At 64.8% G+C, this 56,226-nt stretch carries 55 protein-coding genes (2 of these 55 only partly in view); 23 read left to right on the top strand and 32 right to left on the bottom strand.

Translation table 11 applies throughout. From position 1 onward, the window contains the following. The 4 genes from I6F16_RS11900 to I6F16_RS11885 all read right to left on the bottom strand — a co-directional run. On the bottom strand, positions 1-279 hold the beginning of the coding sequence (locus I6F16_RS11900; protein WP_036004933.1) for a branched-chain amino acid ABC transporter permease. Its footprint begins 705 nt before the window's first position; only the first 279 of its 984 coding nucleotides appear in the window; it begins with the start codon at positions 277-279; its stop codon lies beyond the left edge, outside the window. Beyond that, positions 279-1,157 (bottom strand): branched-chain amino acid ABC transporter permease, encoded by an 879-nt coding sequence (locus I6F16_RS11895; protein ID WP_036004931.1) that lies wholly within the window; start codon positions 1,155-1,157, stop codon positions 279-281. The genes I6F16_RS11900 and I6F16_RS11895 overlap by 1 nt, the downstream gene beginning before the upstream one ends. A gap of 174 nt (positions 1,158-1,331) precedes the next feature. Further along, positions 1,332-2,576 carry an ABC transporter substrate-binding protein gene (locus I6F16_RS11890; protein WP_036004928.1) on the bottom strand — a complete coding sequence of 415 codons (1,245 nt, stop codon included), beginning with the start codon at positions 2,574-2,576 and terminating at the stop codon, positions 1,332-1,334. An 89-nt stretch (positions 2,577-2,665) separates the two neighbouring features. Next, positions 2,666-3,481, bottom strand: a complete 816-nt coding sequence (locus tag I6F16_RS11885) for a putative hydro-lyase (RefSeq protein WP_225173718.1) — start codon at positions 3,479-3,481, stop codon at positions 2,666-2,668. 120 nt (positions 3,482-3,601) lie between these two features. Here I6F16_RS11885 and I6F16_RS11880 point away from each other — a divergent pair, with 120 nt between their 5' ends. From I6F16_RS11880 to I6F16_RS11860, 5 genes are all read left to right on the top strand, one after another. Further along, positions 3,602-4,519 carry a LysR family transcriptional regulator gene (locus I6F16_RS11880; protein WP_036004923.1) on the top strand — a complete coding sequence of 306 codons (918 nt, stop codon included), beginning with the start codon at positions 3,602-3,604 and terminating at the stop codon, positions 4,517-4,519. 32 nt (positions 4,520-4,551) lie between these two features. Next, positions 4,552-5,802 (top strand): Zn-dependent hydrolase, encoded by a 1,251-nt coding sequence (locus I6F16_RS11875; protein ID WP_225173717.1) that lies wholly within the window; start codon positions 4,552-4,554, stop codon positions 5,800-5,802. Between the two features lie 12 nt (positions 5,803-5,814). After that, positions 5,815-6,726, top strand: coding sequence for an NAD(P)-dependent oxidoreductase (locus I6F16_RS11870; RefSeq protein ID WP_057027083.1), 912 nt, complete (start codon positions 5,815-5,817; stop codon positions 6,724-6,726). A gap of 11 nt (positions 6,727-6,737) precedes the next feature. Then, on the top strand, positions 6,738-7,811 hold the full coding sequence (locus tag I6F16_RS11865) for a malate/lactate/ureidoglycolate dehydrogenase (RefSeq protein WP_036004878.1): 1,074 nt from the start codon (positions 6,738-6,740) through the stop codon (positions 7,809-7,811). A 164-nt stretch (positions 7,812-7,975) separates the two neighbouring features. Further along, positions 7,976-8,617, top strand: a complete 642-nt coding sequence (locus I6F16_RS11860) for a suppressor of fused domain protein (protein WP_109144484.1) — start codon at positions 7,976-7,978, stop codon at positions 8,615-8,617. A gap of 197 nt (positions 8,618-8,814) precedes the next feature. Here I6F16_RS11860 and I6F16_RS11855 read toward each other — a convergent pair whose 3' ends face one another. Continuing rightward, a complete protein-coding gene (locus tag I6F16_RS11855; RefSeq protein ID WP_036025718.1) occupies positions 8,815-9,888 on the bottom strand; it encodes a tartrate dehydrogenase in 1,074 nt (357 codons plus the stop codon). A gap of 153 nt (positions 9,889-10,041) precedes the next feature. On the opposite strand from I6F16_RS11855, the gene I6F16_RS11850 reads away from it, so the two are divergent. Further along, positions 10,042-10,818, top strand: a complete 777-nt coding sequence (locus tag I6F16_RS11850; protein ID WP_036025720.1) for an SDR family oxidoreductase — start codon at positions 10,042-10,044, stop codon at positions 10,816-10,818. Between the two features lie 127 nt (positions 10,819-10,945). Then, positions 10,946-12,364, top strand: a complete 1,419-nt coding sequence (locus I6F16_RS11845) for an amidase family protein (RefSeq protein WP_225134090.1) — start codon at positions 10,946-10,948, stop codon at positions 12,362-12,364. A gap of 114 nt (positions 12,365-12,478) precedes the next feature. Here I6F16_RS11845 and I6F16_RS11840 read toward each other — a convergent pair whose 3' ends face one another. Genes I6F16_RS11840 through I6F16_RS11830 form a run of 3 tightly spaced genes read right to left on the bottom strand, consistent with a single transcriptional unit; the run spans position 12,479 to position 16,313 of the window. After that, positions 12,479-14,023, bottom strand: coding sequence for a hypothetical protein (locus I6F16_RS11840; protein WP_225173716.1), 1,545 nt, complete (start codon positions 14,021-14,023; stop codon positions 12,479-12,481). Beyond that, positions 14,020-15,129 (bottom strand): amino acid ABC transporter permease, encoded by a 1,110-nt coding sequence (locus I6F16_RS11835; RefSeq protein WP_225173715.1) that lies wholly within the window; start codon positions 15,127-15,129, stop codon positions 14,020-14,022. The genes I6F16_RS11840 and I6F16_RS11835 overlap by 4 nt, the downstream gene beginning before the upstream one ends. Positions 15,130-15,131: 2 nt before the next feature. Continuing rightward, positions 15,132-16,313, bottom strand: a complete 1,182-nt coding sequence (locus I6F16_RS11830) for an ABC transporter permease subunit (protein ID WP_225173714.1) — start codon at positions 16,311-16,313, stop codon at positions 15,132-15,134. A gap of 87 nt (positions 16,314-16,400) precedes the next feature. On the opposite strand from I6F16_RS11830, the gene I6F16_RS11825 reads away from it, so the two are divergent. The 4 genes from I6F16_RS11825 (at position 16,401) to I6F16_RS11810 (ending at position 20,461) form a co-directional block, all read left to right on the top strand. Further along, positions 16,401-17,273, top strand: a complete 873-nt coding sequence (locus I6F16_RS11825) for a MurR/RpiR family transcriptional regulator (protein ID WP_225173713.1) — start codon at positions 16,401-16,403, stop codon at positions 17,271-17,273. Positions 17,274-17,276: 3 nt separating this feature from the next. Further along, entirely contained in the window at positions 17,277-18,626 is a 1,350-nt protein-coding gene (locus tag I6F16_RS11820; protein WP_225114867.1) for an aspartate aminotransferase family protein, read from the top strand. A gap of 12 nt (positions 18,627-18,638) precedes the next feature. Next, positions 18,639-19,649 carry an amino acid ABC transporter substrate-binding protein gene (locus I6F16_RS11815; protein WP_036025729.1) on the top strand — a complete coding sequence of 337 codons (1,011 nt, stop codon included), beginning with the start codon at positions 18,639-18,641 and terminating at the stop codon, positions 19,647-19,649. A 164-nt stretch (positions 19,650-19,813) separates the two neighbouring features. Next, a complete protein-coding gene (locus I6F16_RS11810) occupies positions 19,814-20,461 on the top strand; it encodes an aspartate/glutamate racemase family protein (protein WP_225173712.1) in 648 nt (215 codons plus the stop codon). 97 nt (positions 20,462-20,558) lie between these two features. Here the strand turns inward: I6F16_RS11810 and I6F16_RS11805 are convergent, their stop codons facing one another. Then, positions 20,559-21,206 carry a TetR/AcrR family transcriptional regulator gene (locus I6F16_RS11805; protein ID WP_036025733.1) on the bottom strand — a complete coding sequence of 216 codons (648 nt, stop codon included), beginning with the start codon at positions 21,204-21,206 and terminating at the stop codon, positions 20,559-20,561. Positions 21,207-21,344: 138 nt separating this feature from the next. Between I6F16_RS11805 and I6F16_RS11800 the strand changes: the two genes are divergently transcribed. From I6F16_RS11800 to I6F16_RS11785, 4 genes are all read left to right on the top strand, one after another. Next, entirely contained in the window at positions 21,345-21,554 is a 210-nt protein-coding gene (locus tag I6F16_RS11800; protein WP_018648108.1) for a ferredoxin, read from the top strand. A 57-nt stretch (positions 21,555-21,611) separates the two neighbouring features. Then, entirely contained in the window at positions 21,612-22,835 is a 1,224-nt protein-coding gene (locus tag I6F16_RS11795; RefSeq protein ID WP_036025735.1) for a cytochrome P450, read from the top strand. Positions 22,836-22,921: 86 nt separating this feature from the next. Then, positions 22,922-23,581 carry a sulfite oxidase-like oxidoreductase gene (locus I6F16_RS11790; protein WP_036004844.1) on the top strand — a complete coding sequence of 220 codons (660 nt, stop codon included), beginning with the start codon at positions 22,922-22,924 and terminating at the stop codon, positions 23,579-23,581. 25 nt (positions 23,582-23,606) lie between these two features. Continuing rightward, a complete protein-coding gene (locus I6F16_RS11785) occupies positions 23,607-24,830 on the top strand; it encodes a bifunctional alpha/beta hydrolase/OsmC family protein (protein WP_225114445.1) in 1,224 nt (407 codons plus the stop codon). 213 nt (positions 24,831-25,043) lie between these two features. On the opposite strand, the gene I6F16_RS11780 is transcribed toward I6F16_RS11785, so the two are convergent. Next, a complete protein-coding gene (locus I6F16_RS11780) occupies positions 25,044-26,489 on the bottom strand; it encodes a PLP-dependent aminotransferase family protein (RefSeq protein WP_109145880.1) in 1,446 nt (481 codons plus the stop codon). 83 nt (positions 26,490-26,572) lie between these two features. On the opposite strand from I6F16_RS11780, the gene I6F16_RS11775 reads away from it, so the two are divergent. Then, a complete protein-coding gene (locus tag I6F16_RS11775) occupies positions 26,573-27,487 on the top strand; it encodes a DMT family transporter (RefSeq protein ID WP_225114444.1) in 915 nt (304 codons plus the stop codon). Here I6F16_RS11775 and I6F16_RS11770 read toward each other — a convergent pair. The 16 genes from I6F16_RS11770 to I6F16_RS11695 form a co-directional block, all read right to left on the bottom strand. Then, positions 27,466-28,521 (bottom strand): YeeE/YedE family protein, encoded by a 1,056-nt coding sequence (locus I6F16_RS11770; protein WP_225114443.1) that lies wholly within the window; start codon positions 28,519-28,521, stop codon positions 27,466-27,468. The genes I6F16_RS11775 and I6F16_RS11770 overlap by 22 nt on opposite strands. A gap of 2 nt (positions 28,522-28,523) precedes the next feature. Further along, positions 28,524-29,525, bottom strand: a complete 1,002-nt coding sequence (locus tag I6F16_RS11765) for a zinc-binding alcohol dehydrogenase family protein (RefSeq protein ID WP_225114442.1) — start codon at positions 29,523-29,525, stop codon at positions 28,524-28,526. A gap of 64 nt (positions 29,526-29,589) precedes the next feature. Beyond that, entirely contained in the window at positions 29,590-30,921 is a 1,332-nt protein-coding gene (gene paaK, locus I6F16_RS11760) for a phenylacetate--CoA ligase PaaK (protein ID WP_225173711.1), read from the bottom strand. 39 nt (positions 30,922-30,960) lie between these two features. After that, positions 30,961-31,410, bottom strand: a complete 450-nt coding sequence (gene paaI, locus I6F16_RS11755) for a hydroxyphenylacetyl-CoA thioesterase PaaI (protein ID WP_225127359.1) — start codon at positions 31,408-31,410, stop codon at positions 30,961-30,963. Between the two features lie 101 nt (positions 31,411-31,511). After that, positions 31,512-32,594, bottom strand: coding sequence for a 1,2-phenylacetyl-CoA epoxidase subunit PaaE (gene paaE / locus I6F16_RS11750; protein ID WP_225173710.1), 1,083 nt, complete (start codon positions 32,592-32,594; stop codon positions 31,512-31,514). Between the two features lie 2 nt (positions 32,595-32,596). Further along, on the bottom strand, positions 32,597-33,097 hold the full coding sequence (paaD, locus tag I6F16_RS11745) for a 1,2-phenylacetyl-CoA epoxidase subunit PaaD (protein WP_225173709.1): 501 nt from the start codon (positions 33,095-33,097) through the stop codon (positions 32,597-32,599). Continuing rightward, positions 33,091-33,867: a 1,2-phenylacetyl-CoA epoxidase subunit PaaC gene (gene paaC / locus I6F16_RS11740; RefSeq protein WP_225173708.1), complete on the bottom strand. Its 777-nt coding sequence runs from the start codon at positions 33,865-33,867 to the stop codon at positions 33,091-33,093. Before paaC ends, paaD begins: the two co-directional genes overlap by 7 nt. Continuing rightward, on the bottom strand, positions 33,867-34,154 hold the full coding sequence (gene paaB, locus I6F16_RS11735; RefSeq protein WP_109144501.1) for a 1,2-phenylacetyl-CoA epoxidase subunit PaaB: 288 nt from the start codon (positions 34,152-34,154) through the stop codon (positions 33,867-33,869). The genes paaC and paaB overlap by 1 nt, the downstream gene beginning before the upstream one ends. A 9-nt stretch (positions 34,155-34,163) precedes the next feature. Continuing rightward, positions 34,164-35,156, bottom strand: a complete 993-nt coding sequence (gene paaA / locus I6F16_RS11730; protein ID WP_225171745.1) for a 1,2-phenylacetyl-CoA epoxidase subunit PaaA — start codon at positions 35,154-35,156, stop codon at positions 34,164-34,166. A gap of 75 nt (positions 35,157-35,231) precedes the next feature. Further along, positions 35,232-36,098 (bottom strand): phenylacetic acid degradation operon negative regulatory protein PaaX, encoded by an 867-nt coding sequence (gene paaX / locus I6F16_RS11725; RefSeq protein WP_225173707.1) that lies wholly within the window; start codon positions 36,096-36,098, stop codon positions 35,232-35,234. Between the two features lie 131 nt (positions 36,099-36,229). After that, complete coding sequence (locus I6F16_RS11720; RefSeq protein ID WP_225173706.1) at positions 36,230-37,000, bottom strand: alpha/beta hydrolase; 771 nt, start codon at positions 36,998-37,000, stop codon at positions 36,230-36,232. Positions 37,001-37,200: 200 nt separating this feature from the next. Next, on the bottom strand, positions 37,201-38,487 hold the full coding sequence (locus I6F16_RS11715; RefSeq protein ID WP_225173705.1) for a DUF445 domain-containing protein: 1,287 nt from the start codon (positions 38,485-38,487) through the stop codon (positions 37,201-37,203). 186 nt (positions 38,488-38,673) lie between these two features. Continuing rightward, positions 38,674-39,129: a phasin gene (locus tag I6F16_RS11710; RefSeq protein WP_036004804.1), complete on the bottom strand. Its 456-nt coding sequence runs from the start codon at positions 39,127-39,129 to the stop codon at positions 38,674-38,676. Between the two features lie 223 nt (positions 39,130-39,352). Next, positions 39,353-39,946 (bottom strand): GNAT family N-acetyltransferase, encoded by a 594-nt coding sequence (locus I6F16_RS11705; protein ID WP_225173704.1) that lies wholly within the window; start codon positions 39,944-39,946, stop codon positions 39,353-39,355. Beyond that, a complete protein-coding gene (locus I6F16_RS11700; protein ID WP_225139578.1) occupies positions 39,943-41,025 on the bottom strand; it encodes an alpha/beta fold hydrolase in 1,083 nt (360 codons plus the stop codon). Before I6F16_RS11700 ends, I6F16_RS11705 begins: the two co-directional genes overlap by 4 nt. Further along, positions 41,022-41,402, bottom strand: coding sequence for a hypothetical protein (locus tag I6F16_RS11695; protein WP_036004795.1), 381 nt, complete (start codon positions 41,400-41,402; stop codon positions 41,022-41,024). The genes I6F16_RS11700 and I6F16_RS11695 overlap by 4 nt, the downstream gene beginning before the upstream one ends. A 162-nt stretch (positions 41,403-41,564) precedes the next feature. Between I6F16_RS11695 and I6F16_RS11690 the strand changes: the two genes are divergently transcribed. Continuing rightward, complete coding sequence (locus I6F16_RS11690) at positions 41,565-42,479, top strand: alpha/beta hydrolase (RefSeq protein ID WP_225173703.1); 915 nt, start codon at positions 41,565-41,567, stop codon at positions 42,477-42,479. 122 nt (positions 42,480-42,601) lie between these two features. Next, a complete protein-coding gene (locus I6F16_RS11685) occupies positions 42,602-43,063 on the top strand; it encodes an ester cyclase (RefSeq protein ID WP_225127369.1) in 462 nt (153 codons plus the stop codon). Between the two features lie 13 nt (positions 43,064-43,076). On the opposite strand, the gene I6F16_RS11680 is transcribed toward I6F16_RS11685, so the two are convergent. The 6 genes from I6F16_RS11680 to I6F16_RS11655 form a co-directional block, all read right to left on the bottom strand. Continuing rightward, complete coding sequence (locus I6F16_RS11680) at positions 43,077-43,751, bottom strand: spermidine synthase (RefSeq protein ID WP_109144507.1); 675 nt, start codon at positions 43,749-43,751, stop codon at positions 43,077-43,079. A gap of 139 nt (positions 43,752-43,890) precedes the next feature. Then, positions 43,891-47,127 carry a cytochrome P450 gene (locus tag I6F16_RS11675; RefSeq protein WP_225114434.1) on the bottom strand — a complete coding sequence of 1,079 codons (3,237 nt, stop codon included), beginning with the start codon at positions 47,125-47,127 and terminating at the stop codon, positions 43,891-43,893. A 132-nt stretch (positions 47,128-47,259) separates the two neighbouring features. Further along, a complete protein-coding gene (locus I6F16_RS11670; RefSeq protein WP_225114433.1) occupies positions 47,260-48,255 on the bottom strand; it encodes an alpha/beta hydrolase in 996 nt (331 codons plus the stop codon). Positions 48,256-48,265: 10 nt separating this feature from the next. Further along, positions 48,266-49,816: a wax ester/triacylglycerol synthase family O-acyltransferase gene (locus I6F16_RS11665; RefSeq protein ID WP_036025769.1), complete on the bottom strand. Its 1,551-nt coding sequence runs from the start codon at positions 49,814-49,816 to the stop codon at positions 48,266-48,268. A 45-nt stretch (positions 49,817-49,861) separates the two neighbouring features. Beyond that, positions 49,862-50,662, bottom strand: coding sequence for an alpha/beta hydrolase (locus I6F16_RS11660; RefSeq protein ID WP_036004781.1), 801 nt, complete (start codon positions 50,660-50,662; stop codon positions 49,862-49,864). Then, positions 50,662-50,919, bottom strand: a complete 258-nt coding sequence (locus I6F16_RS11655; RefSeq protein ID WP_036004778.1) for a DUF6489 family protein — start codon at positions 50,917-50,919, stop codon at positions 50,662-50,664. The genes I6F16_RS11660 and I6F16_RS11655 overlap by 1 nt, the downstream gene beginning before the upstream one ends. Positions 50,920-51,247: 328 nt before the next feature. Here I6F16_RS11655 and I6F16_RS11650 point away from each other — a divergent pair, with 328 nt between their 5' ends. The 5 genes from I6F16_RS11650 to I6F16_RS11630 form a co-directional block, all read left to right on the top strand. Further along, positions 51,248-52,843: an ABC transporter substrate-binding protein gene (locus I6F16_RS11650; RefSeq protein WP_225114432.1), complete on the top strand. Its 1,596-nt coding sequence runs from the start codon at positions 51,248-51,250 to the stop codon at positions 52,841-52,843. 104 nt (positions 52,844-52,947) lie between these two features. Beyond that, positions 52,948-53,928, top strand: coding sequence for an ABC transporter permease (locus I6F16_RS11645; RefSeq protein ID WP_036025775.1), 981 nt, complete (start codon positions 52,948-52,950; stop codon positions 53,926-53,928). 11 nt (positions 53,929-53,939) lie between these two features. Next, positions 53,940-54,911, top strand: a complete 972-nt coding sequence (locus I6F16_RS11640; protein WP_036004773.1) for an ABC transporter permease — start codon at positions 53,940-53,942, stop codon at positions 54,909-54,911. Between the two features lie 13 nt (positions 54,912-54,924). Then, on the top strand, positions 54,925-55,911 hold the full coding sequence (locus I6F16_RS11635; protein WP_225114431.1) for an ABC transporter ATP-binding protein: 987 nt from the start codon (positions 54,925-54,927) through the stop codon (positions 55,909-55,911). Then, positions 55,908-56,226 carry the 5' portion of an oligopeptide/dipeptide ABC transporter ATP-binding protein gene (locus tag I6F16_RS11630; RefSeq protein ID WP_036025780.1) on the top strand. The gene runs 671 nt beyond the window's last position, so the window shows 319 of its 990 coding nt (coding positions 1-319); its start codon is at positions 55,908-55,910; its stop codon lies beyond the right edge, outside the window. The genes I6F16_RS11635 and I6F16_RS11630 overlap by 4 nt, the downstream gene beginning before the upstream one ends.

Raw genomic sequence — 56,226 nt, 5'->3', positions numbered from 1 at the left:
CAGCATGCCGAACCAAGGCAGCACGCCGAACTTCGTGAACAGCAGCTCGGTGGTGTAGGCCCCGAGACCGAAATACAGCGCGTGGCCGAGCGAGATCTGCCCGCAATAGCCGGACAGGATATTCCAGCTCTGCGACAATCCCGCATACATCAGTGTCAGGATCAGGATGTTCTGGACGACGACGTCCTTCACGAACAACGGCGTCAGCGCGGCAATGGTAGCGAGCGCTGCGGCGATGATGAGGTCGCGGCGGCGCCGCGCTGCAAAATCCTTGTCCATCACATCGATCCAAACAGGCCGCGCGGCCGGATGAAGACGACCAGCAGATAGACCGAGTAGATGCCGACCGATTTCAGCGACGGCGGCAGCACCAGCGCGGTGACCGCTTCGACGAGACCGACGATGATGCCACCGGCGAAGGCGCCGAACACGCTGCCGAAGCCGCCGAGCGCCACCGTGACATAGGCGATCAGCGCAAAGGAGGCGCCGACGTCGGGATAGATGTAGAAGAACACCGCCATGATCGCGCCGGCGAGACCGACCAGCGCGGCGCCGAGCCCCCAGCCGAATGCAAACACGCGGTTCTTGTCGATGCCGACGAGCGCGACTGCACCGGGATCCTCGCGGGTCGCTTCGATGGCGCGGCCGAAATCGGTTCGGTGGATGAAGAAGTAGAGACCTGCAAAAGCGGCGATCGAGACCAGCGCGCCGACCAGTTGCGGCTCCGGCAGGAAGATTCCGCCGACCGAGATGGTTTTGCCGCCGAGCCAGGATTGTGGGATGCTGCGATAGTCCGGCGTGAAGAAATACTGCGCAAGGCCGCGCATGACGATGGCGAGGCCGAAGGTGGTGAAGATCTGCACCATGCCGGCGTTGGCCTTGGCCCGCATGGCGAAGCGTACAAGGAGCAGGTAGACGACCGCTCCGAATATGAAGAGTGCCGCAGCGACCAGCGGCGCCGACAGCAAGGGATCAATCGCGAAGAACGCGAACAGGAAGAAGGACAGATACATCGCAATCATCAGGAACTCGCCATGGGCGAAGTTCGTGACGTCCATCAGGCCGAAGATCAGCGCGAGGCCGACCGCGATCAATCCGTAGAGCAGGCCCATCAGAAGGCCGCTCGCGAGACTCTGGATAATGGCTTGGGCTGTCAACTCTGGTCCCCCGTTCGAAACGTCACGACAGGCTTCGTCATTGCGAGCGAAGCGAAGCAATCCAGAAATGTTTCGAAGGAAGCAGTCTGGATTGCTTCGTCGCTTCGCTCCTCGCAATGACGGTGTGGGAGCAGCTTGCTTCCCACAGCGCCTGCTCCGCTGCCCCCGCAGCGCTTACTTCATCGGCCAGATCGCCTCGGCGATCGCGGCCTGCGGCGGGAAGATGGTGACGAACTTGCCGCCGACATATTGCAGCAGCACCGGATCGGCGTCGTTGTTCTGGCCCATGTCGTCGAACTTGACGCGCTTCCAGGGCATGATGGTCTTTTCGCCCGGGATGTCGGTCGCGGCAAGCGCGTCGCGGATCTTCTCGCCGTCGGTCGACTTGGCGCGGCTGATGGCGTCGGCGAGGATGATCAGGCCCATGAACTGCCGCGAGGTGAGGTCGTTGAAATCCTTGCCGGACCTGGCCTTGAACATCTCGTTGATCTTGCCGACCATCGGCCGCTTCTGCGCGAGGTCGAGCGAGAAGGTGCCGCGCGAGATCACGCCTTCGAGCTTGTCGCCGACGGCATCGTAGAGCGCCTTCTCGGAGAAGCCGGCGTCCTGCGCCACGATCGCATTCGGCTTGTAGCCGAGCTCGGCCATGGTCTTGACCAGGAGGATGCCGTCGGTGGTGTAGCTCGACGGCATCAGCACGTCGGCATTGGCGGTCTTGAGCTGCTGCACCTCGGCAGAGAGCGAGGGCGAGTTGGCGCGATACTTGATGTCGGTGACGATCTTATAGGCGCGCTCGCCGGCGATCTTGGTCTGGGCATTGCCGGAATCGGTGCCGAAGATGGTGTCCTCGTGGAACAGCGACAGCGTCTCGATCTTGGTGCCCTTCTTCTTCATGGCGTCGAAGAAGTCGAACATCGCAGCCGAGTACATCTCGTCGTGCGGCGAGGCGCGGAAGTAATATTTCAGGCCGCGGCGGTGCAGGCTCGGCGAGGAATTGTCGGCGGACAGGAACGGGACCTGATAGCGCTCGCAGATCTGGCTGACGGTGACGGCCACCGCGCTCTGGTAAGTGCCGATGACGGCGCAGACCTTCTCCTGCGTGATCAGGCGCTCGGCCTCGGCGCGGCCCTTCTGCGGATCGGCCTGGTGGTCGGCGAACACGAGGCGGATCTTGGCGCCACCGAGGCCCGGCAGGCCTTCGCCCTTCGCCAGCGGCAGGTCGAAATCGCTGTCCTTGTTGATGACTTCGAGCGCGGTCTCATAGGCCTTCTGCGCGTCGACGCCCTGCTGCGCGCTGCCGCCGGAGAACGGATAGATCACGCCGATCACGACTTCCGAGCTCTGCGCGCGCGCTGCCAGCGGCACGAGGGCGGCAGTGGCGGTGGCCCCCAACAACACGTCGCGGCGAGTGATCGTCATGGCAAAGTCCCCTGTTACTGAATTTCGGCTGATCGAATGAAGCGATTGGTGGATGCGGTAAAGCCTGAAGAAGCAGCAGACGCTGCCCACTAAATCACGGCCATGCTTCTGTTCTTGAGATCGGTCACCAGCATCAGGCCGGGCGAATGCGTGATCGCGAACGGCAGTTTCGCGGCGTTGATGACCGATTGCGGCGTCACCCCGCAGGCCCAGAACACCGGGATCTCGTCATCGGCGACCGGCACCGGATCGCCGTAGTCGGGCTTGGCGATATCCTTGATGCCGATCAGATGCGGATGGCCGAGATGCACGGGCGCGCCGTGCACGGCGGGATAGCGCGAGGTGATCTGCACCGCGCGGATCGCATCGGCCGGCTTGAACGGACGCATCGACACCACCATGGGACCGGCGAACGGACCTGATACACCGCAGGCGATGTTGGTGCGGTACATCGGCACGCGCACGTTGTTCTCGATGTGGCGGATCGGCATGCCCTCCTCGAGCAGCGCCTCCTCGAACGAGAACGAGCAGCCGAGCACGAAGGTGACGAGATCGTCGCGCCAGTAGCCCTTCACGTCGGTCGGCTCATCCACGACCTCGCCATCGCGCCAGACGCGGTAGCGCGGCACGTCGGTGCGGATGTCGAGATCGGCGCCGAGCGAGGGGATGTAAGGGCTGCCGACGTCGGACATGCCGATGATCGGGCACGGCTTGGGATTGAGCTGGCAGAAGCGGTGGAAGGCACCGGCATACTCCGCCGGCAGGATCGCCAGATTGCCCTGGACATATCCGGGGGCGGCGCCGGCCGTGGATGCGACCAGCCCCTCGCGGTAGGCGAGCCGGGCCTTGCGACTCGGGAGGGCGTCGGGTGTTTCAGTTTGCTGCGCTGCCACCAAAACAGTCATGTGATCGACCTGCCTATAAACTCGACAAAGACAAGCCAACACCAAGCGTGCTATAAAGTCTAATCTTCGTTTCTAATCAATCTCGATAAATCTGATTTATCGATTGGGAAAATCCTTCCAATGCTGGACTTCAGGTCGATCGAGACATTCCTATGGGTCGTGAAGCTCGGCAGCTTTCGTGGCGCCGCGCAACGCCTCAACACCACCCAGCCGGCGATCTCCCAGCGCATCGCCCAGCTCGAGCGCGAGATGGGCGTGAAGCTCCTGAACCGCGACCATCGCATCGCCTCCCCGACCCCGAGCGGCCGGCAGATGATGGTCTACGCGGAGAAGCTGATCGGCCTGCGCGCTGCGATGATGGCGGAGATCGGCGATGCTTCGGCGATGCGTGGCGTGATGCGGCTCGGCGTCGCCGAGACCATCGTGCACACCTGGCTGCCGCGGCTCGTCAAGAGCGTCAACGAGGTCTATCCGAACCTGTCGCTGGAGATCGAGGTCGACATCACGCCGAACCTCACCGCGCGCCTGCTCGCACAGGAGATCGAGCTCGCCTTCGTGGTCGGACCGCTGTCCGCCTCCGGCGTGCACAACCGCGTGCTCGCCGATTATCCGATCGGCTTCCTCGCGAGTCCCTCGCTCGGGCTCGGCAAGGGCCCGGTGACGCCGGCGGACCTCGCGCGGTTTCCGATCATCACCTTCCCGCGCAAGACCAAGCCCTACGAGGTCGTGCGCGAGGTGTTCGACCGGCCGGAGCTGCCGCCGATCCGCCTGCATGCGTCCGCTTCGCTGGCGACCGTCATCCACATGGCGGTCGAGGGCCTTGGCATCGCCGTGATCCCCGACGCCATCGTCGAGAACGAGCTCGCCGACGGACGGCTGCAGCTGCTCGACACCGATCTTTCCATCGCGCCGCTGACCTTCACCGCGAGCTGGCTGGCCTCGCCCGATGTCGTCGCCGTGGAGCGCGTCGCCGAGCTTGCACGGCAAATTGCGCAGAGCAGCCTCGCGGTTGACGCGCCCGCACAGGCGCGTCATTGAAAAAGGCGCCGGACAAAAGAGAGAACCACCGCATGAGCCGAGCCGCGACCAACCTGCAAATCGATTCCGCCCGCCTGTGGGGCTCCATCCACGAGACCGCGCAATTCGGCGCGACAGCCAAAGGCGGCGTGCGGCGGCTGACGTTGAGCCGTGAAGACAAGCAGGTGCGCGATTGGTTCCGCAAGGCCTGCGAGGATGCCGGACTGGAAGTCCACGTCGACGCGCTCGGATCACAGTTCGGCCTGCGCAAGGGCCGCGATATGTCGAAACTGCCCGTCGGCATCGGCTCGCACCTCGACACCCAGCCGACCGGCGGCAAGTATGACGGCATCCTGGGAACGCTCGGCGCGCTGGAGGTGATCCGCACGCTGAACGATGCCGGCATCGAGACCGAGGCGCCAATCTGCGTCGTGAACTGGACCAACGAGGAAGGCTCGCGCTTCGCACCTGCGATGATGGCTTCCGCCGCCTATGTCGGCGACTTCACCACCGACGACATTTTGTCGCGCAAGGACGCCGAGGGCACCACCGTCGGCCAGGCGCTCGACGGCATCGGCTATCGCGGCGACAAGCCGGTCGGCTTCCAGAAGCTCGGCTGCTTCGTCGAGCTGCACATCGAGCAGGGGCCGATCCTGGAAGCCGAAGGCAAGACCATCGGCGTGGTCGATTCCGGCCAGGGCGTGCTCTGGTACGACGGCAAGATCTCCGGCTTCGAGAGCCATGCGGGCTCCACGCCGATGCCGCTCCGGCGCGATGCGCTGGCGACCTTGTCGGAGATCGTGTTGGCGATGGAGTCGATTGCAACGAAGCACGGACCGAACGCCGTCGGCACCATCGGCGAGGCCGTCATCGCCAATCCCTCGCGTAACGTCATTCCCGGCGAGATCGCCTTCACCATTGACTGCCGCAGTGCCGATGGCGCCATCATGGATGCGCTCGACCGCGATCTGCGGGCGGCAATCGCCGAGATCGCCGCGCGCCGCAAGGTCGAGGTCAAGATCGATCTGGTCTGGCGCAAGCCGCCGACGCATTTCGATCCGAAGCTGATTGCTGCCGTCGAGAACGCCGCGAAGACGCTCGGCTATTCCTCGCGCCGCATCACCTCCGGCGCCGGCCACGACGCCTGCAACCTCAACACGATCATGCCGGCGGCGATGGTGTTCGTGCCCTGCAAGGACGGCATCAGCCACAACGAGCTGGAGGATGCGACGCAGGGCGACTGCGCCGCGGGCACCAACGTCCTCATGCATACCGTGCTGGCGATCGCCGGCGTCGCATCCTGAGCGGAGAGAACCATGCGCGGAGTTTTCGTCGACGCCAATGAATCGCTGGCCGTGATCATGGAGCGGCTGGAGAAGCCCGGCGATCCCAAGGTGCGGATCAACAGGAATCCCGACATCACGCCCGAGCAATATCCTGATATTCTCGACGGCGCCGAGATCGCGATCGTCGACCACACCGCACTGCCGACCGAGGTCGCGAAGAGATGCGCCGGGCTGAAGCACGTCGTGTTCCTCGGCACCGGCGCGCGCAGCTACATGAATCCGGAAGAGCTCGCCGAGCTCGGCATCTCCGTGCATCTGATCAAGGGCTACGGCGACACGGCAGTTGCGGAATCCGCGATCGCGCTGATGTGGGCGTCGGCCCGCGTCATCGCGATGATGGACCGCGAGATGCGGGCCGGGAACTGGCTGCGCGAGGACGGCATGCAGCTCACCGGCAAGACGCTCGGCCTGATCGGCTTCGGCGGCATCGCCGCGGAGGTCGCGCGCATCGCGTCCGGCAGCGGCATGAAGGTGATCGCCTGGAACCGTTCGCCGAAGAGCTATCCGGGGGTCGAATTTACCGATCTCGACAGCGTGCTGGCGAGAAGCGACGTGGTGTCGCTGCACCTGCTGCTCAACGACGAGACGCGCGGCATGATCACGCGCGAGAAGATCCTTGCTATGAAACGCGGCGTCATTCTCATCAACACCGCCCGCGCCGCTGTTGTCGACGAGGCCGCCATGATCGAGGCGCTGAAGTCCGGCCATATCCGCCACGCCGGCCTTGATGTCTTCAACATCGAGCCGCTGCCCGGCGATCATCCGCTGACGAAGCTGCCGAACGTGACGTTGTCGGCGCATTCGGCCTTCCGCACACCGGAGGCGAGCGAGAACCTGATTGAAGCGGCGTTGGTCCATTGCCGCCGGATCGTGAAGGGATAAGAGCAACAACAATGGCCGACTATCGCATCATCAAGGCAGAGTCGCTCACCAAGGCCATCCATGCCATCGTCAGGGCCGGCGGCTCCTCGGACCGCGAGGCCGAGCTCGTGGCCACCAATCTCGTCGAAGCCAATCTGAAGGGACACGACTCGCACGGCGTCGGCATGATTCCGCGCTACGTCCAGAGCGTCACCAATGGCGGCCTCGCCGTGAATTCGCACGTCAAGATCGTGCTCGACACCGGCCCGCTTCTCACCCTCGACGGCCTCACCGGCTACGGCCAGGTGATCGGCCATGAAGCGATGGAGCTCGCGGCCGAGCGCGCAAAGAAGAACGGTGTTTGCCTTGTCGGCCTCTCAAATTCGCATCACATCGGCCGCATCGGCCACTGGGCCGAGCAGTGCATCGACCACGGGCTGGTCTCGATCCACTTCGTCAACGTGATCTCGCGCCCGATCGTGGCGCCCTGGGGCGGCAGCGACGCACGCCACGGCACCAATCCGTTCTGCGTCGGCATCCCGCGCGCCGGCAAGGATCCGATCGTGCTCGACTTCGCCACCAGCAGGATCGCGCAGGGCAAGACCCGTGTTGCCCATAACAAGGGCGTCGAGCTCGAGGTCGGCACCATCATTGATCACGAGGGCAAGCCCACGATCAATCCGCGCTACACCGTGATTCCGCCCTACGGTGCCATCCTCCCGTTCGGCGAGCACAAGGGCTCGGGCCTTGCGCTGGTGTGCGAGATCCTTGGCGGCGCGCTCTCCGGCGGCCAGGTGGTCAAGGGCTCGTCCGACGGCAAGTACAACGTCCTTAACGGCATGCTCTCGATCGTCATCGATCCGGGCAAGCTCGGCACCGGCGAGAACCTTGCACGCGAAGTTGAGAGCTTCGTGAGCTGGCACACCGGCTCGCCGCCTGCCCCCGGCGTCGACAAGGTCAGAATCGCGGGCGAGCCGGAGCGCGAGATCAAGAAGAAACGTCTCGCCGAGGGCATCCCGGTCGACCCAACCACCTGGCAGGAGATCCTGGATGCCGGGAAGAAGTTCGGGCTGGAACAGACGGCGATCGAGAAGATCGCGAGCTGATCGGAGCGAGGCGCGCTCCTCGGCGTCGCCTCGCGCCTCATGACCAATCGCGCAAGAGAGACTGGACGGCGGCGAAATGTCGACGTGCTCGCGGCACGGGTTTGAACCGCCCCGCATGACCTTGCGACAATGCGGATATCCGATTGCATCCGCCCGAGGTTCGCATGCTCTCCCGTCTCGCAAAATTCGTGTCCGGCTCAAACCTTCCGTCGCCCGGATCCGATCTCTACCGGCAACGGCTCGCCATCTACGAGAGCGAGCTTGGCGAGCCCGAGCGCACATTCACGGACTACGCAGAGCGCCGCATCGACATCCACGCCTTCGGCCGCGATTTCGTCCCGGTCTGCCAGGAGGGCTCCGACGAAGGCTATGTCCTTCTCACCAACGGGATGAGCGAGCAACGGATGCACGGCGTCCCCGGCGACGCGAAGCCCCGGGCCGAGCTGATGTGGTACGTCCGCGAGCCGACGCAGGACGTTTGCGCCAATCTGCGCTGGCTGGCCAATCTGCCGTTCATCGACACGACCTGGTTCGGCTTCGGCCATCGCGTCGCGCTTCCGTGGCCGCCGGTTGCAGGAACGGACTTCCAGACGTTCCTGTTGCTCACACCGATCATCGGCCCCGACAAGGAGATCGCCGAGGCGCTGGAGATTGCGGGCGATCCGGTGGAGATCCTGACCGTGAACCTGATCTCGCATCAGGAGCTCGGGCTGATCAAGTCCAGGGGGCTCGATCCGTTTCTCGATCTGCTCGACGAGAACGACTATCCGCCGATATTCGATCCGTCGCGGAAGTCGTATGTGTAGTCGTAGGCCAAAGCACTGCTGCCGTTCCCTTCTCCCCTTGTGGGAGAAGGTGGCGCGAAGCGCCGGATGAGGGGTTCTCTCGGCGAACAATTTTACGGCTGATAGGTCTGCATCTGCGGAAACAGACCCCTCACCCGTCTTCGATGCTTCGCATCGAAGCCACCCTCTCCCACAAGGGGAGAGGGTGAAGCGGCGAACTAATCCACCATATCCGCAACCGCCTTGCCGCACGCCGTCGTGTCGGCATTGCCGCCGAGATCCTTGGTGCGCAGCGTGCGTTCGGCGAGCGTGCGCTCGATCGCCTCGACGATCGACTTGCCGGCTTCCTTCTCGCCGAGATGCTCGAACATCATCGCGCCGGACCAGATCATGCCGATCGGGTTGGCGATGCCCTGGCCGGCGATGTCGGGCGCCGAGCCGTGCACCGGTTCGAACACGGATGGGAAATCGCCCTCCGGGTTGATGTTGCCGGACGGAGCGATGCCGATGGTGCCGGTGCAGGCCGGGCCGAGGTCGGAGAGGATGTCGCCGAACAGGTTGGAGCCGACCACGACGTCGAACCAGTCCGGATGCAGCACGAAGTTCGCGGTGAGAATGTCGATGTGGTACTTGTCCCACTTCACGCCTGGAAACTTCTTGGCCATCGCCTCCACGCGCTCGTCCCAATAGGGCATGGTGATCGAGATGCCGTTGGACTTGGTCGCCGAGGTCAGGTGCTTCTTGGGCCGCGACTGCGCGAGCTCGAAGGCGAATTTCAGGATGCGGTCGACGCCGGTACGGGTCATCACCGTCTGCTGCGTCACGAACTCGCGGTCGGTGTCCGGGAACATGCGGCCGCCGACCGAGGAATATTCGCCTTCGGTGTTCTCGCGCACCACCCAGAAATCGATGTCGCCGGGCTTGCGCCCCGCCAGCGGCGACGGCACGCCGGGCATCAGCCGCACCGGGCGCAGGTTGACGTACTGGTCGAACTCGCGGCGGAACTTGATCAGCGAGCCCCACAGCGAGACGTGGTCCGGGATCTTGGCCGGCCAGCCGACCGCACCGAAATAGATCGCATCGTGCTTGCCGATCTTCTCCTTCCAGTCGTCGGGCATCATCTGGCCGTGCTTCTCGTAATAGTCGTAAGACGAGAAGTCGAAATGGTCGAATTGCAGCGAGACGTTGTGCTTCTTCGCCGCCGCCTCCAAAACGCGCAGGCCCTCGGGCATCACCTCCTTGCCGATGCCGTCGCCGGGAATGACCGCGATCCGGTATTGTTTCTTGCTCATCGAGAACGTCCTTGGTTGGTCCGGCAGTCGCCGCCTTCTGACTGCACTGCAATGGACCAAACGCGGCGGCAGTGCAACGCTGCACTGCAATGTTGACCATGGCGCGGCCAAGCGCCTACTGATTTGATCCTGTTCCCACGAACGAGTATCCCCATGGATCTGCATCTGCGCGGCAAGCGCGTCCTGATCACCGGCGCGTCCAAGGGCATTGGCGCAGCCGCCGCCGAGGCCTTCGCCGAGGAAGGCGCGCATCTCCTCCTCGCGGCGCGTAGCGGCGATCAGCTCAAGGCGCTGGCCGACCGTTTGCGCGCCGCGCACCAGATCGACGCCACAACGAGCATCGTCGATCTGCGCAAGGAGGAGGACGTGGCCCGGCTGGCGAAGGAAGCCGCCGACATCGACGTGCTCGTCAACAATGCCGGCGACATCCCGGGCGGCTCGATCGGCAAGATCGACGAGGCGACCTGGCGGCACGCCTGGGAACTGAAGGTGTTCGGCTATATCAACCTGACTCGCTACATCTACGCCCAGATGAAAGCCAGGGGCGGCGGCGTCATCGTCAACGACATCGGCGCGGCCGGCGAGAAGTTCGACGCCAACTACATCTGCGGCAGCGCCGGCAATGCCGCGCTGATGGCGTTCACACGGGCGCTCGGCGGCAAGAGCCTGGGCGACAACATCCGCGTGGTCGGCATCAATCCCGGCCCCGTCGGCACCGACCGCCACGTCACCCTGCTCAAGACGCGGGCCAAGCACCAGTTCGGCGACGAGAGCCGCTACAAGGAATTCCAGAAGAGCCTGCCGCTCGGCCGTCCCGCGCATGCGCGCGAGATCGGCGACCTCATGGCGTTCCTGGCGTCGGATCGCGCCGGCTATACGTCGGGCGTGATCTACACCGTCGACGGCGGCATCAGCGCCGGGTGGGGTTAACTCTATTCTCGTCATTGCGAGCGCAGCGAAGCAATCCAGGAATGCCTCTGTAGCAACCGGTCTGGATTGCTTAGTCGCCTCGCTCGTCGCAATGACGAGCCCTCGAATAAGGACAGGAGCAAACTAAGTGTCCCAGGATCTGATCCGCGAAACCGCCTGCACCGTCGTCGACAAGCTGCGCTCCGGCGACGTCTCGCCGCTCGAGCTCCTGGACGTGGTGGAGACGCGCATCCAGGAGGTCGACGGCAAGGTCAACGCGCTGCCGACGCTGTGCTTCGATCGCGCGCGGGAGAGTGCGAAGACACTGATGCAGAAGCCGGCCGGCGCGCGCGGGCTGCTCGCCGGGCTGCCGGTGCCGATCAAGGATCTGACCGACGTTGCGGGTGTGTTGAATACGCAGGGCTCGCCGATCTTCAAGGACAACATTCCCGCGAAGTCCGACCTCATGGTCGAGAACCTCGAGGCCAACGGCGCGGTCGTCTACGCCAAGTCGAACACGCCGGAATTCGGCGCCGGCGCCAACACCTTCAACGAGGTGTTCGGCGCGACGCTCAATCCCTGGGACACGACGAAATCGGCCGCGGGCTCCTCCGGCGGCGCGGCGGTGGCGCTGGCAACCGGCATGGCCTGGCTCGCCCAAGGCTCCGACATGGGCGGATCCTTGCGCAGCCCCGCGGCCTTTTGCGGCGTCGTCGGCATGCGGCCGAGCATCGGCCGCGTCGCGCATACCCCAAAGTCCGGCATCGATCGCAATCTCGGCGTGGTCGGCCCGATGGCGCGCAACGTCGAGGATCTCGCGCTGCTGCTGGATGCCATGAGCGGCGACTATGCCGACGATCCGCTGTCGCTGCCGGCTCCCGCAACCTCATTCCTGTCGGCGGCCCAGGCGGGCAAGCGGCCGAGGCGCATCGCCTATTCGCCCGATCTCGGCATCACCCCGGTCGATCCCGAAGTGAAGGCGATCACACGAAAGGCCGCCGAACGTTTCGCCGAAGCCGGCGCCATCGTCGAGGAGGCGCATCCGGACTGGCGCGAGGCGCATGAATGCTTCCACGCGCTGCGCGCCTTCGACTTTGCGATCACCAAGGCCAATCTGCTGCGCACCAAGCGCGACCTGCTCAAGCCCGAGGTGATCTGGAACATCGAGGAGGGTCTCAAGCTCACAGTCGAGCAGCTCGCGCGCGCCGAGGCGCAGCGCGTCGGCATGACGGCGCGGGCGATCGAGTTCTTCAAGAGCTACGATCTGTTGCTGACGCCGACCACGATCGTTCCGCCCTTCCCGATCGAGCATCGCTATGTCGCCGAATGCGCCGGCAAGAGGTTCGAAAACTACGTCGAGTGGCTCGGCATCGTCTACGCCATCACGCTGGCCTGCTGCCCGTCTCTCTCCCTGCCCTGCGGCTTCACGGCCTCGGGCCTGCCGGTCGGCGTGCAGGTGGTCGGCGCGCCGCGCGCCGATGCGCAGGTGATTGCCGGAGCGAAGGTGCTGGAAGACATTCTGGGCCTGCGCGGCATGACGCCGATCGATCCGAAGGTGAAGGACTAGCCTCACTCTCGTGTCCCGGACAAGGGGCGGCGCGCCAGCGCTGCGTCGCAGAGCCGGGACACGAGACCTCACCTCCCGCTGGTCGCCTCCACGCTGGGACGGTTGCTCGGTTCGCTATTTGGCGATCGCGCAGGAGCCGGGATTATCGCAGCGAGGAGGCGTCGATCGCGTGGTGCCGGTCGCCTCCTCGGAGCTCGGGCCCACCGCCCCGTTCAGAATGACCGAGACACGCCATCGATATGTTGTTTGCGGCGTCAGACCGGAATCCCCAAAGCTCGCGCCTGTCACGTCGCCAACCGATTGGAACGCACCATCGGGTCCCGCACGCGAAACCCGGTAGGTTGTTCCGTCGTCTCCTGGAGACCAGGCCAGGTCAGCGCCGCTATCCGACGTATCGATCACCGTGAGCGACTGCGGCGCCGATAGCGAGGGCGCGGTCGCGCCGGCGGGCGCCGCGGCAGCGGCCGTGAGCGCATCCAGCATCGCCTTGATCGCCTTGATTTGCGATCCGGACTTCGTCACGTAGCTATCCTGATGGTTGACGTAACTCCACCAATCCCAACAGGCCTGCGGATTGCTTGGCCAGTATGGGCTGGTCTTGGTCTGCGGATAGAGAATGATCATGCGGTTCGTGTCCGCCCACTCATTGTAGCCGGCCTCATCCACGAATTTGCGTCCGATATCGGCGACGTCCTGCTTGCATCCGTGGAGCGCGACGTGGACTCGACACGGACTGCCCTGCTCGCAATCCCTGGGTACGAACACATAGCCGGTATCGCCCATGCTCAACGCGTCGGGCAGATGCGGCGTGGTATAGATCGATTGATCAAAGCTCTTCACCGAACCTGCAAGCTGCGCGGCATTGGGCGGATTCAGGCGGCCGTAAATATGCTGCAGGATGACGCCGGCCTGGTCATAGCCGCATTGGTCGATATAGGGCGCCGTGTTGGCCTTGCACTCGTTGAGCCCGGGTGCGCCCTGTTTCGCCACGACGAACGAGTGGCCCGCGCCGAGCGTGGCCTGATAGAACAAGTTGCCGCGATTGGCATCCCCCAGATAATGGCGATAGAAATCGGCGGCCGCATCGGTCGCGGCCTTGTCGACGATCGCGTCATTGTAGCCGTGAAAGAGATAGATCTTCTGCCTGCCGACATTGCTGAGAGGGTCGATCTCGCCCGTTGCGGCCTTCGCGTCGGCCTTCGCCGTAAAATCCTTCGGATTCAGATCCGACGCCGGCCCTTTCATGCATGCACCCGTGGCCCGCCGGATCGGCCCCCAGTACCAGGTGACGGCGTCGAACGCGTCCGCCTTTGCGCACCAATAAGGGCCACCCGCGACCACACCGACGCCCTTGATCACCGACGACCATGCCGTGCCGAACTGAACGGCCATGAACGCGCCCGACGAAATTCCCGAAATCGAACTCTCACCGATCGGCGCGCGATAGCGCCGCAACCCCTCCGCGGCGCACGATGACACGCCGAGAGCGGTTGTGAAGATCAGGACGCAAATCTGGGCGGCGGTGAATTGCCGCAAAACGGCCACGCGCATGACAGCCTCGCCAGATCGACCGCAGGAGCAACCTCTGGTATTAGAGATCAAGATCGGAAATCGGCGCAAGCGCAAACAAGCGGCACCAAACCAGAAACCGCCCGTCACTTCGGCGTTGTCGGCGCCTCCAGGCTCCGGCTGTAGCGCGACATCGCGAAACAGAAGACGAAGTAGATCGCGGCCACGAAGATGTAGACCTCGACCGAAAACTGCTGCCAGGCGGGATCGATGATCGCGGTCTTCGCCGTCGTCAGCAGGTCGAAGATGCCGATGATCAGCACCAGGCTGGTGTCCTTGAAGAAGGCGATGAAGGTGTTGACCAGCGGCGGGATGACGTGGCGGATAGCCTGCGGCAGGATGATCAGCCGGTGCTTGCGCCAGTAGGACAGGCCGAGCGCGTCGGCGGCTTCATATTGCCCGCGCGGCACGGCCTGAAGCCCGCCGCGGATCACTTCGGCGAGGTAAGCACCGGCGAACAGGATGATCGCGATCTGTGCGCGCAGCAGCTTGTCGATGTTGAATCCGGCCGGCATGAATAGCGGAAACATCACGCTCGCCATGAACAGCAGGCTCACCAGCGGCACGCCGCGGATCAGCTCGACATAGAGCACGCTGAGCGAGCGGATCGCCGGCAGCTTCGAGCGCCGCCCGAGCGCGACCAGGATACCGAGCGGAAAGCCGACAGCGAGGCCGAACGTCGCCAGGATCAGCGTCACGGGCAAGCCGCCCCAGCGGTCCTGCGAGACGAAGGACAGGCCAAGCACGCCGCCCCACATCAGCACGCTGATCAGCGCCAGTGCACCGATCCAGAGATAGACCAGCTCGCGCCGCCACAGCGCGCGGCGGGTCGAGAGGTAGTACAGTGCGATGAACAGCACGACCGACAGTGCCGGCCGCCACTGCTCGTCGAACGGATAGGTGCCGAACAGGATGAAGCGATACTTCTCGGGGACGATGGCCCAGCAGGCGCCGAGGCCACGCGCGGCGCGACAGGCGCTGGAATCGTTGGTGGGCGTCAGCCAGACCGCATTGGCGATGCCCCATTGCACGAAGCTGAAAATGCCCTTGGCGAGCAGCACCATTAGCAGAACGGTGATGATCCCATTCGGGATCGAGGAGAACAGGTTCTTGCGCAGCCAGTGCAGCACCGGATTGCCCAGCTGCGGTCGGCGAGCGGCCCGGGGTGCATCGGGGATGTCCGTGATCGCGGTCATGATCAGCGCTCCACCAGCGCGATGCGCGCATTGTACCAGTTCATGAAGAAGCTGATCGAAAGGCTGATGGTCAGGAACACCGCCATGATCAGCGCGATGGCTTCGATGGCCTGTCCGGTCTGGTTCAGCGTTGTGTTGGCGATCGAGACCACGTCCTGGTAGCCGATCGCGACCGCGAGCGAGGAGTTCTTGGTCAGGTTGAGATACTGGCTCGTCATCGGCGGCACGATGACGCGCAGCGCCTGCGGCAGGATGATCTGCCGCAGCATGAAGCTGCGACGCAGGCCGAGTGCGTTGGCGGCATCCCATTGCCCGCGTGGCACCGACTGGATGCCGCTGCGCACGATCTCGGCGATGAAGGCGGAGGTGTAGGTCACCAGTGCGATCAGCAGCGCGAAATATTCCGGCGCGAGCGTCAGCCCGCCGACGAAATTGAAGCCGCGCAGCTGCGGCCACTCGACCGTCCAGGACACGCCGAGCACCAGCGAGACCGCCGCCGGCACCACGACGATGAGGCCGAGCGCAGACGGCCAGGCCGGCCGCGGCTTGCCGTCGCGCATCTGCTGTGCGACCAACCAGCGACGGAAGAGGAAGAACACCGCACAGCCCAGCACCGCGGTGCCGAGCACCGTGAGCTGCGGCGGGCCGAACGGGATCGCCGGCAGGATCAGGCCGCGATTGGACAGAAATACGCCCTCGACGGGCCGCCAGGCGGCACGTGCAGCCGGCAGCGCCTGCATCAGCACGTACCAGAACAGTAGCTGGAGCAGCAGCGGGATGTCGCGGAGCGTTTCGACGTAGACGGCCGCAAGCCGCGACAGCAACCAATTGGCCGACAGCCGCGAGATCCCGATCAGGGTGCCGAGGATCGTCGCGAGCACGATGCCGATCACGGCGACGCGCAAGGTGTTGGCGACGCCGACGACGAAGGCCCAGAGGTAGGTATCCCCGGGATTGTAGGCGAGCAGGCTGTCGGCAATCGGTATGCCGGCCTCGCGGCCGAGAAAGGCGAAGCCGGTCGTGATGCGGCGGGCCGACAGATTGGTGACGGTGTTGGACCAGGGGAAGGCGATCACTGCGATCGCGATGCCGACCACCAGGACCTGCCAGAACAGGCCCATCAATTGGTTGCGGCCGAGCACGAAGCGGCGGCGCGGCGGCGGCCTGGGATGATCGGCGGTCACAGCACAACAATCCTTCGTCGAATGCAGCGATTTCCGGCGCGCACGTCAACTGTTGCACCGAATTCGAATTCATGCAACAAATGTTTCATGGCCGAGCCCGCGAAATCCTCGCCCCTGAGCGAACTGCGCATCGCATTGCCGTCGCTCCCCCTGCGCTTACAGGAGGTCGGCCGTTTCGTCGCCGCCAATGATTACGATGCCACCACCCGCTCGATGCGCGATCTCGCGGCGGAAGCCGGTGCCGATCCCGCCGCGTTCACCCGCCTTGCGAAAGCGATCGGCTATTCCGGATGGGACGAGCTGCGTGCGGCGCTGACCGAGGCGCGGCGGCCGTCCCAGACCGCGCCCTTCTCCGGCCGCACAAGAGGCCGCCGTCACGGGCCGAACGCCGATGTTACGCTCATCCTCGACAAGCTCGAGGCCGAGGCCGCCGGCCTTCCGCGCATCCCGGCACAGCCGATCGCGGAAGCGGCGCGCGCGCTGCACGAGTCCAAGCGGATCTGGATCGCGGGCTATCGCAGCTGCCGCAGCGTCGCGGAACTCCTGAACTACGAGCTGCGCCTGTTCCGGCCCGAACAGGTGCAGCTCGTCGGCACGTCCGGGCCCGACGACCTCGATCTCGGCGCGTTCCGGCGCAGCGAAGCCGTCATCGTCATCGGCTTCCTGCCTTACACGCATGCGAGCGTCCGCGTCTCGCAGGCCGCGCATCGCAGCGGCGCGACGCTGATCGCGATTGCGGACAGCCTGTCGGCACCGATGGCCGAAGGCGCCGACCATGTGCTGCTGTTCGAGGCAGCCTCCTCGCCCGGCTTTTTCCCCAGTCTCACGGGCGCGATCGCGATCGCGCAGTCGCTCGCGGCGGTCACATTCTCGCTCGGCGGCGCCGCCGCGAAGAAGCGGCTGGAAAACACCGAGGCGCGGCTCACTGCTGCCTCCACCTACGTCCCGGAGAAAGGTTGACCCATGAGCACTCGCACCAGCCGCGTGCTGCATCGCTCGCTGCGCGAAACCCCGCCAAAGGCGATCGGCGGCGAGGGCGTTTATCTCTTCGCCGAGGACGGACGTCGCATCATCGATGCCTCCGGCGGGGCGGCGGTCTCCTGCCTCGGCCACCAGCATCCGCGCGTGATCGCGGCGATGGCCAAGCAGGCGTCCACCCTCGCCTATGCGCATACGGCTTTCTTCTCCTCCGAGCCGGCGGAAGCACTTGCTGAAACACTGGTCGGACACGAGCCCGGCGGGCTCGCCTACGCCTATTTCGTCAGCGGCGGATCGGAGGCGATCGAAGCCAGCATCAAGCTGGCGCGGCAATATTTCATCGAGCGCGGCGAACCGCAGCGGCAGCACTTCATCGCGCGGCGGCAGAGCTATCACGGCAACACGCTCGGCGCGCTCGCCGCCGGCGGCAATGCCTGGCGTCGCGCTCCCTATGCGCCGCTGCTCTCGACCGCTTTCAGCCACGTCACGCCGGCGTTCGCCTATCGCGAGAAGCGCGAGGGCGAGTCGGACGCGCGGTTCGTCGCGCGCCTCGCCGCCGAGCTCGAAGCCGAGTTCCAGCGGCTCGGCCCCGACACCGTCGCCGCCTTCCTCGCCGAGCCCGTCGTCGGCGCCACCGCCGGCGCCGTGACCGCCCCGGACGGCTACTTCAAAGCGATGCGCGAGATCTGCGACCGTCACGGTGCGCTGCTCATTCTCGACGAGGTCATGTGCGGCATGGGCCGCACCGGCACGATGCATGCGTGGGAGCAAGAAGGTGTCGCCCCCGACATCCAGGCGATCGCAAAGGGGCTCGGCGGCGGCTATCAGCCGATCGGTGCGATGCTGGCAAGCGGCAAGATCATCGACACCATCCGCGCAGGCTCGGGCGCGTTCCAGCACGGCCACACTTATCTGGCGCATCCCCTCGCCTGCGCTGCGGCGCTCGCGGTGCAGGATGTGATCCGCGAGGATGGCCTGCTCGACCGCGTGAAGGAGCGCGGCAAGCAGCTCGAGCAGCGCCTGACCGAACGCTTCGGCAATCATCGCCATGTCGGCGACATCAGGGGCCGCGGCCTGTTCTGGACGATCGAGCTGGTCGCCGATCGCGCTAGCCGCATCTCGTTCGATCCGGCCCTCAAGCTGCACCAGAAGATCAAGGCGGAGGCCTTTGCCGGTGGCCTCGGCTGCTATCCCAGCGGCGGTACCGTCGATGGCGTGCGCGGCGACCACGTGCTGCTGGCACCGCCCTATATCGCCTCGGCGGACGAAATCGACCTGATCGTCGACAAGCTGGGCACGGCCGTCGACAGCGTGTTGCGTAGTGTCAATCAGTGAGGGGAGAGTAGTATGAGGAAAGTGGTTATCGCAGCGGGCCTGCTCGCGGCATCGACGGTGATCGCAGCGGCGGCGACGCTCGATACGGTGAAGAGCCGCGGCACGCTGGTGTGTGGCGTCAGTGCCGGTTTTGCCGGCTTCTCGGCGCCGGACTCGCAAGGCAATTACAGGGGTCTCGACGTCGATTATTGCCGCGCGCTGGCGGCCGGCGTGCTCGGCGATCCTACCAAGGTGCGCTACGTCTCGCTGACGGCTCAGAACCGCTTCACCGCCCTGCAATCGGGCGAGATCGACGTGCTCTATCGCAACTCGACGCAGACCTATTTGCGCGGCGCGACGCTGGGCCTGCGGCAGGGTCCGATCAACTTCTACGACGGCCAGGGTTTTGTCGTGAAGAAGGACCTCGGCGTCAAGGAGCTGAAGGACCTCAAGGGCGCCACCGTCTGCGTCGCGCAGGGCACCACGCACGAGGTCACGCTCGGCGATTACGGCCGCGCCAACGGCATCGACTGGAAGCCCCTGGTGTTCGACCGCGTCGACACCATGTACCAGACCTTCTTCGGCGGCCGCTGCGATGCGATGACCCAGGACGCTTCGGCCCTCGCCGGCGCGGTGACCACGGCCGCGCCGAACGCAGCCGACTACATTGTGCTGCCGCAGACCATCAGCAAGGAGCCGCTCGGACCCTTCACCCGCAATGGCGACGAGGTCTGGAGCGACATCATCGCCTGGCTGCATTACGGCCTGATCGAGGCCGAGGAGCTCGGCGTCACGCAAGCCAATGTCGAGGAGATGACGAAGTCGCAAACGCCTGCGATCCAGCGGCTGCTGGGGGCCAGCGGCGACCTCGGCTCGCGGCTCGGGCTCGACAACAAATGGCTGGTCAAGGCGATCAAGGCCGGCGGCAATTACGGCGAGATTTTCGAGCGCAATGTCGGCAAGGCCAGCCCGCTCAAGCTCGATCGCGGCCTCAACGGCCTCTGGAGCAAAGGCGGCTTGATGTACGCCATTCCGTTCAAGTAAGGGAGTTCACCTCTCCCCGCTTGCGGGGAGAGGTCGGATTGCGCAGCAATCCGGGTGAGGGGGAGTTTCCGCGCGTCCAACTCTCACCTTTTTGTGCCGAGAGAGCCCCTCACCCCCGACCCTCTCCCCGTACGAGGAGAGGGAGAAGAAGCATCGAGCCCCCCATGCGCATCGCCCTTATCCACGCCCTCAAGCATTCCATCGCCCCGATCGAGGCAGCGTTTGCGCAGGCGTGGCCCGAGGCGCGGCTGATGAACCTGCTTGACGACAGTCTCTCGGCGGATCTCGCCCGCGACGGGCAACTCAACAATGCCATGACGGAACGGTTCCTCGCGCTCGGCGACTACGCAGCGGCCACGGGAGCGGATGGAATCCTGTTCACCTGCTCCGCCTTCGGCCCGTGCATCGAGGCCGTCGCGCGCGCGCATGCGCCGATGCCGGTGCTAAAGCCGAACGAGGCCATGATCGAGAGGGCGGTGACCATCGGCCGGCGCATCGGCCTGCTCTCGACCTTTCCGCCGACGCTGGCGTCGATGCCGCCCGAGTTTCCCGCCTCCGTCGAGGTGGTGCCGAAGCTCGCCGACGGCGCGCTGGCCGCGCTCGACCGCGGCGACCGCGCCACGCATGACCGGCTGATCGCGGAGGCCTCACGGAGCTTGCGCGATTGCGACGTCATCGCGCTGGCGCAATTCAGCATCGCCGCGACGGCGCCGCTGGTCGCGGAGGCCACCGGCCGCCCCGTCGTGACCACGCCGGACAGCGCGGTCGAAAAGCTGATGAAGCTGATGAAGCTGCTGAAGGCGAAGGCCTAAAGCGCGATGCGATTAGGATGGATCGTCATCGCGCTTTAGGTTATTGTTTGAGCATGATCTTTTCGGAAAACCGCCATGCACTTTTCCGGATCATGCTCTAAGCGCCGGCCTTGGTCCGACGTCGCGCATCCTTGATCGCGACCGCAAGCGCAGCCTTCGTCTCGTTGACGAAATCCTCGACCAGCTCTTCGCGCGTGGCATGCGCCGCCTCGCCCGTGAACAGGCCCTGCTCGGCCAGCATCACCACGCCGTGCAGCGCCGCCCAGATCTTGAGCGCCTGCCGTTCGCGCAAATAGCCCACGGCGGGCGCTTCCAGAGCTTCGATGACGAGCGCAAAGGTCTCCCGCGTTGCCTCGTGCAGCTCGCTGCCCTTGGCCGCGCAGGACACCGTGCGCGAGGCGAACATCAGGCGGTAGATGCCATTCCGGCGCAAGCCGAAATCGAGCGTCGCCTGTGCGAGCCGCGAGAGCTTCGATTGCTGCGACGGCTTTGCCATCGCATCACGCAAGAGCGCCGAGAGCTGCCGGAATGCTTGCGCGGTGACGGCGGCGAGCAGCGCCTCGCGGTCGGCAAAATGCCGGTATGGCGCCGGCTGCGAGACCCCGAGCTTCTTGGCAAGCGCCTTGATGCTGATCGCCTCCGCGCCGCCCCGCTCCGCCTCTTGCAGCGCGGCCTCGATCAACGCATCGCGAAGATCGCCATGGTGGTAGGTCTTCGCGGGCTTGCGGGCTGGTCGTGAACGCATGTCGGGGCGAAGCCTACAAGTTCCCGCTTGACAAGGGAAGCCCGCCGCGAATGTAATAGTATATAACTTAAATAGAACCGAGATGAGGAAACGCGCCGCCTTCGGGCCCTCGCGCGCACACGACCAAGGAAGCCGAGAATGGCAGAGCGACTGAAGGTTCACGTCGATCCCGACAAATGCCAGGGCCATGCCCGCTGCAAGGCGCTCGCGCCGGAGCTTTTCGAGCTCGACGAATACGGCAACGCGCACGAAGCTGGTGACGGCACCGTCCCTCCGGGACTCGAGGACAAGGCCTGGCTTGCGAAATCCAACTGCCCGGAAATCGCAATCGATGTGATCGAGGAATAGGTGCGGCCGTTGCCGCCCCGCTGCGTTCAGCGAATACGAGCCAAGGGATTCCCTGCCATGTCCGACGTCGACCAGCCTGTCGCCCATCCGCCCGTCACCGACTGGGTTCATGATTTCGACCACACCGATCCGCAATGGACCGAGGACCCGTTCCCGATCTGGGACGAGCTGCGAGCCGTAAGCCCCGTGGTGCACACGAAACGCTTCCTCGGCTGCTATTTGCCGACGACCTATGAGGCCGTGCGCGAGATCGCCAACGACACCGAGCACTTCTCCTCCCGCCGCATCATCGTCCGCGACGTACGGCCGGAAATCACCAGCAGGAACGCAGCCCCGCCGATCACCTCCGATCCGCCCGAGCACAAGCCGGCCAAGCAATTGCTGCTGCCGCCGTTCACCCCGGACGCTATGAAGAAGCTCGAGCCGCGCGTCCGCGCCATCTGCAACGAGCTGATCGACGACTTCATCGCCGAGCAGAGGGTGGACGCTGCGGCGCGCTACACCAAGCACATCCCGGTTCGGGCGATCGCGCACATGCTCGGTATTCCCGAGAGCGACAGCGACCTTTTCATCAATTGGATCCACATGATCCTCGAGCTCGGCATCAAGGACGAGAGCAAGCTGCTCCAGGCCGTGCAGGAGATGACGGCCTATTTCGGCGGCCACATCGAAGCGCGCAAGAGCAAGCCCACCGACGACCTGATCTCCTACCTGATGAACGCCAGGGACAAGAACGGCAATCCGCTCGAGGACACCCATGTGATGGGCTCGCTGCGCCTGCTGCTGATCGCCGGCATCGACACCACCTGGAGCGCGATCGGCTCCTCGCTCTGGCATCTTGCGAAGACGCCGGCCGACCGCGAGCGGCTGATCGCCGAGCCCGGACTGATCCCGACAGCCGTGGAGGAGCTGCTGCGCGCCTATTCGCCGGTGACGATGGCGCGTGAAGTGGTCAAGGAGACTACGGTGTCCGGCTGTCCGGTCAAGCCGGGCAACATGGTGCTGCTGTCGTTCCCGGCAGCCAACCGCGACCCCACGATGTTTCCGGACGCTGACAAAGTCGTGATCGACCGGCGCGAGAATCGTCACGCGGCCTTCGGCCTCGGCATCCACCGCTGCGTCGGTTCCAACCTCGCGCGCATGGAAATGCAGGTGGCGCTGGAGGAATGGCTGAAGCGGATTCCCGACTTCCGGCTCGATCCGGCAGGCACTGTGACTTGGTCGCAAGGAACGGTGCGCGGCCCCCGCCAGTTGCCATTTTTGCTCGGAAAGGCGATGTAAGGCCTTCCCAAAGGAAGCGGACAGGCCTTTGATGGCGGGCGCGACACCAAGCACGCCTCCGCCATGCATCGCCACGAGCACAGGCCATGACCGACGAGACGCCATCCGACAGCAAGCTGACGCGCACCAAGGAGAAGTGGGCGCGCGAGGGCCGCTTTCTCACCGGCAAGATGACACGCCCGGAGGATCAAAGGCTTCCGCCCGGGCAGCACCTCACCAAGGACTGGCCAGTACTCGATCTCGGGGTCACGCCGCCGGTCTCGCGCGAGCGCTGGCGGCTCGACGTCTATGGCGCGGTCGAGACCCCCGTTTTCTGGACCTTTGCCGAATTCGCCGCGCAGAAGCAGTCCCGGTTCACCTCGGACATCCATTGCGTCACGACCTGGTCGCGCTATGACAACGAATGGGAAGGGCTCGCCACGCGTGAGCTGCTGGTGGCCTGCCAGCCGCGCGAGGATGCTCGCTTCGTCGTGCTGCATTCCTATGACGGTTACACCACCAATCTCGCGCTGGAGGATTTTGCCGCCGAGGACGCGCTGCTCGCCCACAGCTGGTCCGGCCAGCCGCTGACGGAGGAGCATGGCGGCCCGGTGCGGCTGGTCGTGCCGCACCTCTATTTCTGGAAGAGCACGAAATGGCTCCAGGCCATCGAATTCCTGACCGAGGACGCGCCGGGCTTCTGGGAAGTCCGCGGCTATCATAACCGCGGTGATCCCTGGGCCGAGCAGCGCTATTCGGGCGATTAGGTTCGAGCAAGACGGGGGGAAGCCCATGCCGACGGAACGCTTTCAATTCACCGGCGAAGGCGGCCATCAGCTCGCGGCCGCGCTGGAGCTGCCTGACGGCGAGCCCGCGGCTTTCGCGCTGTTCGCGCATTGCTTCACCTGCGGCAAGGACACGCTGGCGGCCAAGCGCATCTCGGTCGCGCTCGCCGCCAAGGCCATCGCGGTGCTGCGCTTCGACTTCACCGGGCTCGGCTCCAGCGGCGGTGATTTCGCCAACTCGACGTTCTCCTCCAACGTTGCCGATCTCGTGCGCGCGGCCGATCATCTGCGCGAGACCCGCAAGGCGCCCTCGATCCTGATCGGCCATAGCCTCGGTGGCGCCGCGATCCTCGCCGCTGCCGGACAAATTCCCGAGGCGAGAGCGGTGGCCACCATCGCGGCGCCCTCGGATCCCGCCCACGTCACCGGCCTGTTCAGGGAGCATCTCGACAACATCCGCGCGCAAGGCGAGGTCGAAGTCTCGCTTGCGGGACGCCCGTTCCGGATCAAGCGCGAATTCCTCGACGATATCGCCGAGCACGAGCTGATGAAGGACGTCACCGGCCTGCACAAGGCGCTGCTGGTGATGCATTCGCCCCTCGACGACACCGTCGGCATCGACAACGCAACGAAGCTCTTCGTCGCGGCAAGACACCCCAAGAGCTTCGTCTCGCTCGACCATGCCGATCATCTTCTGACCAAGCCTGCTGACGCGCTCTACGCCGCCGACGTGATCGTGGCCTGGGCCAGCCGTTACGTCGATGCAGCGACGCCCGCGAAGGCGATGGATCTGCTGGAGGAGCCGCGCAAGGTCGTGGTGCAGGAGACCCGCAAGAGCAAGTTCAACCAGACCATCACCGTCGGCCCGCATCATCTGGTGGCGGACGAGCCGCTCGCGGCTGGCGGCGCGGATGCCGGACCCGGCCCGTACGATTTCCTGCTCGCCGGCTTAGGTGCCTGCACCTCAATGACCATGCGTCTCTATGCCGACCGCAAGTCGCTGCCGCTCGACCGCGTCACGGTGACGCTGAAGCATTCCAAGATCTACGCTAAGGATTGTGCGGAGTGCGAGACCCGCGAGGGCATGCTCGACCAGATCGAGCGCGACATCGCGATCGACGGCGCGCTCGATGCCGAGCAGCGCAAGAAGCTGATGGAGATCGCCGACAAGTGCCCGGTGCACCGGACGCTGACGTCGGAGATCCGGATCGTGACGAAGGCCGTCGAGTAGCGCCTAAGCGGATTGGCTTTAAGTTGAATAGACCGCCCGCGGGCTCGTTCGAACCTCTCCCGCTTGCGGGAGAGGTCGGCGCGAAGCGCCGGGTGAGGGTTCTCTCCACATGGGGGTTCTCGCTTGCGGAGACACCCTCTCCCCACCCCTCTCCCGCAAGCGGGAGAGGGAGCGCACCTCCTTCGTTGCCGCATCGAGCCTTATCTCCATGCTCTAAAAGCACGACGCCATCGTGCGCACGGCCGCGCTGATCTCGTTTTCGCGCCACGCCGCAAAGCCGAGCAGCAGGCCGTGATCGCGCGGCTTGCCGAGCGCTAGGCTGGACAAGGCGCGCGTTTCGACGCCCGCCTCGACCAGCCGCTTCACCGCCGCCCGATCAGTGCGGCCGCGCTCGAGACGGGCGACGAGCTGGATACCGCCGGGGGGCACTTCGACCAAGAGCATGCCACCGAGATGCCGCTGCAGCTCCTCGACAAGATGATCGCGGCGCGCGTGATAGAGCCGGCGCATGCGGCGCAGATGTGCGAGGAAGTGCCCATCGGCGATGAATTCGGCCAGCGCCTCCTGGATGTGGCTGGCGGCGATCAGTCCCATGTGCTGCTGCGCGATCTCCAAGGTGCTGACCAGCGCCGCCGGCGCGACCAGATAGCCGAGCCGGATGTCCGACCTCATCGCCTTCGAGAATGTGCCGACATAGAACACACGGCCATGGGCATCTAACCCCTGCAAGGCCGGCACCGGCCGGCTGTCGTAGTGGAATTCGCCGTCGTAATCGTCCTCGACGATCCAGGTCCTGCCGGGCCGGCTTGCCGCGAGAAACTCGGTTCGACGGGCTAGCGACATCAACCGGCCGGTTGGGTGCTGATGCGACGGCGTCATGAAGATCAGCCTGGGAGCTCCAAGGCCTGGCATTCGCTGCATGCCCTGTTCATCCAGCCTGATGCCGGTCAGGCGCGCGCCGGATGCGTGAAAGGCAGCCGCCGCGCCGGGATAGCCGGGGTCTTCAACCCATACATGATCGCCCGGTGAAATGAGTGTGGCAGCAATCAAGGTCAGCGCGGCCTGCGCGCTCGGCAGGATCATGATCTGCTCCGCCGTGGCGCGGACGTCCCGGTTCGTCGCCAGATAATGCGTCAGCGCCTCCCGCAGGCGCAGCCGGTTGACCGGTCCCAGCTCGCGCCTGCCTGCATGCACGGCGCTGCGGCGCAGGCACCGTGCCCAGACCTCGTTCGGAAACTCCCTGAAATCGCCCAGCCCCGGGCGCAGCGGTTTGAGCTCCCCTCGGTAAGACATCGGCCAGTCGGCCTGCTGGAGCTTCGTAGCCCAAGGCGAGAGCCGCAGTTTGCCGACGCATTCGCCCGCTGCGACGGCGCCCCGTTCGATGCGTTCGTGGCCGTCGATCATGACCACGGGACGGCGGCCATGAGACGCTGCGACATATCCCTCGGCCGCGAGCTGCTCGAACGCGTATGTGACGGTGTTGCGCGAGACGCCGAGATCGCTCGCAAGCCGTCGGCTCGACGGCAGCACGCGGCCTTTGCCGAGGCGGCCGGTCGCGATCAGGCCTCGCAGCTGGCTCGTCAGTTGCGCCACCAGCCCCTCGCCATCGGTCCGCTTCAGCTCGATCAACGCGGAGATCGTCGTGTCGGATACTGGCACTCTCTTCTTCTCCAATCTGGCACTTTTTCAAATGCCAGTCGGGATGCTATCCGGCGGCTCGGACTGCTTCAAGGACCTGCGACATGAACACCCTGTCACCCCGTGCGGCCATCGGCCTGTTCCTCATCGTGGTGCTGGCCTGGGGCGTGAATTGGTCGGTGACCAAGCAGCTCGTGCAGTTCGTCCCGCCGTTGTGGAGCGCGGCAATCCGGAGTTGGATCGCGCTGGCTGGATTGTTCGTGCTGCTCGGACTGAGCAACAATCTCGTGATCCCGGAGCGACGCGACTTTCCCGTGATCCTGAGCGTGGCGCTGTTGCATATGACGCTGTTCTCGATCCTGGTTGCCAGCGGCCTTCGCTTCCTGCCCGCAAGCAAGGGCATCGTGCTCGGCTACACCACGCCGCTCTGGGTCGCACTCGCCGCGCCCCTTTTCGGCAAGGACACGCTGACGGCGCCGAAGCTCGCCGGCGCTCTGCTCGGGCTGATCGGCCTTGCCGTCATCCTGAATCCATCCTCGATCGACTGGACCAACCCAAACGTGCTGCTCGGCGCCGGCATGGTCATCCTGGCCGCGATCTCTTGGGCTGCGAACATCATCTATATCCGCGCGCATCGCTGGATCGGATCTCCGCTTCAGCTTTTGCTTTGGCAGGTGCTCGTGGCAACGATCGTGCTGTCGGTCGGCGCGACAGCTGTGGATGGCCTCCCGCATGTGGAGTGGTCGTGGAGGCGCGTATTGTTGTTTCTCTATTCGGGCCTGGTCGGAACGGTCCTGGCTTATTGGGCGATGTCGATGGTCAACAAGAGCATCTCAGCCCTGACGACGTCGCTCGGCACCACCGGGACACCGCTGGTCGGCATCGCCAGCGCTGCGATCCTTCTGGGTGAACCCATCGACGCGAGCCTTGCCGTCGCGGCCGCGCTGATCGTCTCCGGCATCGGCCTTGCGACGCTGGGCGATCGGTTGTTGCGCAGTCAGGCCACCGCGAGAGGCTGAACCTGCAGAACCCCGCGCAGGCCCGCCGCGGTGCCGAGCAGGATGCCGGCAGCCGCGACGAACGATCCCAGCGCGAGCGTAGACACGCCGGTGAGCCCCTGCCCGATCGAGCAGCCGAACGCCATCACGCCGCCGATCCCCATCAGCGCGGCACCGGTCCCTGAGCGGAGCATGTGGCGCGGCGAGGAATAGCCTTCGAGCTTGAAGCGGCCAGTTGCGAGTGCCGTCACCAGACTGCCGGCGAAGACGCCGGCCACCGTCGCGATGCCGAAGTTGAGCGTCAGTCCAGTCGAGAGCATGGCATATTGCAGGCTATCGGCGATCGGCGCGACGAACGTAAGGGAGGTCACGGGGACCGGATTGAAGTCGTCGGCACCGAGATAGCCGGTGGCCAGCCAGCCGCCGGCGACGAGGAGGCCCACAATGATGCCCGCTACGACCTGACCGGCCGAGCGACGGAACGCAGGATGCGCGAAAGCGAACAGGCTCAGCGCGACGGTTGTCGCGGCCGCGGCGAGCGCGCGTGAAAGCGATTCCGTGAAGCCGAGCGTCGCCAGCAACGACGGCAGCGAATTGGCAGGAGCCGTGGCTTGCGTTGCCTGGACCAGCGCAATGCGCGCCGGTGCGATGAGGCCCTTCAGCGTCATCTGCGCGGCAATCGCGAGCACGATCACGACCACGAAGGAGCGGAGATTGCCGCGGCCGAGCAGCACCAGCGCCCGCGAGCCGCAGCCGTTCGAAAGCACCATGCCGTAGCCGAACAGCAGGCCGCCGAGGAACAGCACCGCCGGCGAAAACGATTGCTGCAGATAGATCGACTTGCCGAGATCGACCGTGCCGCTGCCGGCGAGGAACTGGCTCGCGGCGATCGCAACAGCGATTGCGAGCGCGTAGGTCCGCACCAGCCGCCCGTCGCCCTCAGCCAGTAACCCGCGCATGCTGCTCATCAGGCAGAAACCGCTGAGCAGGCCAACGGCACCGTAGACGAGACCGATGGCCAGGCCGGCGAGGATAACGAGTTGCGTGGATTCCATGGTTACGGCTTCAGGATCACCCGGTCACGCGAGGAGCCGGCGACCGCAACATACGCTTCCTTCGCGCGCTCCAGCGGATAGATCGCATTCGCCCTGATCGGAAACGGCTTCAGATGGCCGCTCGCAAAACCCGGCCCGATGTCGCGCAGCACCGCACCCGTCGCGGCCGAGGATAGACCCAGCGTGTCGATGCCGACATAAGTGTGCTGGCCCCGATAGAATTCGAGGATGTTGAACTGCACGATGCGGTCGATCGCGGCGATCAGGATTTGGCGGCCGCGAAGCGCGAGCGATTTGTGCGCGGCCTGGAAATAGGGATCGCCGACCGTGTTGAAGACGACGTCGGCGCCCTTGCCGCCGGTCAATTCGCGCACGCGCGCGGCGATTTCGGTCGCGGAGGCGTCGATCACCTCGATGGGCGCGTTGGTGTGGCCTTCATAGGCTTCCGCCCTGCGCACCACACCGATCACGCGCGCGCCCTGCCAGGTCGCGATCTGCACCGCGGCCTGACCGACCTTGCCATTCACCCCGAAAACCAGAACGGTCTCGCCGCACTTCGGCGCGCCCGCCCTGCGAAAGCCTTCCATCGCGGTCACGAAGGGCACGCCGATGCCGGCGGCCTCCTCCCAGGACACAGTCTTCGGCTTCTCCACGACCGCATCGGCTTCGACCACGAGATGGCTCGCATGAGTGCCGTCACGACGAATGCCGAGGTCCCCGGACGAGCCGAACACTTCGTTCCCAATGGTGGCGGCGGGCCCGTCAATCACCACGCCGGCATAGTCGCGGCCGGGGGTCCGGGGGAACACGGCATAGGGCATCAGCCCGGTCGCAGCCTTGACGTCGGAGGGATTGACCGCGGCAGCCTTCACCTCGATCAGAAGATCGTTCGGCCCGCGCGCAAGCATCTGCCGCTCAATTGTCGGCGCAAGCGCAGCGGCATTTTCAGCTTTGGCGTCGAGGCGCACACAGCGCGCTTCGACGGTTTTGGCATCGGCTGACATGAAAAGACCCGCGATTTCTCGCGGGCCTTGTCGCCTCTGGCGCCGGTCGAGTCAATCCGTCCGGTCAGTCCTTTGGCCGCTTGTCGAAGAGCCGCTTGGCCTTGCCGAGCGAGCGCTCCAGCGTGGCCGGCGCAACTACCTGCACCCTGGAGCTGACGCCGATCGTATTCTTGATGTGGGTCGAAATTCGATCCGCATGGTCGACGAGGCCGCGGCCGTCCCAGCTCTCGGGCCGCGCCTCGGCGATGATGGTGAGCTCGTCCATGCGGCCTTCCCGGGTGAGCTCGAGGATGAAATGGCCGCCGCACCAGTCGGTCGCGAGCAGCACCTCCTCGATCTGGGTCGGGAACAGATTGACGCCGCGCAGGATGATCATGTCGTCCGAGCGCCCGGTCACCTTCTCCATCCGCCGCATGCCCGGCCGTGCCGTTCCCGGCAGCAGCCGCGTCAGGTCGCGGGTTCGATAGCGGATCACCGGAAAGGCTTCCTTGGTGAGCGAGGTGAAGACCAGCTCGCCCTTCTCGCCGTCGGGCAGCACCGCGCCGGTCTCGGGGTCGATCACTTCCGGGTAGAAATGATCCTCCCAGATGTGCAGGCCGTCCTTGGTCTCGATGCATTCCTGAGCGACGCCCGGGCCGATCACCTCGGACAGGCCATAGATGTCGGTCGCGTCCATGTCGAAGGCGTCCTCGATCTCGGCGCGCATCGCGTTGGTCCAGGGTTCCGCGCCGAAGATGCCGATCTTGAGCGAACACTGGCGCGGATCAAGCTTCTGGCGCTTGAACTCGTCGAGGATCGCCAGCATGTAGCTCGGCGTCACCGTGATGATGTCGGGCCGGAAATCATTGATGAGCTGCACCTGCCGCTCGGTCATGCCCCCGGAAATGGGGACAACCGTGCAGCCAAGCTTCTCGGCGCCGTAGTGCACGCCGAGACCGCCGGTGAAGAGTCCATAGCCATACGCATTGTGGATGATCATGCCGGTGCGCCCGCCGGCGGCGCGGATCGAGCGCGCCATCACCTCGGACCAGGTGTCGATGTCGCGCTGCGTATAGCCGACCACGATCGGCTTTCCGGTCGTGCCGGATGAGGCATGCACCCGCACCAGCTTTTCGCGCGGCACGGCGAACATGTCGAAGGGATAATTGTCGCGCAGGTCCGTCTTGACCGTGAACGGGAATTTGGCGAGATCAGAGAGCTCGCGAAAGTCGGACGGATGCACGCCCGCTTTGTCGAACGCCTTGCGGTAATGCGCGACGTTGTCGTAGGCGTGCTTCAGCGACCACGCCAACCGCTGCTTCTGCAGCGCCATGATCCCGCCGCGCGAGGCGCGCTCATGCGCATCCATCTCGGCGCTATAGGCGTTGCCACCTTCCTTGAGCCTCGTCAGAGCCATCCTCGTTTCCCCACATTGCCTGTTCTTTTTTGTTTGGTTTTATTGATCTTGCGCCGGCAGCCATTTGCCGGGAATGACGCGGGAATGTCCGCGGAATTCCGCGATGACGACCTCGCCCGCCGTGACACGCACGTCGTAGATGCCGGAGCGGCCGCCGCGGGTGATCTCCCGCGCTCTTGCGATGAGACGATCGCCAAGCTTGCCCGGCTTGATGAACGTGATCTGGCCCTGTGCCGCCACGACGCGCTCATTGTGCGAGTTGCAGGCGAACGCGAAGGCGGAATCGGCGAGCGTGAAGATGAAGCCGCCATGGGCAATACGCTGGCCGTTGACCATATCAGGCCGCACCGTCATGGCGAGCGTCGCAAAGCCCGGGCCGATCTCGACGATCTCCATGCCGAGACCTTTGGAGGCATCGTCCTCGGCCCACATCGCATCGGCGCAGGCGCGGGCGATATCCTCAGACGACAGGGCGGCTTTCACGTTCACGCGCTTCTCCCGGCCAGACGTTTGCTCATGATGTTGTTCTGGTTGGCTCACGCTGTCAAATCATGCGACGCATTTGCATTGCGGAGCCGCAGAACGCCCGATCAGACATGATCATAGTCGACTACGACCCGCTCCGTGGACGGCTTGGCCTGGCAGGTGAGAACAAAACCGGCCTCGAGCTCCCACGGTTCCAGCGAATAGTTGATGTCCATCGGCGCCTCGCCCTCGACCAGTTTTGCGCGGCAGGTCGAGCACATGCCGCCCTTGCAGGCAAAGGGCAGATCGACACCGGCGCGCAGGGCGGCATCGAGGATCGCCTCGTCCTCGGCGACCGGCACGTCGCGGCGCTTGCCGTCGATGATCAGCGAGGCGATCGCCTTCGGTGGCGCGTCGGGCGCAACCGCCTTTTTTGGCCGCGGCTTGCCGCCGAACTCGGAGACGAAGCGCTCGACATGGATGCGCTCGTCCGCGATGCCGAGATCGCGGCAGGTCGCCTCGATCTCCTCGCTCATGCCAAGAGGACCGCAGATGAAGACGTGATCGACGCTGGCCGCCGGCACCAATGCGCGGAGCAGCACCCTCACCTTGTCGCCGTCGAGTCGGCCATGCTGCATCGGGATGTCCTGCTCCTCGCCGGAGAGCACGTAGAAGATCGAGAGACGATCGATGAAGCGGTCCTTGAGCTCCTCGAGCGCTTCGAGGAACATGATGTTGTCGGTGGTGCGGTTGCCGTAGAACAAAAAGAAGCGGCTGCCCGGCTCGCGCGCGAGCACGCCCTTCACGATCGACAGGATCGGCGTGATGCCGGAGCCGGCGGCGAAGCCGACATGAACGCGCGCACGATCTGTCGGCGGGACCAGACCGAAGCGGCCGGTCGGCGTCATCACGTCGAGCTCGTCGCCGCATTTGAGATCTTCGGCGGCCCAGCTCGAAAATGCGCCGCCATCGACCTTCTTGACGGCGATACGGATCTCGCCGTCGTCAGGGCCGGAGCAGATCGAATAGGAGCGGCGCACCTCTTCGCCGTCGAGCGTGGCGCGCAGCGTCAGATACTGGCCGGGCGTGAAGGCGTAATCGCCGGCGAGTTCGTTGGGGATGGCAAAGGTCATCGAGACGGCGTCCGTGGCCTCGCGGCGGAGGTCCCTGACGGCGAGGCGATGGAAGCGCGGTGCGGCTGCGGACATGGTCAATGGCACTTGAAATAGTCGAAGGGTTCGCGGCAGGCCTTGCAGCGCCAGAGCGCCTTGCAGGAGGTCGAGCCGAATTCGGACAGCAGCTCTGTCTTGTCCGAGCCGCATTGCGGGCACGCCACCGTCTGATCGCCGAACAGCGCACGGCGCGAGTTCGAGGCTTGCGGCGGCGCGATGCCGTAGGCGCGCAGCTTCTTGCGTCCGTCCTCGGTCAACCAGTCCGTGGTCCAGGCCGGCGACAGCACGGTTCGTACCTTCGGATGATGGAAACCGGCGCGCTCCAGCGCGATCTCGATTTCGAGCGCGATCATGTTCATCGCCGGACAGCCCGAATAGGTCGGCGTGATCGCAACCTCGACATGATCGCTGTCGAGAACGACGTCGCGGAGCACGCCGAGATCGCCGATGGTCAGCACCGGGATTTCCGGATCGACCACGCTGGCGGCGGCGTCCCAGGCGCGCTGGCGCAGCGCGGCGTCATCGGTCACCGTCACCATATCAGCCCCGGGAAAGTTCGCTGCATCGATTGCAGCTCCGACAGGAGGTGGCCGAGATGCTCGCTGTGACGACCGGAGCGACCGCCCTGCTGCATCCAGTCGTTCTGCGGCAGCGCGAGCGTTGCTTCACGCGTGACCTCCGAGAGCGTCGCCAGCCAGCGCCCGCGCAAGCTTGCGGGATCGACGGCAATGCCACCATGGATCAGCGCGCGTTCGCCGTCGTCGACGGCAAACATCTCGCCGGTAAAGGCCCAGAGATTGTCGATCGCAGCCTGCGCCCGGCGATGACTCTCCTCTGTGCCGTCGCCGAGCCGGATGATCCATTCCGAGGCATGGCGCAGATGGTAGGCACTCTCCTTCTCCGATTTCGCAGCAATCGCCGCCAGCGTCGCATCGCGCGAATTCATCATCGCGCGCCAGTAGAGATCGGCGAAGGCGGAATAGAAGAATTGCCGCACCAAGGTCTGGGCAAAATCGCCGTTGGGCTGCTCGACTAGGAGAAGATTGCGGTACTGCCGCACGTCACGCAAGTAAGCGAGCTTGTCCTCGTCGTTGTCCCTGCCTTCGACCTTGGCGGCAAAGGTGTAGAGCTCCCGCGCCTGGCCGATCAGGTCGAGCGCGATGTTGGAGAGCGCCATGTCCTCTTCCAGCATCGGCGCGTGCCCGCACCATTCCGACAGCCTATGACCGAGGATCAGCGCATCGTCGGCGCGGCGCAGCGCGTAGATCACCAGCGGGGTTTCGGAGACCTGGATGTTGGCGACCACCATCACATGTGCCCCACTTCATCCGGCACCTCGTAGAACGTCGGGTGCCGGTAGATCTTGGATTCCGCCGGCTCGAACATCATGCCCTTCTCGGCGGGATCGCTCGCGGTGATCGCGCTCGAGGGCACGACCCAGATCGACAGGCCCTCGCCGCGCCGGGTGTAGATGTCGCGGGCGGCCTGCAGCGCCATGGTCGCATCGCTCGCATGCAGCGAGCCGACATGCTTGTGTGCGAGCCCGTTGCGGCTGCGAATGAAGACTTCCCACAGCGGCGTGTTCGGCGTGGCCATATCGGTCTCCTATTCGGCAGCCTGGGCGGTCTGACGCTGGGCGCGCTTGGCGGCATAGCTAGCTGCCGCCTCGCGCACCCAGGCGCCCTCCTCGTGCGCCTTGCGGCGCGCGGCGATGCGGTCGCGATTGCAGGGGCCGTTGCCGGCCAGCACCTGCTTGAATTCGGTCCAGTCGATCTCGCTGTAGCGCCAGTGGCCGTCAGCGTCCTGAATCATGCCGGGATCGGGAATGGTGAGGCCGAGATATTGCGCCTGCGGCACGGTGGCATCGACGAACTTCTGGCGCAGCTCGTCATTGGAGAAGCGCTTGATCTTCCACTTCGTCGAGGTGTCGCTGTGCTGGCTCGTCGCGTCGGGCGGACCGAACATCATCAGCACCGGCCACCACCAGCGGTTCAGCGCGTCCTGCGCCATCGCCTTCTGCTCCTCCGAGCCGCGGCACAGCGTCACCATGATCTCGTAACCCTGGCGCTGGTGGAAGGACTCCTCCTTGCAGACGCGGATCATCGCGCGCGCATAAGGCCCGTAGGAGCAGCGGCACAGCGGGATCTGGTTCATGATCGCAGCGCCGTCGACCAGCCAGCCGATCGTGCCGATGTCGGCCCAGGTCAGCGTCGGATAGTTGAAGATCGAGGAATATTTGGCCTTGCCGGCGAGCATGGCGTCGACCAGCTCCTCGCGCGAGGACCCGAGCGTCTCGGCGGCGGCGTAGAGATAGAGGCCGTGGCCGCATTCATCCTGCACCTTGGCGAGCAGCGCGGCCTTGCGGCGCAAGGTCGGCGCGCGCGTGATCCAGTTGCCTTCGGGCAGCATGCCGACGATTTCCGAATGGGCGTGCTGGGAGATCTGGCGGGTCAGCGTCTTGCGATAGGCCGCCGGCATCCAGTCGTTCGGCTCGATGCGCTCCTCGGCATCGATGCGGGCCTGGAATTGCGCAGCTTTGCCTGCGTCCTCGAGATCGCGATCAGCGGTCTCGGCCGTGTTCAGCGCCTGGGTGTACATGCGCATCCTCCCGTTTATTGGGAGAGAATATATAACAAGATTCACATCATGCAAGATATTTCTGTAACATAATGATCAGGCGCCGAACCTTCGTTCCAGCAGCTTTCGCGCGGCCGGCAACGGCCCTTTTTCATTGGTTCCATGGCTGTCGAGCCATTGTTCGGACGGAGCAAGCAGCGCGCGGTAGATCGCGCCGCAGAGTTCGCGGGCGGCCCTGCCCGGCCAATCCGGCGGCAGCAGGCTCTCGGGCAGCAATGGATCGCGCAGCACGACGCGGCGGTAATGGTGGATCAAGAGGATCCGCGCGGTGAAGGCGTCGGCCTCGGACAGATCCGTGCCGCGCGCGATCGCGGCGCGCAGCGGCTCGAACGTCTTCATGAATTTCAGATAGGCATCGGCGGTCCGATCGAGCGGCCAGCTCGCGCTGAGCAGACGGCGGCCGCTGTCGTCTTCCGCCGAGACTTCGAGGCGGATCGCGCCCGCGGCCTCATCCGGCACCGGAACGCCCGATGGCGCGACCCATACGCCCGGCAGCGGGCTGCCGAAGCCGGCATTGCGCAGCGCTTCGCGCGATGCGTCGCGATCCTCGCCATTGCCGATCAGCAGCAGCTCGAAACGTCCGGTCCAGTCGGACGGCGGCGGATCGTAGATGTGGCGCGTCGCGGCCTCGAAGGTCTGGCGGCCCTTGTCGGCCAGGCGATAGAAACTGTTGCGACCGACCTTCTCGCGCGTCAGCCAGCCATCGGCGGCAAGCCGCGACATCGCGGTGCGCACCACGCCGCTGTCGATGTCGAGGCTTTCGAAGAATTCCAGAAGCGTGCCGAGCCACACCGAGCCGCCGCGCGGCACGATGGCATCACCAAACACTGTGATGACGATGGAGCCGGTGCGCGAGGGCTCGCGCTTGAGCTGGTCGATGATACGAGAGAGCGGATGCGCCATGCGGCAGCCTTAGCGCGTTTGGTGCAGGCGCGACAGTGGAGCGGGACGACGGCTCTTCTCCTTCTCCCCGCTATCGCATCTCCGATGCAATCCGACCTCGCCCAGCTTGCAGGGAGAGGTGAAGAGGAGCGCTACCGATGCGGATCGGGATACACCACGCTGCGCCAGCCGCTGCGATCGAACGGGCGCCACTGGCCTTCCTTCTGCGCGAGGCGATCGGCTACGGCATAGACGGCGGCCGGATGATGGCCCATGCCGCAATGGCTGCTCTCGACCTCGATGCTCTCGGTCTGTGCGCCCGTCTTCTCCATGCAGCCTTGCCAGGCGCAGACGCCGTCGGTACGGCTGAAGATGGCGGTGGTCGGCACCGGCGGCGGAGCGGCAAGCTCGCCGCCGAAACGCGGATCAACCTCGTCGGCCTTGCGGCCGCTCGCCCATTCATAGACGCGCCAGGCGTTGGTCGAGCGTGGATCGCCGGCAAAGGGGCTGCCGAGCGTGATCACCTGGCGCACGCGCTCCGGCATCATCTTGGCGAGCTGCCGCGCATAGATGCCACCGAGGCTCCAACCGACCAAGCTGATCTTGCGGCCGTGGGTGTCGTTGAGCTCTCGGATCTGACCGAGCATCGCATCCTGCACGCCGGGCCGCAGGCCGTAGTTGCGGCCTTGGCGCCAACCAGCCACTGCATAGCCCTTGCTGCTCAGAAACGTGCGCAGCGCGCCAGTGGAGGTGTCGGAGGCCACGAGGCCCGGCAGCACCAGCACCGGATGCCCATCGCCGCGCGGCGCAAGGCTCAGCAGCGGCAGCGCGCCGAGGAATGCGCCGAACTCGTGGATCGCGCGTCCTTCCAGAAACATCAAGGTACGGGACGGCGGACGCAGCGTTTGGGCAGTAGCGGTCATCAATGGTCCCCTGGGAAGAATCGCTGAAAAGGAGGCCGGCGAGGCCGGCAAATGCGTAGACAGATTCCAACTCGCCGGCTTCTGGATCGTTCCGCAGCGCAACATGAATCAGCTAGGCGGCCGGTTCCTGGTATTCAAGCGGGAGAGACGCGGGGCGACAATAGGTCCGCGCGTTAATGCTAACGGCCGTGACGCAAAAGTCACAACAATCGGAGCAGGAATTCTACGGTGTAGAGCGCGAGCCCGGCGAGCCCGCCGATCAACGAGCCGTTGAAGCGGATGTATTGCAGGTCGCGGCCGATGTTGATCTCGATCAGCGAAATCAGCTGGGTCATATTCCACGCCTTGACCTGATCGGAGATGAAGGTCGAGACGCCGCTCTTCTGGTCCGCGACGAAGCTACGCAGCACGGTGACGAGACCCTTGTTGATCTCGCCGCGCAACTCGGCATCGCTGGCGAGCGCCTCGCCGGCTGAGACGAACATCCCGGCGAGATGATGTTGCAACACCTGCGTCTCGCCGCTCGCGCTGCGCTCGATAAAGGAGCGCGTGTTGGCCCAGACGGTGCGGGCGAGATCGGCAAGCTCCGGCCGCGCCAGGAGATCGCGTTTCAGGCCGTCGATGCGGTCGATATAGGCCTGATCGGTGCCGAGCCTGTCGACGAAGTTCAGCACCATGCGGTCGAACTCGTCGCGGAACGGATGCTTGGGGTCGCTGCGCACTTCGTTGAAGAAGGCGGTGGCGGAGGCCACGATCTTGTTCACCAGAAACTTGTCGGCGCGATAGAGCTTGAGCAGGGTCGGCAATTCCGCGCGCACCTTCTCGCGGATCATCGCCATCGTCTCCGTCTGGTTCAAGGTCTCGTGCATCACGCGCAGGAGATCGTCGAACAGGATCTGGTGCCGTCCCTCCGCGACGAAGCCGCGCAGCGTGCCGGCCGCGAGCGGCGCGAGGTCGATCGCCTGGAGCTGCGAGGACATGCGGCGGATGATGAAGGTCATCAGGCCGGAGCTTTCGGTTGCGGATACGGCCTCCGGCAACAGCCGCAGCGCAAAGCGCGCAAGGTCGTCGCTGCGCTTGCGGTCGCGCAACCAGTCGGCGACGAAGGAGCCGAAGTCGATCTCCTTCAGCTTGGCTTCGACTGGACCCGCCTCGAGGAAATGCACCTGGATGAATTCGCCGAGCTTGTCGGCGATGCGGGCCTGGTTGCTCTGGATGATCGCGGTGTGCGGGATCGGCAGGCCGAGCGGCCGCTTGAACAGCGCCACCACGGCATACCAGTCGGCGAGCCCGCCGATGGTCGCGGCCTCGGCGAAGGCGGCAATGAAGCCGAACACGAGATGCACGGGCAGAAGCCATTTCGCGACGACGAACAGTGCCAGCGTCGCGGCCAGCACCAAAGTCGCCAGCGCCTTGACGCGGCGCAGCTCGGCCGCTCGTTCGGCATCGCCGGGGGCGTCGAAGGAAAAGGTGACAGATGAGTCCATGACTGCATCACAGTACTCGTCATTGCGAGCGAAGCGATCCAGAATCGTTCAGAGACTTTGGATTGTTCGTCGCATCAGCGCAAAATTGCTACGCAATTTTGTCGCGAGCTCCTCGCAATGACGGCGGCGCAAAAACAAAGGCCCGCCGAAGCGGGCCTTAAATTCAGTTTGTGCTCAGGTGCCAGATCAGGCGGTCTTGCTGTAGACCTTGGCGAAATTGTCCTGAGCGGACTTCGCACCGTTGGCGGCGAGCTTGCCGAGATAGTCGGCGGTCGCCTTGGCGCGCGAGACGAACACTTCGCCGCGGGAGCGGAGCAGGCTCGACTGGATCTCGACGGCTTCGCTGACCGACTTGGCGGACGCGAGCTTGTCGATGCCCGAGAAGAACGCCTCGGCGTCCTCGTAGATCGCCTGCTGGATGTTGCGGCTGATCTTGCCGGCCTCGGTGATGGACTCGGTCACCGCGTTCTCGACGGCGGCGGTCACGCGCTCGGAGCCAGCGAACACCTCGGCAGCACGGTCCTTGGCAGTGTTGGCAGTCTTCTTGACGAATTCGCGGGCGGCCTCGGGAACTTCCAGGTTCTGGATGTTCTTGAAAGCGTCCTTGAAGCCCTCGAAAGCGGTGTTGGTTTCAGTGGTCATGGGGTTCTCTCCATCCTCAATGGTTTGAGCTATGGGCTCACCCCGTCCGCGTTGGCCCGGGGCACGACCTATATGGCACGGTTAATTGTGCATCGCAATATTGATATTGCAGTGCGATATCACGAAATAGTGAACAGCCCTCGCGAGAGGCATCCTGATGCTTCCGTAGCCATGGGGGCACGTGAATGGGTCCGATCCGGACCCAATGTCGGACGCCCCCTGTTTAGTGCTGCACGGCGCCAGGCAGGCCGTAGGCCTCCATCTGAGCCTGGACCTGCGCGATGTTGTGGCCGAGCACGACGATGTCGTGGGTCTTGCCGTCGACGTCCCGGACATGGTCCCGCAGCAGGGCCTCGGCCTTGAAGCCGAGGCTCTCGAACAGGGCGATCGCCGCCTGCTGATCCACCGTCATCTGGACCGAGAGCTTTTCCAGGCCCGCTCCGAGCGCCAGCGCAAAAGTCTCCTGCGACAGCGCCTTGCCCACGCCCTTGCCGCGGACCTCAGGCGAAACCACCATCCGGATCTCACCGACATGAGGCGACCAGGAATGGGGATCGCGCACCAGCGTGCCGCAACCAACGACCCTGCCCTCTCTCACCGCGAGCAGGCTCTGAATAGCTCCGCGCTCGATTTCGTTGACCCAGGCCGACAGCACCTTCGGCTCGCTGATGTTGCGTGGCAGGAACAACAGGTCATGGGTCGGCAGGCCCTTGCCAAAAGCCAGCACCGCGGCCTCGTCCGCGGGCGACATCAGGCGGATCTCGATAGTGCCGGCGTCGGTCTTGACATGGCGCGGATAGGAACGCTGCTCGCTCATATCGATCTCTTTCCCAGCCAGGAATCCAGTTTCGGCCACAGCCGCTTCACCGCGTTGGCGCCGGCAACGAGCGAAACGTGACCGCCCTTCAGGATCACCTCTTCCTTGTCGGTCGAGCCGACCTTGGCGATCAGGTGCTTGGCCGCCTCATAGGGCACGATATGATCGTGCTCGGCGACGGCATGCAGGATCGGCACCGTGATGTTCTCGAGCTTGGCCGCACGGCCGCCGACCGACATGGTGCCGTCGAACAGCTTGTTGTCCCACATCAGGTCCTTGGTGATGGTGCGGAAATATTCGCCGGCGAGCGGCAGCGTGTCGGTCGCCCAGCGATCGAACATGCGGTACGACTTCACGAACTCGTCGTTCCAGATGTTCTCCCAGAGCTGGATCTGGCTCACCGTACGCGAGGCCGGCCGCAGCATCTCGAACGAGGACAGGATCATCTCCGGCGGCACGTTGCCGACGCTGTCGACGAGGTGGTCGACGTCGAAATAGCGGCGATCGGAGAAGTTCGAGAACAGCTTCATCTCTCGGAAGTCGATCGGCGTGGTGAAGCAGATCAGGTTCTTCATCGGCCCGTCCTTGTGGATCGAGCCGTAGAGCAGCGACAGCACGCCGCCAAAGCAATAGCCGATGACCGAGACGTCCTGCTCGCCGGAATCGGCTTGCACGCGGCGGACGCAGTCCGGAATGAAGTCGAGGACATAGTCCTCCATGCGCAGGCTCTTCTCCTCCGGCCTCGGCGCGCTCCAGTCCAGCATGTAGACGTCGTAGCCGCGTTTCAGCAGGAACTCGATGAAGCTCTGGCCGGGCACGAGGTCGAGGATGTAGCCGCGATTGGTGGTTGCCATTACGATCAGCACCGGCACGCGGTAGATCTCGTCCGACATCGGCCGGTAGTGATAGAGGCTCATGGTGCCGCGCGAGTGCAGCACGTCCTTTGGCGTCGAGCCGAGCGAGGGGCCCGAGGTCGAGAAATATTCGACGCCCTTGATGCTGCGCTGAATCGCGCGCTGCACCTCGGACTGGATGCGCTCCGGGATCGAGGCAAGATCAAGTCCCGCCGGCGCGTTCATTTTTGGTCTCCGCCTTCGGACGGCGGACGCTTGGTTCGCGGTGGCCGCGGCGCGGCGCCGGGTTGCGGCGCGCCCGACGTGGCCGACATCTGGCTCAGCATCGACTTGATCTCGCCGAGCTGGCCTTCGATCGACTGGAGCCGTTCCGCGATGCCGGTCATCTGCTCGCGGCTCGGCAGGTTCATCGAGATCAGGTACCTCTCCATAAGATCGCCGAATTGCTTCTGAGCACCTGCAGCAACGCCGCCGGCGCGGTTCATGGCCTGCGAGAATTCGGGCGTCTCCATCGCCTTGGTCGCGAAGGAGTTGAAACCCTTCTCCATTTCGCCAACCATCTTCTGCCACAAGGCGACCGGATCGGTGATCTTGTCGGTCATCGGCGTCCTCCCAATGCGGAGGGCTTTGCACCCTTCTTGTCCCGCCATACCACACCGTTGCGCGGTGCCGGTCAACCGGCAAGCAACCGACGCAACGTCGGAGACGCGGCTTCTTCGTGAAATGAAACCGTGCGATACAGCATCGGTCAGCAGGAGGAACCCGTGACCGCCCATCAACCACCCCAGACCGTCCGCGCCAACGGCATCGACATCTGCTACGAGATCTTCGGCAACGACAATGCCGAGCCGCTGCTGCTGATCATGGGCCTCGGGGCGCAGATGATCCATTGGGACGATGCATTCTGCGAGCAGCTCGCCGCACGCGGCTTCCGCGTGATCCGCTTCGACAATCGCGACATCGGCAAGTCGAGCCATCTCACCGGCGGCAAGCGGCTGACACCGTTCGAGCTGCTGAAGCTGCGCTTCTTGCGCATCCCGGTGGCCGCGACCTACAAGCTGATCGACATGGCAAAGGACACGGTCGGGCTGATGGATGCGCTCGGCATCAAGTCGGCGCATCTCGTCGGGGCGTCCATGGGCGGCATGATCGCGCAGGAGGTGACGCTGTCGTTTCCGCACCGCGTGCGCTCGCTGACCTCGATCATGTCGACGACGGGCAATCCGCGCGTGCCGCCGCCGACGCGCGAGGCCGCCGCGGTGCTGATGGCACCGCCGCCGCGCAGCAAGGAGGAGTTCATCGTCCGCTATGGCCAGACCTGGAAGGTGCTGCGCGCCGGGCATTTCCCGGAAGAGGAAGCGCTCGACCTTGGGCGCGCCGAGCGCGTGTTTGCACGCGGGCTCAATCCGGCCGGCGTCGGCCGCCAGCTCCGCGCCGTGCTTGCCTCGGGCAGCCGCAAGGAGCGGCTGCACGCCGTGAAGGTTCCGACGCTCGTGATTCACGGCACCGTCGATCCGTTGGTCCGCCCCGAAGGCGGCAAGGACACGGCCGCGTCGATCCCGAACGCAAAGCTGCTGATGATCGAGGGCATGGGCCACGCGCTGCCCATGCGCTTCTGGCCGGAAATCATCGACGCGATCGACAAGCACGCGCATGGCGCGGCGGCGCAGGCGGCCTAGGCCGGCCGGTCTCCTCCAGGTGACCATGTGAGCAGCCGGTGCCTGTCTTAACGCGGGTTCCGATGAAGGCTATACAGACCGTCTCAGACGCCAGACAGAGGCTGCGGCCTCTCGGAGCTCACATGCACTTCATCATTCGATCGGCGGCAATGGCCGCTTCCATTCTCATGTTGTCTCTCGCCGGCGGCGCCGCGATGGCGGCCAGCGCGCAGGAAGAAGCCAACCGCCAAACTGTGCTGGCCTTCTATGAGAAGGGCCTCAATCAGAAGGACGCCGACGCCGCCCTCGCCTATGTCGGCAACCGTTACGTCCAGCACAATCCAACCGCTCCCGACGGGCCGGAGGGCTTCCGGAAGTTCATCGGCTTCCTGCGCGAGAAGTTTCCGAACTCGCGCAGCGAGATCAAGCGCAGCTTCGCGGAGGGCGACTTCGTCATCCTGCACGTCCACTCCGTTCGCGAGCCCGGCACCAGGGGCCGCGCGATCGTCGACATCTTCAAGCTGGAGAACGGCAAGATCGTCGAGCATTGGGACGTCATTCAGGAGATTCCTGAAAACCCGGCGAACGGCAACACGATGTTCTAGCCTCGAGGCGCGCCTAGCCTTTCCGCGCGATCCAGATCACGTGGCGCGCGCCGCCGCCTCTGCCGGTGGCGCGAACGTTGACTTCGTTGACGTCGAAGCCGGCGCGCTTGAGGCGCCCTGTGAACGGCGGATTGGGTCCCGACGACCAGACGGCCAGCACGCCTCCCGCCCGCAGCGCCGTCTTCGCAACCTGCAGCCCGCTCGCATCGTAGAGCGCGTCATTGCCCTTCCGGGTCAGCCCTTCGGGCCCGTTGTCGACGTCGAGCAGGATGGCGTCGAAGGCCGAACGCTTCGCCCGGATGATTTCACCGACATCGATCTCGCGAATGCTCACCCTGGCATCATCGAGGCTATCGCCGAAGACCTCGGCCATCGGGCCTCGCGCCCAGGCGACGACCGACGGCACCAACTCGGAGACCACGATCTTCGCCTGGGCTCCGAGCACGGCCAGCGCCGCGCGTAGCGTAAAACCCATGCCGAGACCGCCGATGAGAACGACGGGCTTTGCGACTTTCTCGATCTGCTTCGCGGCAAGGGTTGCCAGCGCCGCTTCCGACCCCGACAGGCGGCTGTTCATCAGCTCGTTGGTGCCGAGCTTGATGGAGAACTCCTTGCCCCGCCGCATCAGGCGGAGCTCCTCGTCGGAACCGGGGATCTTGGCGGTGTCGATCTTTTCCCAGGGAATCATGGGAATGCTTTAGCACGAACAGGATTGTAGGGTGGGTTAGCCGAAGGCGAAACCCACCGCTCGGACAGAATTGGTGGGTTACGCCTAGCGGTTTGCGCTTCGCGCAATCCGCGGGGCTAACCCACCCTACGATCTGCGGCTACGCTCCCGCCCAGACGTCCAGCACATAGCGGTTGTTCGCGCCCATCTCCTCGATCCAGCGCGCGCCTGCCGCAGCATCGCTGCCGCTCTTCTCGCTATGGATCGCGACGAGCGCGGCCTTTACGTCCGGCTCCATCTTCGCGCCATCGCCGCAAACATAGACGATCGCGCCCTGCTCGATCAGCGGCCAGACTTTGTCCTTCTGCGCCGCGAGCACATGCTGCACATAGGTCTTCGGCCCGTCCGCGCGCGAGAACCCCGTGAACAGCTCGGTGATGCCGCTCGCCGCCATCGCCTTCAGCTCCTCCGCGTAGAGAAAATCCTGGTCGGGATGGCGGCAGCCGAAGAACAGCATGGATGGACCGAGGGTGGCTCCCTTCGCCTTGCGCGCCGCGCGCTCCTGGAGGAAGCCGCGGAACGGCGCAAGTCCGGTGCCCGGGCCGATCATGATGATCGGCACGGATGGATCATCCGGCAGGCGGAAGCCCGCCTTGGTCTCGCGCACGGTTGCGTAGATCGTATCGCCCGCCCGCCGGTTGGCGAGATAGTTCGAGCAGATGCCCTTGTAGGTGCCGCGGCCGGAGGCAGCCGGACCTTCGACCACGCCGACCGTGACGCTGCAACGCGCGGGGTCGACCGACGGCGAGGACGAGATCGAGTAATAGCGCGGCGCCAGCAGCGACAGCATTTCGAGATAGACGTGGAACGGTAGTTCGCAAGCCGGATATTCGAGCAGCAGGTCGAACACCGATTTGCGCTTGGCGAGGATCTCACCGCGATAGCGCTCGAGCGGTTCCGCCTCCTCGCCGACGAAGGCCAATAGCTTCGGCTTGGTGACGGGGCAGCGGGTGTGCTCGGCCATGATCTGGATCTGCTTGCGCGTCGCGAGCTGCTGCAGCTCGACGAACTCGCTGAGCAGACGGCCGACCGACACGGCCGCGCCGACCGGCAATTGCGCGCGTCGGCCTTCGGCCACCTGGAGCCTGATCTGATCGGCCGGCAAAAAGCCGAAGCGGCGGGCAACTGAATCAACCAGCGTAGGATCGTTGCGCGGAACGACGCTGAGGTGATCGCCGACGCGGTAGCTGAGGTTGGCCGGCAGCTGCACCTCGATGTGGCGCGTCGAGCGCTCGGAAGCATTCGCGCCGGACTTGTTCTGGAGCTCGTCATTGACCAGCACCTTCATCGCCACTGCGCCGCCCTGGGCGACGATGGTGTTGACGGCGGTCACCGCGACCGGCTCGATTGCATAGAGCGGATCGTCCTCGGCGGCGCGGGTGAAATTCCAGTCGATGCCGAACTCCTTGGTCGCGACTTGCGCGGCCGCCGGGAACCATTTCTGGAACTGGCCGTCGAGATCGCTGCGCGCATCGCCCTCGCCGCGCGGATAGACCGCGCGCGCACCATGCTTCGACAATTGCTCGTCGATGAAGCGCGGCACCGATTGATAGGTCGCGGCCCAGTCGCTGTTGCCGCAGCCGAACACGGCGTAGCGCACACCGGCGAAGGCATCCTTCGGCAGATCCTCGCCGAGCCATTTGACGAACTGCGTCGCATTGTCCGGCGGCGCGCCGTTATAGGAGGCGCAGATGATCAGCACCCCGCCCTCCTGCGGCAGCTTGCCGACATAGTCGTCGAGCGGGCCGAGATGCACGGCAAAACCGTTGATCTCGGCAAGATCGGCCATGCGCGTTGCGAGCTCCTCGGCGGTGCCGAGATTGGAGCCGTAGAGCACCAGCATCGGCGTGTTGTGGCCGGGCCGCGTGGTGGGCTGACGCTGCGCCTTTGGCGCCGAGGACGCAGCGGCAACGGGCCCGCCATAGGCGCCGCGCTCGCGGTCGGCGCGCGGCCGCACCTTGATCTTGAAGCCTTCCGGCTTGATGGTCAGCGTCTCCTTCAGGTGCATCTGGTAGCGCTGGTGGTCGATCAGCTTGAAGCGCTGCAGGATCATGCCGAGCGCGAGCGCTGCCTCGTGCATGGCGAAGCCGCGGCCGATGCAGGCGCGCTGGCCGTTGCCGAACGGCTTCCAGGCATTGATCGGCCGTTTTGCCTCCGCCTCGCGGCTGAAATTCTCGGGGTCGAACGCGTCGGGATTGGGACCCCACACGCTTGGATCACGATGCAGCGCCGTCACCAGGATGGTGACGAACGTTCCCTTCCTGAGCTTGTACTGCCCGCCGCCGATGGTCTCGTCGTTCAGCGGCGAGATGCCGTAGGCCGGCGCCGGCGGCCACAGCCGCAGCGACTCCTTCAGGATCTGCGTGATGTAGGTGAGCTGCGTCACCTGCTGATAGGTCGGCTTGGCGTTGACGTCGGGGCCGAAGACGCGGTCGACCTCGTCATAGGCCTTCTTGAGAATCTCCGGGTGCTTGAGCAGCGCATAGAGCGTGTAGGACAACAGGCCGCTGGTGGTCTCGTGCCCTGCGATCAGGAAGGTGTTGATCTGGTAGCGGATATTGACGTCGTCGAGCTGCTCGCCGGTGGAACGGTCGACGCCGGTCATCATCGCGGCCAGCATGTCCTTCTTGTCGTCGATGCCTTCCGCGCTCTTGCGGCGTTCGGCGATGATCTCGTCGACCATCTTGTTCATGAAAGCGACGTCTTGGGCCAGCGTCTTCCGCCGCTTCTGCATCCAGAGCTGCTCGAACGGCAGGCCGCGCGTCATCATGATGGTTTCGAGCGATCGTACCAGTGACTCGACGAAAGGATGGTAGTCGCGCCGGTAGAACGAGTTGAAGCGGTACTCGAAGCCGCACAGGCCGATCGTATCCAGCGTCAGCGCGGTCATGTCGTGGACGACGTCGATCTCGTCGTCGGCGTTGAGCCGCTCCCATTTCTGGACGAGCTGCTCGGCGATGTCGACCATGCTCGGGTGATAGGACTGCATGGCGCGGTTGCCGAAAGGCTGCAGCAGGATGTTGTGCGCCTTGCTCCAGTTCGGCTCACGGGTGTCGGCGGTGAAGAGGCCGTCGCCGCCGACCGCACGCACGCGCCGCAGCGCGCCGCGCACCGTCTTGTCGAACCGCTTCTCGTCGGAGAGCTCGTCGACGAGATCGTGGCCGGAGACGACGACGATCGGCGAGCCCATCATGTCAAGCCAGAAGATCGGACCGAGCTCCTTGGCAAGCCGCGTCAGGTGCTGCACGGGAGCGGCCGCGTCCAGCGACAGCATATTGCCGACCACTGGCTTGGTCGGCGGCTGCGGAATCGGGTCCAGACGGTTCTTGGATGACATCGAAATGTAGTCCCCCTGCCTCAATGTCGTCGTTGCGAGCGAAGCGAAGCAATCCAGAAATGTATCCGTGGAGGCAGTCTGGATTGCTTCGTCGCCTCGCTCCTCGCAATGACGCGTTCCCAATGACGACCGCTAGCCAAACCGCCTTCTCCGCCACTCGATCAGCTTGGCGCTGACCTCCTCCGGCTTCTCCTGTTGCGTCCAATGGCCGCTGTCCTTCACCAGATACTTCTCGAGATCATCGATCAGTTTCTCCATGCCGTCGGCCGCCGAGGGCGGCAGCACGGCATCATTCTCCGCCATGATCATCAACGAGGGCACGTGGATGTGGTGGTCCAGCCCCTCGGCGCGCTCCCAGTTGCGGGTGAAGTTGCGGTACCAGTTGATGCCGCCAGTGAAGCCGATCTTCGTGAAGGTGTCGACGAACACCTTCTTCTCATCAGCCGACAGGATCGGCGTGCGCGGATCGACCTTGGCGTCGTACGCCGCAATCATCTGCGGGAAAGCCAGGTTGGTCTTCGACGAGGCGCCGACACCCGCGATCGGCGGCTCGTCCGGTTTCGCTGCCGGCTTTGCCAGCGGCTTGCGCATGAAGGCGTCGAAGGTCTGCTCGACGCGGCTGCCGAAGATCTTGTCCGGCTCGCGCGCGGGATCCTGGAACTGGACGATGTACATCTGGTCGCCGTAACGCTGGCGGAACAGCGCGATCGGGTCGATCGGCATGCGGTCCCAATGCGGGGTGTTGACGCCGACGACTCCGGCGACGCGCGTGGGATGCCGCAGCGGCATCTGCCAGACGACGAAGCCGCCCCAGTCGTGGCCGACGAAGATCGCCTTGTCGATCCCGAGATGATCGAGCAGACCGACGAGATCGCCGGTCAGGTGCTCCATGTCATAGGCTTCGACCGGCTCGGGCCGGTCGGTCGCGCCGTAGCCACGCTGGTCGGGCGCGACTACGCGGATGCCGGCCTCGCTTAGTGCCTTGATCTGGTGACGCCAGGAGAATGCGAGCTCCGGCCAGCCGTGGCACAGCACGACCGGCGGTTTGTCATCGGACGGGCCCGCCTCGTAATAGCCCATGCGGATTCCGTTCGTCGTCGCGAACTTGAGCGGCGGCATTTCAATCATTGCAAAGTCCTTACTCGGCGGCGCCCTTGATATCAGCGGCCGGCGGCGTGTACGCCGCCTCCAGCGCGGCGAATTCCTCAGGCAGCATGTCGCACATCACCTGCACATGCGGAATGATGTTGGCACCGACGATAAAGCCGAAATCGAGCTGGTCGCGATAGCTCTGCACGGTGATGTTGAGTGCCTGCCCGTGGGTCGAGATAGACACCGGGAAGATGTGCAAGAGCTCGGCACCGGCGGCATAGAGCGTCTGCCGCGGCCCGGGCACGTTGGACACGGTGATGTTGGCCGCGGGCGGCAGCACGTCGGAGAGGTTCGAGCGGCTGTAGAGCAGCGCCAGAATCTGCACCATGATCGGCGCGCCCAGCATCGAGATGTTGGAGACCTGCGGCATCAAAGCCCGCAAAGGATGCGACATCTCCTTGGACTTGGTTGATTGCGCGATGATCGCTTCCAGCCGCGCCTTGGGATCCTCGATGTTGGTGGCGATCGAGCAGATCATGCCGAACACCTGGTTGTTGGCCTCGGTGTTGCCCTCCTCCCGCAGCGAGATCGGCACCGCTGCGGTCAGGGATTTCGCCGGCAGCGTGCCGTATCGCAGGAGATAGCGGCGGACGACGCCGGAGGCGAGCGCCAGCACCACGTCGTTGAGCTTGCCGCCGGCCTGCTTGGCCAGCGCCTTCGCCCGCGACAGCGGGATCGATACGCCGGCAAAGCTCCGCTCCGAGGAGATCGTCTTGTTGAGCATGGTCGGCGGCGACACCATGCTGGCAAGGCTCTCGCGCGACTTCGGATCGGCGATCTTGCCGAGCACGTCGGAGACGCTCTTGAGCACGGTCGGGATGTTGCCGGCGAAGCGCACCGCGCTCTCGATCTGGTACATAGCGTTGTCGAACAGGATCGAGCCGATATCGCTCTTGCCGGTGCGGGGCAGCTGCAGGTTCTTCGCCGCTTGCGAAGCCTCCAGCGGCTGGCTGAACAGCTGCTGATAGGAGTCGAGCAGGTTGGCGGCGATGTCGCGCGGCTCCTGCCCGGGCTTGCTGCCCGCGGTCGGCGGATCGACCTTCCGCGGGATCGGCGAGATGTCGTAGATCATGTTGGTCAGCGCCGCACCGGCGCCGCCATCGATCGCGGCATGGTGCATCTTGGAATAGAGCCCGACCTCGTTGTCCTTCATGCCCTCGAACACGTAGAACTCCCAGAGCGGACGGGCGCGGTTGAGCAGCTTGGCATGCATCCAGCCGACGATGCGCTCGAGCGTGGCGCGGTCGCGCGGCTGCGGCAGGCTTGCCCGGAAGATGTGGCGGTCGATGTCGAACTGGTCGTCCTCGACCCAGGAGGGATGATCGATGTCGAGCGGCGCCTTCTCCAGCCGCGCCTTGAGAATCGGCGCGATGTGCAGGCGCGAGACGATCATCGCCTTGAACTCTTCGAAGAAATCGCCCTTGTAGTCGTCAGGCAGGCGGAAGATCGCCATGCTGCCGACATGCATCGGCATCTCCGGTGTTTCCAGATAGAGAAACGACGCGTCAAGCGACGACAGCTTCTTACCGTCAGCCATGGTTCCCTCCCGAGTATTCGACGGGCGCCTTGGCGGCGCTTCTCGTCAGGCCGATACTGCCCGGTCCGGCGGGGCATATGCAATGGCAAACGGCCCCGCCCGGTCAAATGGCCGGAAGTCTCCCTCCGGTTGCGCCAGGCGATCCGCCACGGCCCACAGCACCGCCGGGTTCACGCCAAGCCCAATATGGCTCGCCAGGTGCACCTCGATGTTCTCGGCACGGTCGGAGGGGCGCAGCAGACAGGTCCGCCAGTTCACGACGCCGTCGGCGCGCGAATAGATCGACGTTGCCGGCACCGGCAGATCGCCGGCAATCGCCTCGCGTGCTTCCGCATAGTCCTCCACCTTCTCGCCGGATAACGTCTCATAGAGCCGCGTCGCGTGGGTCGCCCGCACATCGTTGGCGAAAGGGCTGCCGAGTGTGACGACGTAGCGGACCTTGTCCGGCGCCCAAAGCGCGAGATCGCGGGCATAGACGCCGCCGAGACTCCAACCGACCAGGCTGACCTTGCGTCCCGTGGCGGCATGGATTTCGGCCAAGCGCATGCGCAGCGAATCCCGCATTCGCCCGAGCCCGCCGAGATTGCGGCCCATCCGCCAGGCATGCGCCGCATAACCGAGCTCGCTGAGATAGCGCCGTATCGGCACCATGGAGAGGTCGCTGGCGAGAAAGCCCGGCAGCGCCAGCACCGGATGGCCATCGCCCCGCGGCGCCCGCATCAGGAGCGGCGACAGCAAGAGGCTCGCATTCAACTCGAATAGCCCACGGGCCTCGGCGAGCAGCAGGCCGAGACCCGGCGGACGAAGCCGGCCTTCTTGCAGCGCCCCGTCCGGCCCGGGCGACACTATTTTTTCTTGTCGCCGCTGCGCGTGCCGCCGAGGCCTGCCATCGCGACGAACATGTCCTGAAACCGCTCGGCGATCTTGGGATCGAAGGTGAACCAGCTCTGGATCAGCGATTCCGGCGAGACCTTCTCGATGTTGCTGAGAACCTGCTGCTGCAGCTTGTCCATCACGGCCGTCTGCATCGGCCCCACATCGGGCAGACCGAAGAACTGGCGGGCCTCAAGGGGGGTGCAGTCGATTTCGATGTTAACCTTCATGTCCCCTCCAGATGAGATTCGAGCGGCCCGTCGGAGTATCACCGCGAGAAGGTCTGCAAGGCAAGCGACCTGAGGGGAAGCCGCTGGGATCGGCTTCCCCAATCGGCTCGTATGGTCAATCAATCAAATTGGCTGGCCCGCGACCCGCGCAGAAGCTCGCCGGCCGGCCGCGGGGGACGCCGGGCAGCATTGCTGCACAGCGGTGCAACTTGGCGCGTTCCTTGCTGGAATGACGCTTGCACGGGTCGAGAACTCTGGGCAACATGGATCGGTCAGCCCCGCCGAACAATCAAAAATCACCGGCGCGGCAGTGTGGAGAGGGTCAAGAATGTCAATCGGTCAAAGTCTGTTTGCGGCGACGCTCGCAGGTACGCTTGCGTTGGCGGTCTCGCCAGCATCGAGCCAGACGCTACGTTATGCCAACCAGGGTGACCTGAAGTCGCTCGACCCCTATACCCTGAACGAGAGCACCACCCACGCCCATCTCGGCCACGTCTATCAGGGCCTCACCGCGCGCGACAAGGACCTCAAGATCATTCCGGCACTGGCGGAAAGCTGGGAAACCCCGGAGCCGACCCGCTGGCGCTTCCATTTGCGCAAGGGCGTGAAATTCCACAACGGCAACCCATTCACCGCCGACGACGTGGTGTTCTCGGCCGATCGCGTCCGCAAGAAGGGGTCGAACATGCAGACCCGCCTTGCGCCCGACGTCAAGGTAGTGAAGGTCGACGACTACACGGTCGACTTCGTCCTGCCCTCGCCCAATCCCATCCTGCACAACGCGTGGGATGTCTGGTACATCATGAACAAGAAATGGGCCGAGGAGAACAACGTCGTCGATCCGACGCCGGTGGCGGCGACCACGCCGAGCTATGCCTCACTGAACGAGAACGGCACCGGTCCCTTCATCATCGAAAGCCATCAGCCCGGCGTGAAGACGGTGTTCAAGGCCAATCCCAATTACTGGGGCAAGGTCGAAGGCAATCTCAAGGAGATCATCTTCACCCCGATCGCTTCCGACGCCACCCGCGTCGCCGCCCTGCTCTCGGGCGAAGTCGACGTCATCGAGCCGGTTCCGATCCAGGACATCTCCCGCGTCGATTCCAGCCCGAACGCCCAGGTGCTGAAGGGACCGGAGCTGCGCACCATCTTCCTCGGCTTTGACCAGATGCGTGACGAGCTGCTCTACTCCAACATCAAGGGCAAGAACCCGTTCAAGGACGTCCGCGTCCGCGAGGCCTTCTACAAGGCGATCGACATCGAGCTGATCAAGACGCGCGTGATGCGCGGGCTGTCGACGCCGTCGGCGCTGATGATCGCACCGGAACTGTTCGTGCTGTCCAAGGAGTTCACGCGGCCGAAATTCGATCCTGACGGCGCCAAGAAGCTCCTGACCGAAGCCGGTTACCCCGACGGCTTCGAGGTCACCATGGACTGCCCGAACGATCGCTACGTCAACGACGCCGCGATCTGCCAGGCCGTGGTCGGCATGCTCGCCCGCATCGGCGTCAAGATCAATCTCCTGGCGCAACCGAAGGCGCAGTACTTCGCCAAGGTGCTGAAGCAGGGCGGCTACCAGACCTCGTTCTACCTTTTGGGCTGGACTCCGAGCACGATGGATTCCCACAACGTGCTCTACGACATCATGGGCTGCCGCGACGATGCGAAATCCTCGCGCGGCGAGGCCAATCTCGGCGGCTATTGCAACAAGGAGTTCGACGCCATCACCGACAAGGTGCTGGTCGAAGCCGACACCACCAAGCGCAACCAGTTGATCAAGCAGGCCTACGAAATCGGCATGAAGGACTGGTCCTACATCCCGCTGCACCAGCAGGCGCTGGCCTGGGGCGTTTCGAAGAAGGTGAACCTGCCGCAGCGCGCCGACAATCTCGTCATGTTCCACTGGGCAACCAAGAAGGAATAGGATCGGTTGAACACGAGGTCCCGGCGGCATCCGCCTTCCGGGACCTTTTCTTTTCCGGCCGCCAAGGACGTCGGCCGTACGCTCACCCAAGGACAGTGGAAGGCATGCTCGCTTTCACGCTTCGCCGCGCCGTTCAGGCCATCGGCGTCATGTTCGCCGTCGGCATCATCGCGTTCTCGATGTTCCGCTTCGCCGGCGACCCCGTCAACCAGATCGTCTCGATCGACACCTCGGCCGCCGAACGCGCGATCGTGCGCAAGTCGCTCGGCCTCGATGACCCCGTGCCGGTGCAGTTCGTGCGCTATTTCGCCGATGCGGCGCAGTTCAAGTTCGGCGTCTCCTACCAGTTCCGCCAGCCGGTCGCGACGCTGTTGATGGAGCGCATGCCCGCGACGCTGGAACTTGCGATCTGTGCGACCGTGTTTGCAATGGTGTTCGGCATCCTGATGGGCGTCTATTCGGCGCTCAAGCGCGATACCGTGCTGGCCAAACTATTCCAGGCGGTCTCGCTGATCGGCATCTCGCTGCCGACCTTCCTGATCGGCATTCTCCTGATCTACCTGTTCGCTGTGACATTGGGCTGGTTGCCCTCGTTCGGCCGCGGCGAGGTGGTCAAGCTCGGCTGGTGGACGACCGGCCTGCTCACGGTGTCGGGACTGAAGGCACTGATCATGCCTTCGATCACGCTCGGCCTGTTCCAGATGACCCTGATCATGCGGCTGGTGCGCGCGGAGATGCTGGAAGTGTTGCGGACCGACTATATCCGCTTCGCCCGCGCGAGGGGGCTGACCACGCGTGCGATCCATTTCGGCCACGCGCTGAAGAACACGCTGATTCCGGTGATCACCGTGGCCGGGCTTCAGTTTGGCTCGGTTATTGCATTTTCGATCATCACCGAAACCGTGTTCCAATGGCCGGGCATGGGGCTTCTGTTCGTCCAGGCCGTGCAAAACGTCGACATTCCGATCATGGCCGCCTACCTGCTGATGGTTTCACTGATCTTCGTCACCATCAATCTGGTGGTCGACATTCTCTACACGGTGGTCGATCCGCGCCTGCGCTCGACCGTCGGTCGCGCCGCATAGGGCAGCCTGCAATGTCCGACGCAGTCGTCTCCAATTCCGACAAGCAGAGCGCGCAGCCGGTGCAGGCCGCCCATGGCTGGTTCAGCCGCACGCTCGACAGCGACTTGTTCTATTCGTTCCGCCGCTCCAAGCTCACCATGGTGGCTGCGGCTATCACGGTCCTGTTCTTCCTGCTTGCGATCTTTGCATCCGTGCTCGCGGTGCAGAACCCGTTCGATCCGGCACAGCTGCAATTGATGAATTCGCGGATTTCACCGCTGTGGACTGCGGACGGCCAGAGCCCGTTCCTGCTCGGCACCGACGAGCAGGGCCGCGATGTGTTCTCCGCGATTCTCTATGGCATGCGCATCTCGCTCGCCGTGGGCGTCGCCGGCGTGATCTTCGCCGGCGCGCTCGGCATCGCCCTCGGCCTGATCGCCGGCTATTTCGGCGGGGCAGTCGACGGCGTGATCATGCGGATCGCCGACGTGCAGCTGACCTTCCCTGCGATCCTGATCGCGCTGCTGGTCAACGGCATCGCGAAGTCGATCCTCGGCAACCGGCTGGACGCCACCAGCATGCTGGTGGTGCTGGTGATCTCGATCGGCCTGAGCTTCTGGGTCGGCTATGCCCGGACGGTGCGCAGCTCCGTGATGGTCGAGAAGAACAAGGACTACGTGGCCGCTGCACAGCTGATCGGCCTGCCGGCGCCGAAGATCATGCTGCGGCACGTGCTGCCGAACACGATGGGCCCGATTCTGGTCATCGCCACCATCAACCTTGCTCTCGCCATCATCACCGAGGCGACGCTGTCCTTCCTCGGCGTCGGCCTGCCCGACACCATGCCCTCGCTCGGCACGCTGATCCGCATCGGCAACAATTATCTGTTCGCCGGCGAATGGTGGATCGTCGCCTTCCCGGGGCTCGCGCTCGCGGCGCTGATCCTGTCGATCAATCTGCTCGGCGACTGGCTGCGCGACGCGCTCAATCCGAAGCTTCGATGAATACGCCTCGTCCATGACCGAACCCGTCCTTTCCGTGTGCGATCTTCACGTGGAGTTTGCCTCCCGCCGCGGCACGCTGCGCGCCATCGACGGCGTCTCCTTCGACATCGCCAAAGGCGAGGTGCTCGGCGTCGTCGGCGAGTCCGGAGCCGGCAAGTCCGTCACCGGCCTCGCGGTGATCGGCCTGATCGATCCGCCCGGCCGCATTGCCGGCGGCGAGATTCATCTCGCGGGCCTGCGCATCGACAATCTGCCGCCGGAGGAGATGCGCCGTATCAGGGGCAAGCGCATCGGCATGATCTTCCAGGATCCGCTGACATCGCTCAATCCGCTGTACAAGGTCGGCGACCAGATCGTGGAGACGATCCGCACCCACCTCAATCTGTCCGAGTCGGCCGCCCGCCGCCGCGCCATCGACCTCCTGGCCGAAGTCGGCATTCCCGCGCCGGAAAAGCGTATCGACGGCTATCCCCACGAGTTTTCCGGTGGCATGCGCCAGCGCGTCGTGATCGCGCTCGCGATCTGTGCCGAGCCCGAGCTGATCATCGCGGACGAGCCGACCACCGCGCTCGATGTCTCCGTGCAGGCCCAGATCATCTCGCTGATCAAGCGGCTCGGACGCGACCACGGCACCGCGGTGATGCTGGTGACGCACGACATGGGCGTGATCGCCGAAACCTCCGACCGCGTCGCGGTGATGTATGCCGGCCGCGTCGCCGAGATCGGCCCGGTGCAGGACGTCGTGAAGAATCCGCTGCATCCTTATGCCAAGGGCCTGATGGGCGCGATCCCGACGCTTGCGGGCGAGGACAAGCGCCTGGTGCAGATCCCGGGCTCGATGCCGCGCCTGTCGGCGATCCCGCGCGGCTGCTCGTTCAATCCGCGCTGCGCCTTCGCCTTCGATCGTTGCCGTGTCGATCGGCCGGAGCCGTTGCCGCGCGGCGCGCAATCGGTGGCCTGCCACCTCTATGACGACGTGCCGGCGGAGAGCGTGGCATGAGTGCTCCCTTCGTCCAGGCCACAAACCTGCGCCGCGTCTTCGACGTCTCGAAACCCTGGCTCAACCGCGTGCTTGAAGGCGGACATCTCGAATATCTCAAGGCAGTCGATCACGTTACCTTCGACATCAGGAAGGGCGAGACGTTTGCCCTGGTCGGCGAGTCCGGCTCCGGCAAGACCACGGTGGCACGCATGGTCGTCGGCCTGCTGCCGCCAAGCGCCGGCGACGTGCTGATCGACGGCGTCTCCATGACGGACCCGCGGCAGGCGCCAGCGCGGCGGAAGCTGCGCCGGCGCATCCAGATGATCTTCCAGG

The sequence above is a fragment of the Bradyrhizobium sp. IC4060 genome, assembly GCF_020193715.1.
In the GTDB taxonomy this organism is placed as follows: Bacteria; Pseudomonadota; Alphaproteobacteria; order Rhizobiales; family Xanthobacteraceae; genus Bradyrhizobium; species Bradyrhizobium yuanmingense.
Note: the sequence above shows the minus strand (reverse complement) of the source record. Positions and strands in the feature narration are given on the sequence as shown.

Excerpts from the sequence above, each read along its gene's own strand:
- I6F16_RS11700 (WP_225139578.1), bottom strand. The coding sequence starts at position 41,025 with ATGAACGCGCCGGCGGGACTTGATCTTGCCTCGATCCCGGAGCGCATC.
- paaC (WP_225173708.1), bottom strand. The coding sequence starts at position 33,867 with ATGGTGGTCGCCAACATCCAGGTCTCCGAAACCCCGCTGGTGATCTAC.
- I6F16_RS11645 (WP_036025775.1), top strand. The coding sequence starts at position 52,948 with ATGCTCGCTTTCACGCTTCGCCGCGCCGTTCAGGCCATCGGCGTCATG.
- I6F16_RS11650 (WP_225114432.1), top strand. The coding sequence starts at position 51,248 with ATGTCAATCGGTCAAAGTCTGTTTGCGGCGACGCTCGCAGGTACGCTT.
- I6F16_RS11815 (WP_036025729.1), top strand. The coding sequence starts at position 18,639 with ATGAGGAAAGTGGTTATCGCAGCGGGCCTGCTCGCGGCATCGACGGTG.
- I6F16_RS11705 (WP_225173704.1), bottom strand. The coding sequence starts at position 39,946 with ATGAGCGAGCAGCGTTCCTATCCGCGCCATGTCAAGACCGACGCCGGC.
- I6F16_RS11880 (WP_036004923.1), top strand. The coding sequence starts at position 3,602 with ATGCTGGACTTCAGGTCGATCGAGACATTCCTATGGGTCGTGAAGCTC.
- I6F16_RS11775 (WP_225114444.1), top strand. The coding sequence starts at position 26,573 with ATGAACACCCTGTCACCCCGTGCGGCCATCGGCCTGTTCCTCATCGTG.
- I6F16_RS11885 (WP_225173718.1), bottom strand. The coding sequence starts at position 3,481 with ATGACTGTTTTGGTGGCAGCGCAGCAAACTGAAACACCCGACGCCCTC.
- I6F16_RS11640 (WP_036004773.1), top strand. The coding sequence starts at position 53,940 with ATGTCCGACGCAGTCGTCTCCAATTCCGACAAGCAGAGCGCGCAGCCG.
- I6F16_RS11810 (WP_225173712.1), top strand. The coding sequence starts at position 19,814 with ATGCGCATCGCCCTTATCCACGCCCTCAAGCATTCCATCGCCCCGATC.
- I6F16_RS11890 (WP_036004928.1), bottom strand. The coding sequence starts at position 2,576 with ATGACGATCACTCGCCGCGACGTGTTGTTGGGGGCCACCGCCACTGCC.
- I6F16_RS11695 (WP_036004795.1), bottom strand. The coding sequence starts at position 41,402 with ATGACCGACAAGATCACCGATCCGGTCGCCTTGTGGCAGAAGATGGTT.
- I6F16_RS11715 (WP_225173705.1), bottom strand. The coding sequence starts at position 38,487 with ATGGACTCATCTGTCACCTTTTCCTTCGACGCCCCCGGCGATGCCGAA.
- I6F16_RS11710 (WP_036004804.1), bottom strand. The coding sequence starts at position 39,129 with ATGACCACTGAAACCAACACCGCTTTCGAGGGCTTCAAGGACGCTTTC.
- I6F16_RS11765 (WP_225114442.1), bottom strand. The coding sequence starts at position 29,525 with ATGTCAGCCGATGCCAAAACCGTCGAAGCGCGCTGTGTGCGCCTCGAC.
- I6F16_RS11870 (WP_057027083.1), top strand. The coding sequence starts at position 5,815 with ATGCGCGGAGTTTTCGTCGACGCCAATGAATCGCTGGCCGTGATCATG.
- paaK (WP_225173711.1), bottom strand. The coding sequence starts at position 30,921 with ATGGCTCTGACGAGGCTCAAGGAAGGTGGCAACGCCTATAGCGCCGAG.
- I6F16_RS11805 (WP_036025733.1), bottom strand. The coding sequence starts at position 21,206 with ATGCGTTCACGACCAGCCCGCAAGCCCGCGAAGACCTACCACCATGGC.
- I6F16_RS11670 (WP_225114433.1), bottom strand. The coding sequence starts at position 48,255 with ATGATTGAAATGCCGCCGCTCAAGTTCGCGACGACGAACGGAATCCGC.
- I6F16_RS11785 (WP_225114445.1), top strand. The coding sequence starts at position 23,607 with ATGCCGACGGAACGCTTTCAATTCACCGGCGAAGGCGGCCATCAGCTC.
- I6F16_RS11820 (WP_225114867.1), top strand. The coding sequence starts at position 17,277 with ATGAGCACTCGCACCAGCCGCGTGCTGCATCGCTCGCTGCGCGAAACC.
- I6F16_RS11665 (WP_036025769.1), bottom strand. The coding sequence starts at position 49,816 with ATGGCTGACGGTAAGAAGCTGTCGTCGCTTGACGCGTCGTTTCTCTAT.
- I6F16_RS11875 (WP_225173717.1), top strand. The coding sequence starts at position 4,552 with ATGAGCCGAGCCGCGACCAACCTGCAAATCGATTCCGCCCGCCTGTGG.
- paaX (WP_225173707.1), bottom strand. The coding sequence starts at position 36,098 with ATGGCGCATCCGCTCTCTCGTATCATCGACCAGCTCAAGCGCGAGCCC.
- I6F16_RS11675 (WP_225114434.1), bottom strand. The coding sequence starts at position 47,127 with ATGTCATCCAAGAACCGTCTGGACCCGATTCCGCAGCCGCCGACCAAG.
- I6F16_RS11685 (WP_225127369.1), top strand. The coding sequence starts at position 42,602 with ATGCACTTCATCATTCGATCGGCGGCAATGGCCGCTTCCATTCTCATG.
- I6F16_RS11795 (WP_036025735.1), top strand. The coding sequence starts at position 21,612 with ATGTCCGACGTCGACCAGCCTGTCGCCCATCCGCCCGTCACCGACTGG.
- I6F16_RS11790 (WP_036004844.1), top strand. The coding sequence starts at position 22,922 with ATGACCGACGAGACGCCATCCGACAGCAAGCTGACGCGCACCAAGGAG.
- I6F16_RS11855 (WP_036025718.1), bottom strand. The coding sequence starts at position 9,888 with ATGAGCAAGAAACAATACCGGATCGCGGTCATTCCCGGCGACGGCATC.
- paaB (WP_109144501.1), bottom strand. The coding sequence starts at position 34,154 with ATGGCCACGCCGAACACGCCGCTGTGGGAAGTCTTCATTCGCAGCCGC.
- I6F16_RS11835 (WP_225173715.1), bottom strand. The coding sequence starts at position 15,129 with ATGACCGCGATCACGGACATCCCCGATGCACCCCGGGCCGCTCGCCGA.
- I6F16_RS11865 (WP_036004878.1), top strand. The coding sequence starts at position 6,738 with ATGGCCGACTATCGCATCATCAAGGCAGAGTCGCTCACCAAGGCCATC.
- I6F16_RS11635 (WP_225114431.1), top strand. The coding sequence starts at position 54,925 with ATGACCGAACCCGTCCTTTCCGTGTGCGATCTTCACGTGGAGTTTGCC.
- I6F16_RS11850 (WP_036025720.1), top strand. The coding sequence starts at position 10,042 with ATGGATCTGCATCTGCGCGGCAAGCGCGTCCTGATCACCGGCGCGTCC.
- I6F16_RS11770 (WP_225114443.1), bottom strand. The coding sequence starts at position 28,521 with ATGGAATCCACGCAACTCGTTATCCTCGCCGGCCTGGCCATCGGTCTC.
- paaD (WP_225173709.1), bottom strand. The coding sequence starts at position 33,097 with ATGGTGACGGTGACCGATGACGCCGCGCTGCGCCAGCGCGCCTGGGAC.
- paaE (WP_225173710.1), bottom strand. The coding sequence starts at position 32,594 with ATGTCCGCAGCCGCACCGCGCTTCCATCGCCTCGCCGTCAGGGACCTC.
- I6F16_RS11720 (WP_225173706.1), bottom strand. The coding sequence starts at position 37,000 with ATGACCGCTACTGCCCAAACGCTGCGTCCGCCGTCCCGTACCTTGATG.
- I6F16_RS11825 (WP_225173713.1), top strand. The coding sequence starts at position 16,401 with ATGGCCGAGCCCGCGAAATCCTCGCCCCTGAGCGAACTGCGCATCGCA.
- I6F16_RS11800 (WP_018648108.1), top strand. The coding sequence starts at position 21,345 with ATGGCAGAGCGACTGAAGGTTCACGTCGATCCCGACAAATGCCAGGGC.
- paaA (WP_225171745.1), bottom strand. The coding sequence starts at position 35,156 with ATGTACACCCAGGCGCTGAACACGGCCGAGACCGCTGATCGCGATCTC.
- I6F16_RS11680 (WP_109144507.1), bottom strand. The coding sequence starts at position 43,751 with ATGATTCCCTGGGAAAAGATCGACACCGCCAAGATCCCCGGTTCCGAC.
- I6F16_RS11860 (WP_109144484.1), top strand. The coding sequence starts at position 7,976 with ATGCTCTCCCGTCTCGCAAAATTCGTGTCCGGCTCAAACCTTCCGTCG.
- I6F16_RS11655 (WP_036004778.1), bottom strand. The coding sequence starts at position 50,919 with ATGAAGGTTAACATCGAAATCGACTGCACCCCCCTTGAGGCCCGCCAG.